The 57,671-nt window shown below is 36.2% G+C and carries 58 protein-coding genes and 1 rRNA gene (1 of these 59 running past the window's edge); 53 read left to right on the plus strand and 6 right to left on the minus strand.

Going from position 1 to position 57,671, the window contains the following annotated elements:
• A 5S ribosomal RNA gene (rrf, locus tag MJG50_RS14790) occupies window positions 1-87 on the plus strand; the annotation flags it as partial.
• Between the two features lie 1,355 nt (window positions 88-1,442).
• Window positions 1,443-2,186 (plus strand): alpha/beta hydrolase, encoded by a 744-nt coding sequence (locus tag MJG50_RS14795; RefSeq protein ID WP_240256523.1) that lies wholly within the window; start codon window positions 1,443-1,445, stop codon window positions 2,184-2,186.
• A 135-nt stretch (window positions 2,187-2,321) separates the two neighbouring features.
• Here MJG50_RS14795 and MJG50_RS14800 read toward each other — a convergent pair whose 3' ends face one another.
• Both MJG50_RS14800 and MJG50_RS14805 read right to left on the minus strand, forming a co-directional pair.
• Window positions 2,322-3,194, minus strand: coding sequence for a hypothetical protein (locus tag MJG50_RS14800; RefSeq protein ID WP_240256524.1), 873 nt, complete (start codon window positions 3,192-3,194; stop codon window positions 2,322-2,324).
• 73 nt (window positions 3,195-3,267) lie between these two features.
• Window positions 3,268-3,591, minus strand: a complete 324-nt coding sequence (locus MJG50_RS14805) for a rhodanese-like domain-containing protein (protein ID WP_240256586.1) — start codon at window positions 3,589-3,591, stop codon at window positions 3,268-3,270.
• 210 nt (window positions 3,592-3,801) lie between these two features.
• On the opposite strand from MJG50_RS14805, the gene MJG50_RS14810 reads away from it, so the two are divergent.
• The 3 genes from MJG50_RS14810 to MJG50_RS14820 all read left to right on the plus strand — a co-directional run bounded on the left by MJG50_RS14810 (window position 3,802) and on the right by MJG50_RS14820 (window position 8,582).
• The gene (locus MJG50_RS14810) at window positions 3,802-4,638 is read left to right on the plus strand and encodes a lipoate--protein ligase family protein (protein WP_240256525.1); all 837 of its coding nucleotides are present in this window, start codon (window positions 3,802-3,804) and stop codon (window positions 4,636-4,638) included.
• 356 nt (window positions 4,639-4,994) lie between these two features.
• Entirely contained in the window at window positions 4,995-7,556 is a 2,562-nt protein-coding gene (locus MJG50_RS14815) for a vitamin B12-dependent ribonucleotide reductase (protein WP_240256526.1), read from the plus strand.
• Between the two features lie 141 nt (window positions 7,557-7,697).
• Entirely contained in the window at window positions 7,698-8,582 is an 885-nt protein-coding gene (locus MJG50_RS14820; RefSeq protein WP_240256527.1) for a patatin-like phospholipase family protein, read from the plus strand.
• A 91-nt stretch (window positions 8,583-8,673) separates the two neighbouring features.
• Here MJG50_RS14820 and MJG50_RS14825 read toward each other — a convergent pair whose 3' ends face one another.
• Together MJG50_RS14825 and MJG50_RS14830 are read right to left on the minus strand one after the other, a co-directional pair.
• Window positions 8,674-9,075: an SA1362 family protein gene (locus MJG50_RS14825; protein WP_240256528.1), complete on the minus strand. Its 402-nt coding sequence runs from the start codon at window positions 9,073-9,075 to the stop codon at window positions 8,674-8,676.
• Between the two features lie 67 nt (window positions 9,076-9,142).
• Window positions 9,143-10,090: a DUF1385 domain-containing protein gene (locus MJG50_RS14830; RefSeq protein WP_240256529.1), complete on the minus strand. Its 948-nt coding sequence runs from the start codon at window positions 10,088-10,090 to the stop codon at window positions 9,143-9,145.
• A gap of 264 nt (window positions 10,091-10,354) precedes the next feature.
• On the opposite strand from MJG50_RS14830, the gene MJG50_RS14835 reads away from it, so the two are divergent.
• The 28 genes from MJG50_RS14835 to MJG50_RS14970 all read left to right on the plus strand — a co-directional run bounded on the left by MJG50_RS14835 (window position 10,355) and on the right by MJG50_RS14970 (window position 33,636).
• Entirely contained in the window at window positions 10,355-10,846 is a 492-nt protein-coding gene (locus tag MJG50_RS14835) for a YqhR family membrane protein (protein WP_240256530.1), read from the plus strand.
• Window positions 10,847-10,914: 68 nt separating this feature from the next.
• Window positions 10,915-11,361 carry a type II 3-dehydroquinate dehydratase gene (aroQ, locus tag MJG50_RS14840; protein WP_240256531.1) on the plus strand — a complete coding sequence of 149 codons (447 nt, stop codon included), beginning with the start codon at window positions 10,915-10,917 and terminating at the stop codon, window positions 11,359-11,361.
• Window positions 11,358-12,419 carry a M24 family metallopeptidase gene (locus MJG50_RS14845; RefSeq protein ID WP_240256532.1) on the plus strand — a complete coding sequence of 354 codons (1,062 nt, stop codon included), beginning with the start codon at window positions 11,358-11,360 and terminating at the stop codon, window positions 12,417-12,419. The genes aroQ and MJG50_RS14845 overlap by 4 nt, the downstream gene beginning before the upstream one ends.
• A 38-nt stretch (window positions 12,420-12,457) precedes the next feature.
• Window positions 12,458-13,015: an elongation factor P gene (efp, locus tag MJG50_RS14850; RefSeq protein WP_240256533.1), complete on the plus strand. Its 558-nt coding sequence runs from the start codon at window positions 12,458-12,460 to the stop codon at window positions 13,013-13,015.
• Window positions 13,016-13,140: 125 nt separating this feature from the next.
• A complete protein-coding gene (locus MJG50_RS14855; RefSeq protein ID WP_240256534.1) occupies window positions 13,141-13,422 on the plus strand; it encodes a YqhV family protein in 282 nt (93 codons plus the stop codon).
• A gap of 71 nt (window positions 13,423-13,493) precedes the next feature.
• Window positions 13,494-14,417, plus strand: a complete 924-nt coding sequence (gene spoIIIAA, locus MJG50_RS14860; RefSeq protein WP_240256535.1) for a stage III sporulation protein AA — start codon at window positions 13,494-13,496, stop codon at window positions 14,415-14,417.
• Window positions 14,418-14,933: a stage III sporulation protein SpoIIIAB gene (spoIIIAB, locus tag MJG50_RS14865; RefSeq protein WP_240256536.1), complete on the plus strand. Its 516-nt coding sequence runs from the start codon at window positions 14,418-14,420 to the stop codon at window positions 14,931-14,933.
• An 18-nt stretch (window positions 14,934-14,951) separates the two neighbouring features.
• Complete coding sequence (gene spoIIIAC, locus MJG50_RS14870) at window positions 14,952-15,158, plus strand: stage III sporulation protein AC (protein ID WP_010284588.1); 207 nt, start codon at window positions 14,952-14,954, stop codon at window positions 15,156-15,158.
• A 15-nt stretch (window positions 15,159-15,173) separates the two neighbouring features.
• A complete protein-coding gene (gene spoIIIAD / locus MJG50_RS14875) occupies window positions 15,174-15,563 on the plus strand; it encodes a stage III sporulation protein AD (RefSeq protein ID WP_240256587.1) in 390 nt (129 codons plus the stop codon).
• Window positions 15,564-15,601: 38 nt separating this feature from the next.
• Window positions 15,602-16,795 (plus strand): stage III sporulation protein AE, encoded by a 1,194-nt coding sequence (gene spoIIIAE / locus MJG50_RS14880; RefSeq protein WP_240256537.1) that lies wholly within the window; start codon window positions 15,602-15,604, stop codon window positions 16,793-16,795.
• Between the two features lie 33 nt (window positions 16,796-16,828).
• Entirely contained in the window at window positions 16,829-17,437 is a 609-nt protein-coding gene (gene spoIIIAF, locus MJG50_RS14885; protein ID WP_240256538.1) for a stage III sporulation protein AF, read from the plus strand.
• Window positions 17,438-18,103, plus strand: coding sequence for a stage III sporulation protein AG (gene spoIIIAG / locus MJG50_RS14890; protein ID WP_240256539.1), 666 nt, complete (start codon window positions 17,438-17,440; stop codon window positions 18,101-18,103). It begins immediately after the preceding gene.
• 1 nt (window position 18,104) lies between these two features.
• Complete coding sequence (locus tag MJG50_RS14895; RefSeq protein ID WP_240256540.1) at window positions 18,105-18,707, plus strand: SpoIIIAH-like family protein; 603 nt, start codon at window positions 18,105-18,107, stop codon at window positions 18,705-18,707.
• A 157-nt stretch (window positions 18,708-18,864) separates the two neighbouring features.
• Window positions 18,865-19,365 (plus strand): acetyl-CoA carboxylase biotin carboxyl carrier protein, encoded by a 501-nt coding sequence (accB, locus tag MJG50_RS14900; protein WP_240256541.1) that lies wholly within the window; start codon window positions 18,865-18,867, stop codon window positions 19,363-19,365.
• A gap of 16 nt (window positions 19,366-19,381) precedes the next feature.
• Entirely contained in the window at window positions 19,382-20,734 is a 1,353-nt protein-coding gene (gene accC / locus MJG50_RS14905) for an acetyl-CoA carboxylase biotin carboxylase subunit (RefSeq protein ID WP_240256542.1), read from the plus strand.
• Window positions 20,735-20,755: 21 nt separating this feature from the next.
• Entirely contained in the window at window positions 20,756-21,166 is a 411-nt protein-coding gene (locus MJG50_RS14910; protein WP_240256543.1) for an Asp23/Gls24 family envelope stress response protein, read from the plus strand.
• Window positions 21,167-21,288: 122 nt separating this feature from the next.
• Window positions 21,289-21,675 carry a transcription antitermination factor NusB gene (nusB, locus tag MJG50_RS14915; RefSeq protein ID WP_240256544.1) on the plus strand — a complete coding sequence of 129 codons (387 nt, stop codon included), beginning with the start codon at window positions 21,289-21,291 and terminating at the stop codon, window positions 21,673-21,675.
• A 29-nt stretch (window positions 21,676-21,704) separates the two neighbouring features.
• Window positions 21,705-22,568 (plus strand): bifunctional methylenetetrahydrofolate dehydrogenase/methenyltetrahydrofolate cyclohydrolase FolD, encoded by an 864-nt coding sequence (gene folD, locus MJG50_RS14920; RefSeq protein WP_240256545.1) that lies wholly within the window; start codon window positions 21,705-21,707, stop codon window positions 22,566-22,568.
• Between the two features lie 12 nt (window positions 22,569-22,580).
• Window positions 22,581-23,936 (plus strand): exodeoxyribonuclease VII large subunit, encoded by a 1,356-nt coding sequence (gene xseA / locus MJG50_RS14925; RefSeq protein ID WP_240256546.1) that lies wholly within the window; start codon window positions 22,581-22,583, stop codon window positions 23,934-23,936.
• Window positions 23,929-24,162 (plus strand): exodeoxyribonuclease VII small subunit, encoded by a 234-nt coding sequence (locus tag MJG50_RS14930; protein WP_240256547.1) that lies wholly within the window; start codon window positions 23,929-23,931, stop codon window positions 24,160-24,162. The genes xseA and MJG50_RS14930 overlap by 8 nt, the downstream gene beginning before the upstream one ends.
• 3 nt (window positions 24,163-24,165) lie before the next feature.
• Window positions 24,166-25,059 (plus strand): polyprenyl synthetase family protein, encoded by an 894-nt coding sequence (locus MJG50_RS14935; protein WP_240256548.1) that lies wholly within the window; start codon window positions 24,166-24,168, stop codon window positions 25,057-25,059.
• A gap of 260 nt (window positions 25,060-25,319) precedes the next feature.
• On the plus strand, window positions 25,320-27,212 hold the full coding sequence (gene dxs / locus MJG50_RS14940) for a 1-deoxy-D-xylulose-5-phosphate synthase (protein WP_240256549.1): 1,893 nt from the start codon (window positions 25,320-25,322) through the stop codon (window positions 27,210-27,212).
• A 3-nt stretch (window positions 27,213-27,215) separates the two neighbouring features.
• Entirely contained in the window at window positions 27,216-28,046 is an 831-nt protein-coding gene (locus tag MJG50_RS14945; RefSeq protein ID WP_240256550.1) for a TlyA family RNA methyltransferase, read from the plus strand.
• Window positions 28,047-28,259: 213 nt separating this feature from the next.
• Window positions 28,260-28,709 (plus strand): transcriptional regulator AhrC/ArgR, encoded by a 450-nt coding sequence (ahrC, locus tag MJG50_RS14950; protein WP_240256551.1) that lies wholly within the window; start codon window positions 28,260-28,262, stop codon window positions 28,707-28,709.
• 33 nt (window positions 28,710-28,742) lie between these two features.
• A complete protein-coding gene (gene recN / locus MJG50_RS14955) occupies window positions 28,743-30,440 on the plus strand; it encodes a DNA repair protein RecN (protein ID WP_240256552.1) in 1,698 nt (565 codons plus the stop codon).
• Between the two features lie 151 nt (window positions 30,441-30,591).
• Entirely contained in the window at window positions 30,592-31,881 is a 1,290-nt protein-coding gene (spoIVB, locus tag MJG50_RS14960) for a SpoIVB peptidase (protein ID WP_240256553.1), read from the plus strand.
• A 220-nt stretch (window positions 31,882-32,101) separates the two neighbouring features.
• The gene (spo0A, locus tag MJG50_RS14965; RefSeq protein WP_240256554.1) at window positions 32,102-32,890 is read left to right on the plus strand and encodes a sporulation transcription factor Spo0A; all 789 of its coding nucleotides are present in this window, start codon (window positions 32,102-32,104) and stop codon (window positions 32,888-32,890) included.
• Window positions 32,891-32,913: 23 nt separating this feature from the next.
• Window positions 32,914-33,636 (plus strand): glycerophosphodiester phosphodiesterase, encoded by a 723-nt coding sequence (locus MJG50_RS14970; protein ID WP_240256555.1) that lies wholly within the window; start codon window positions 32,914-32,916, stop codon window positions 33,634-33,636.
• A gap of 37 nt (window positions 33,637-33,673) precedes the next feature.
• On the opposite strand, the gene MJG50_RS14975 is transcribed toward MJG50_RS14970, so the two are convergent.
• Window positions 33,674-33,910 carry a DUF2627 family protein gene (locus MJG50_RS14975; RefSeq protein WP_240256556.1) on the minus strand — a complete coding sequence of 79 codons (237 nt, stop codon included), beginning with the start codon at window positions 33,908-33,910 and terminating at the stop codon, window positions 33,674-33,676.
• A gap of 174 nt (window positions 33,911-34,084) precedes the next feature.
• On the opposite strand from MJG50_RS14975, the gene MJG50_RS14980 reads away from it, so the two are divergent.
• The 16 genes from MJG50_RS14980 (at window position 34,085) to MJG50_RS15055 (ending at window position 53,702) form a co-directional block, all read left to right on the plus strand.
• Window positions 34,085-36,157, plus strand: coding sequence for a sigma 54-interacting transcriptional regulator (locus MJG50_RS14980; protein WP_240256557.1), 2,073 nt, complete (start codon window positions 34,085-34,087; stop codon window positions 36,155-36,157).
• A gap of 141 nt (window positions 36,158-36,298) precedes the next feature.
• Window positions 36,299-37,198, plus strand: a complete 900-nt coding sequence (gene yqiS / locus MJG50_RS14985) for a phosphate butyryltransferase (protein ID WP_240256558.1) — start codon at window positions 36,299-36,301, stop codon at window positions 37,196-37,198.
• Between the two features lie 31 nt (window positions 37,199-37,229).
• Window positions 37,230-38,330: a Leu/Phe/Val dehydrogenase gene (bcd, locus tag MJG50_RS14990; RefSeq protein ID WP_240256559.1), complete on the plus strand. Its 1,101-nt coding sequence runs from the start codon at window positions 37,230-37,232 to the stop codon at window positions 38,328-38,330.
• Window positions 38,331-38,412: 82 nt separating this feature from the next.
• Complete coding sequence (gene buk / locus MJG50_RS14995; protein ID WP_240256560.1) at window positions 38,413-39,522, plus strand: butyrate kinase; 1,110 nt, start codon at window positions 38,413-38,415, stop codon at window positions 39,520-39,522.
• A 25-nt stretch (window positions 39,523-39,547) separates the two neighbouring features.
• Window positions 39,548-40,969: a dihydrolipoyl dehydrogenase gene (lpdA, locus tag MJG50_RS15000; RefSeq protein ID WP_240256561.1), complete on the plus strand. Its 1,422-nt coding sequence runs from the start codon at window positions 39,548-39,550 to the stop codon at window positions 40,967-40,969.
• Window positions 40,970-40,994: 25 nt separating this feature from the next.
• Window positions 40,995-42,002 (plus strand): thiamine pyrophosphate-dependent dehydrogenase E1 component subunit alpha, encoded by a 1,008-nt coding sequence (locus tag MJG50_RS15005; protein WP_240256562.1) that lies wholly within the window; start codon window positions 40,995-40,997, stop codon window positions 42,000-42,002.
• Window position 42,003: 1 nt separating this feature from the next.
• Window positions 42,004-42,987: an alpha-ketoacid dehydrogenase subunit beta gene (locus tag MJG50_RS15010; RefSeq protein WP_240256563.1), complete on the plus strand. Its 984-nt coding sequence runs from the start codon at window positions 42,004-42,006 to the stop codon at window positions 42,985-42,987.
• Window positions 42,988-43,068: 81 nt separating this feature from the next.
• On the plus strand, window positions 43,069-44,352 hold the full coding sequence (locus MJG50_RS15015; protein ID WP_240256564.1) for a dihydrolipoamide acetyltransferase family protein: 1,284 nt from the start codon (window positions 43,069-43,071) through the stop codon (window positions 44,350-44,352).
• Window positions 44,353-44,497: 145 nt separating this feature from the next.
• Window positions 44,498-46,438 carry a methylmalonyl-CoA mutase family protein gene (locus tag MJG50_RS15020; protein WP_240256565.1) on the plus strand — a complete coding sequence of 647 codons (1,941 nt, stop codon included), beginning with the start codon at window positions 44,498-44,500 and terminating at the stop codon, window positions 46,436-46,438.
• Entirely contained in the window at window positions 46,431-48,635 is a 2,205-nt protein-coding gene (gene scpA / locus MJG50_RS15025) for a methylmalonyl-CoA mutase (protein ID WP_240256566.1), read from the plus strand. Before MJG50_RS15020 ends, scpA begins: the two co-directional genes overlap by 8 nt.
• Complete coding sequence (gene meaB / locus MJG50_RS15030; protein WP_240256567.1) at window positions 48,625-49,737, plus strand: methylmalonyl Co-A mutase-associated GTPase MeaB; 1,113 nt, start codon at window positions 48,625-48,627, stop codon at window positions 49,735-49,737. The genes scpA and meaB overlap by 11 nt, the downstream gene beginning before the upstream one ends.
• A 97-nt stretch (window positions 49,738-49,834) precedes the next feature.
• A complete protein-coding gene (locus tag MJG50_RS15035) occupies window positions 49,835-50,272 on the plus strand; it encodes a BrxA/BrxB family bacilliredoxin (RefSeq protein WP_240256568.1) in 438 nt (145 codons plus the stop codon).
• Between the two features lie 168 nt (window positions 50,273-50,440).
• Window positions 50,441-51,223, plus strand: a complete 783-nt coding sequence (locus MJG50_RS15040; protein ID WP_240256569.1) for a transporter substrate-binding domain-containing protein — start codon at window positions 50,441-50,443, stop codon at window positions 51,221-51,223.
• A 34-nt stretch (window positions 51,224-51,257) separates the two neighbouring features.
• Complete coding sequence (locus MJG50_RS15045; RefSeq protein ID WP_240256588.1) at window positions 51,258-51,917, plus strand: amino acid ABC transporter permease; 660 nt, start codon at window positions 51,258-51,260, stop codon at window positions 51,915-51,917.
• Entirely contained in the window at window positions 51,910-52,644 is a 735-nt protein-coding gene (locus tag MJG50_RS15050) for an amino acid ABC transporter ATP-binding protein (protein WP_240256570.1), read from the plus strand. The genes MJG50_RS15045 and MJG50_RS15050 overlap by 8 nt, the downstream gene beginning before the upstream one ends.
• Before the next feature lie 95 nt (window positions 52,645-52,739).
• A complete protein-coding gene (locus MJG50_RS15055) occupies window positions 52,740-53,702 on the plus strand; it encodes an aromatic acid exporter family protein (protein WP_240256571.1) in 963 nt (320 codons plus the stop codon).
• Between the two features lie 21 nt (window positions 53,703-53,723).
• Here the strand turns inward: MJG50_RS15055 and prli42 are convergent, their stop codons facing one another.
• Complete coding sequence (gene prli42 / locus MJG50_RS15060; protein ID WP_240256572.1) at window positions 53,724-53,819, minus strand: stressosome-associated protein Prli42; 96 nt, start codon at window positions 53,817-53,819, stop codon at window positions 53,724-53,726.
• Between the two features lie 200 nt (window positions 53,820-54,019).
• Here prli42 and mce point away from each other — a divergent pair, with 200 nt between their 5' ends.
• The 4 genes from mce to MJG50_RS15080 all read left to right on the plus strand — a co-directional run.
• Window positions 54,020-54,439: a methylmalonyl-CoA epimerase gene (gene mce / locus MJG50_RS15065; RefSeq protein WP_240256573.1), complete on the plus strand. Its 420-nt coding sequence runs from the start codon at window positions 54,020-54,022 to the stop codon at window positions 54,437-54,439.
• Window positions 54,439-55,989: an acyl-CoA carboxylase subunit beta gene (locus MJG50_RS15070; RefSeq protein ID WP_240256574.1), complete on the plus strand. Its 1,551-nt coding sequence runs from the start codon at window positions 54,439-54,441 to the stop codon at window positions 55,987-55,989. The genes mce and MJG50_RS15070 overlap by 1 nt, the downstream gene beginning before the upstream one ends.
• Window positions 55,990-56,078: 89 nt before the next feature.
• Window positions 56,079-57,197 carry a M20/M25/M40 family metallo-hydrolase gene (locus MJG50_RS15075; RefSeq protein ID WP_240256575.1) on the plus strand — a complete coding sequence of 373 codons (1,119 nt, stop codon included), beginning with the start codon at window positions 56,079-56,081 and terminating at the stop codon, window positions 57,195-57,197.
• Window positions 57,198-57,404: 207 nt separating this feature from the next.
• Window positions 57,405-57,671 carry the 5' portion of a chemotaxis protein CheW gene (locus MJG50_RS15080; RefSeq protein ID WP_240256576.1) on the plus strand. Its footprint extends 201 nt past the window's final position, so the window shows 267 of its 468 coding nt (coding positions 1-267); its start codon is at window positions 57,405-57,407; the stop codon falls past the right edge of the window.

Genomic DNA, 57,671 nt, shown 5'->3' on the forward strand with positions numbered 1-57,671 from the left:
CGTTCCCATACCGAACACGGAAGTTAAGCTCTTCAGCGCCGATGGTAGTTGGGGGATTCCCCCTGTGAGAGTAGGACGTCGCTAAGCGAGTAAAAGACCAGTTGTGTGCTGGTCTTTTTTTTGCGTTCATTTAAATTGGTTTTTGTGGAATATGTAGATAGCCTCAAAAGAGAAAAGTTAACTTCGTGCTTAAAAACCACATTATAGTTTGAAAACAAGGTGTTTTCGCTTCAAATTGAAGTGATCCGCAGGTAGAAGTGTATGTATTCCACTAAAATATTGGATTCAAATCTATTTTCAGAGTATGTGGTTAGACTAAATTACCCGATATGCAGGATATTCTCGGAAAATGCACGATAAAATTGAGATATGCTCGTTAATTAGAAGAAATGCGTGATAATCCAAATATATGTGCTTTAGCAAAATTATATGCACGATAACCAAAACATATGCACGTTAACGAAAATCCACCCACACAGTGGATAATTACCCTAAATAGATTTAGAATTGATCCAATAGGTACCGCACCAATCCCAACCAGCAAAAGTTAACTTTTTGTGCTTTAAAAATCATATTTTATATTGAAAACAAGGTGTTTTCGTTTCAAATTGAAGTAATCCGCAGGTAGAAGTGTATGTATTCTGCTAAAAAATCTGTTTCAGAACCATTTTCATGGTATATGGTTAGACTAAATTAGCAGATATGCACGATATTCTAGGAAAATGCACGATAAAATTGAGATATGCTCGTTAAATAGAAGAAAAGCGTGATAATCCAAATATATGTGCGCTAGCGAAATTTTATGCACGATAGCCAAAATATATGCACGTTAACAAAAGCCCAGACCATCAAGTATTACCACCCGCATAAATAAAGTGTCAATACATAGGTACCGCCTCAAACACAACCAGCAAAAGTTAACTTTCCGTGCTTTAAAAAACATATAAAGGATTAAAACAAGGTCTTTTCACTTCAAACTGGATTAAATCACATGTAGAAGTGTATGTATTCCACTAAAATATTGGTTTCAGAACTATTTTCATAGTATGTAACTAGCTTCAATTACCCGAAATGCACGATATTCTGGGTAAATGCACGATAAAAAGTTGATATGCTCGTTAATATGAACATATGCCCGATACTCAAACTATATGTGCGTTAGCAAGCTTTTATGCACGATAGCAAAAATAAATGCACATTAGCGAACCACACCAACCAACCAACCAACACCACTAGACCAAGAAACCGCTAAAAGATATCCACGTTAGAATATCTCAACCTAGCACTACTAATCTTTAACCTTTGGAATAAGGTAGTTGTACTGAATAAAAGTTATTATTCCAAATGTTTTAGTTTTAATTTGAGGGATTATACAATATCTATTAAAATGATAATAAATTGTAAGCGCTCTAAAAAAAGTGTGGTAGGAGGTATAAGTGATAATGATAGAAAAATATCCTGTCTTAAAAGAGGCTGAAGCATTTTATTTTGAAGGCAACGATATTGGAATTCTTGTTTCACATGGATTTACCGGATCGACACAAAGCATGAGGTTCTTGGGAGAACAGCTAGCCAAAGAAGGGTTCACAGTATGTGGCCCACGATTGAAGGGACATGGAACGCATTTTGAAGATATGGAGCTTAGTATGTATCAAGAGTGGATTGAATCATTAGAAGAGGGATTCAAAAGACTTAGAGAAACTTGTTCGAAGATTTTTATCACTGGGTTATCAATGGGAGGAACATTAACGCTATACCTTGCTAGCAAATATCCAGAAATTAAAGGCATTATTCCAATAAATGCAGCGATAGAGATTGAGGAAATGGCTAAACTAGCAGGAGCTTTGGAACCACGTTTCTTAGATGCCATTGGCTCAGACATTAAGAAAGAGGGTGTAATTGAATTAGCATATGAGAAAACACCATTGAAATCAATAGGTGAGATTGTTCAACTGATGCGTATAACGAAGGAACGACTACCGTTAATTTCTTGTCCAGCGCTTATTTTCGTCTCTACAGAAGACCATGTTGTTCCTCCTGAAAATTCAATGTATATCATGGAAACAATTACGTCTTCAGATAAGGAAATAGTGAAACTTACAAATAGTTATCATGTTGCGACAATAGATAATGATAAAGAACTTATTGCCGAGAAAAGTGTTAAATTTATAAAAGAACATTTATAAATTTAAATGAATATGCCTTTCTATTTACATTCCAATCGGAGTAAATTTGAAAGGCATCTAACCAACACTTCAACCATATTAACATAGCTTAGCTCATTTGCTGTAGTTTTTTAAGGTTTAAGTATATTGAATTTGTTATGTGATCAGCAATGCCCCTAATAAAGGTAAGACAAACACAACTATGATTAGAAGTGGATAATACAATCTTGACTTTTTCACCTTTTTGAATGGTAGTTTAATATCCTTATTTACTGATTGGTGTATTATAGCCATCACCGCATATATTGCTGCAGTACCAAAAAAACAGTATGTGATTAAAATGTAATAAAAATTAAGTCCATTTACACGAAATTCAAGTAATGTGAGTGAAAATGTGAAAAGTATACAAGAAAATGCAAGTAATAATAAATAGAGAAAATTCCTTTTAAAGATAACGGATGACTTTTTTAATGCCTCTATAACTGATATATCTTCAACAACTATGATATATGGTGCCAATGAAAAAAATAGCAAAAGAATAAGTGTAATGAATACAGATGGCCAAAAGGTGAGATTTAGAAAAATAAGTAGTCCACCAACTGTTAATTCAATTGCTGAGAAGAGTACCATCCTTTTAAAATAGTATTTACCGATTTTTAAAATTGAGTATGTATTATCAGGTCCTATTAAAAAACATTTGATGGATCCAAGATACATACTAAGTGCATAACTTTTGAGTAAAAGGACCAACAATATTGCTGTAATTGATAGTAAAGTGTTATCGGATAACGCATTATTATTTGAATATTTAAATGGTAAATGAATATCGTCTAAAAAAGGCATCCAAAACGGAAAAGTTCCATTTACCCCAATGAAATGGTTAATTTGTATAGGTGGAAAGGGTGACAATGAATATCCAAAATATATCCCTAGAACAACTAGTAATGTTAACAGGACATTCATGAGTAGAGGAATAATGATAAGTCTTGGGTGTAATATCGTATTGTATAGTCCATGTAATAAATTCAAAGTATCACCTCAATGCTCTTTCCATATTTTATTATATATAACAAGAGAAAAACCTACTCCATATGGAATAGGTTTATTTTTTTGTTTTAATTTTACCAGTCCACTGTTTAAATCCACCTTTTAACTGGAACAATTGTTTATATCCTTTTTTGCGGAGCATTTGTGCTGCACGACCGCTGCGAAGAGCATTTTGACAATAAAGGTATACGGGTTGATCAGGTCTTATTTCTTTCATACGCATTTTAAATTGTGATAAAGGAATGTTACGTGCACCTAAGATATGACCTCCGTCAAACTCATTCGGTTCGCGGATATCAATTAATTGAGCTTTTCGATAACCTGCACGAAACTCTTCTTCTGTTAGTGTAGTAAGTATTTTTCGTTGATAGAAAAACATGATGACACCATATGCAATAATTGCAACAAGTATAATTAAAGGTAAAATCCAATTCAAAATAAATCTACTCCTTTTTCTCTCTTTCTCTTTCTATTATATAAGTGATTTCATGAAGAATCAAAGGAATTCTCTGGAGTATTTGATTTTGAATTTAACACAGGTTTTGGTAGACTAGGAAGGCATATTAATTAAAGATAAAGAGGGTTACTGATGGAAAAAGAAATTTGGAGATTTATTGATTCTGGAGATTGTTCACCAGAATTTAATATGGCATTAGATGAAGCACTTTTAGATTGGCATAGTGAAGGTAAGATACCGCCTACGATTCGCTTTTATGGTTGGAATCCCGCAACTCTATCAATTGGATATTTTCAAAAAGTTGAGAAGGAAATTGATTTAGATGCTGTGAAAAGATATGGACTGGGTTTTGTACGACGTCCCACTGGTGGTAGGGGAGTACTGCACGATAAGGAGTTGACCTATAGTGTGATTGTTTCTGAGGAACACCCTGGTATGCCTCAAACTGTTACTGAGGCATATCGAGTGATTTCAGAGGGGATATTACAAGGTTTTCGTTTGTTAGGGCTAGATGCCTATTTCGCTGTCCCAAGATCAGAGGAGGAACGGGAAGGATTGAAAAATCCACGATCTGCTGTTTGTTTCGATGCTCCTTCATGGTATGAATTAGTGGTAGAAGGACGAAAGGTTGCTGGAAGTGCACAAACTCGTCAGAAGGGGGTAATTCTTCAACACGGATCAATTCTACTAGATATTGATGAGGATAAACTATTTGATTTATTCAAATATCCAAGTGAACGTGTGAAAGAGAGAATGCAGCGAAATTTTAAGAATAAAGCAGTAGCGATTAATGCACTACGTGATGAGACAGTAACGATAGATGAAGCAAGGTCTGCTTTTAGAGAAGGCTTTGAGAGAGGATTAAATATAACACTAGAACCTTACTCGCTAACCGTTGATGAAATAAAATATGTGAATGAAATTGCAGAAAAAAGATATAAATCAGATGAATGGAATTTTAAAAGGTAGGCAACTTTTTTAGTTGCCTTTTCCTATGCTAAAAGTCCTAGTGTTGTTTGTATACTTGACTTGAAATTGAGTCGAAATTTTGCAACCGACAAAATTCTTCAAAAAGCGCAAAAAACTAAATATAATCTAGTAAAATCTTCGTTTTGCTCTATTTTTTAAACTTTTATTCGTTTGACAAAAAGAAATTTAGTTGACCTAAAATCAACATATAGTATTGTCGAAATTTATTTTCATACTATATATTGATTTTTATTTATTGTTTTTAGGAAAAATATATGATAACTTATTTTTAACACTTAAATTTATTACTTAAATTTAATGATCAATTTTTAATAGAATTAAAGGGAGATGTGGGAATGACTGTTGTGCTAGAAAAACTGAATATTGATGTGGAAAGGCTGAATCAAGATATACGCCTTTTTCCCCAGGTTCATCCAATCACGGGGGACATGAAGTTATCACACAAGGGAGTGTCGAGACTAGTTATGCTTGATCGGTATACATTTAAGGATACCGAAAAGATTACATTAGCAAAAGGAGATTTTGTTGTTCTAACGATTAAGGAAGATCCCAAATTTCCAGCACGTGGCTTAGGCTTTATTGTCGATATTGATTGGGAGCAGAAAACAGCGCAGGTACTCGTTGATGAAGAGTATCGGGGTGTGTTGGACAAGCCTGAAGAAGTTGAAACAGGTATTGTTAACCGTTCACTCGATGTGATTGAGAAACCATTAGAAGTATTCTATGAGCAAATTGCCAAAAGAAATGCTACTGGCTTAGCATCTGTTGAAAAGACAGAAGAGAAACGTCAGGAATGGTTTGAAAAGTTTTATAAAGAGCTAGTAAACTTAAACTTTATCCCAGCTGGGCGAGTACTGTATGGAGCAGGTGCTGATACTGACGTAACCTATTTCAACTGCTACGTAATGCCATATGTCCAAGATTCCCGCGAAGGTATTTCAGAACATCGTAAACAGGTTATGGAAATCATGAGTCGTGGTGGAGGAGTTGGAACGAACGGTTCAACATTACGTCCACGAAATACATTAGCACGTGGTGTAAATGGTAAATCATCTGGATCAGTTTCTTGGTTAGATGACATTGCAAAGCTTACCCATCTTGTTGAACAAGGTGGCTCAAGACGTGGTGCTCAAATGATTATGTTGGCAGATTGGCACCCTGACATCATTGAATTTATTATTTCAAAAATGCAAAATCCAAGAATTTTACGTTTCTTAATTGAAAACACAAATGATGATACAATTAAAAAATATGCGGAAGAAAAGCTCAAATTTACCCCACATACTGAACAAGAAACATTAATGTATCAAGGAATTTTGAACTATAAAAATATTCCTGGTATGGGTGGATTTAATGAAAAGATTCTTAAAGATGCAGAACAAAAATTAGTTACCGGTGGAAATTATTCTGTTCATAATCCTGAATTTTTAACAGGAGCGAATATTTCTATCTGTTTGACGAAGGAATTTATGAACGCAGTTGAAGAAGATTCTTTCTATGAACTGAAATTCCCAGATGTTGAAAGCTATGACCAAGAAGAAATGAAGGCTTACAATGAAGAATGGCACAAGGTTGGAGATGTGCGTGAGTGGGAGAAACAAGGCCACAAAGTACGTGTATATCGCAAAATTAAAGCGAAAGAGCTTTGGAACCTAATCAATGTTTGTGCAACATATTCAGCTGAACCTGGTATTTTCTTCATTGATAATGCAAATGACATGACAAATGCTCAAAGCTATGGGCAACAAGTTGTTGCTACAAATCCGTGTGGAGAACAGCCACTTGCACCATATTCTGTTTGTAACCTTGCTGCAGTTAACTTAGCTGAAATGGCTGATAAGGAAACAAAGACTGTTAACTTTGAAAAATTAAAGAAAACAGTTGAAGTCGGAGTAAGAATGCAGGATAACGTAATTGATGCAACTCCATATTTCCTTGAAGCTAACAAAAAACAAGCATTAGGTGAGAGACGTGTTGGTCTTGGTGTAATGGGACTACATGATTTACTTATCTATTGCGAAACAGAATATGGTTCAGAAAAAGGTAATCAGTTAGTCGATGAAGTGTTTGAAACAATTGCGACTACTGCATATCGAGCGTCGATTGAACTTGCAAAAGAGAAAGGAAGCTTCCCATTCCTAGAAGGTGAGTCAACAAAGGATGGAAATCGTATAAGAGAGGCTTTCAGTAACACTGGATTTATGCAAAAAATGCCTGAAGACATAAGAAATGATATTAAGGAATATGGTATTCGTAATTCACACTTACTAACCGTTGCTCCGACTGGGTCCACAGGGACAATGGTTGGTGTTTCAACAGGTTTAGAGCCTTACTTCTCCTTCTCTTACTTCCGAAGTGGACGCTTAGGCAAGTTTATTGAAGTAAAGGCTGATATCGTTCAAGAATATTTAGACAAGCATCCTGAAGCAGATCCAAATAATTTACCAAATTGGTTTGTTTCAGCAATGGAATTAGCTCCAGAAGCACATGCTGATGTACAATGTATCATTCAACGTTGGATTGATAGCTCAATTAGTAAGACGGTAAATGCTCCAAAGGGGTATACTGTTGAGCAGGTTGAAGCTGTATATGAGCGTCTATACAAAGGTGGCGCAAAAGGTGGAACAGTGTACGTTGACGGCAGCCGTGATGCGCAAGTATTAACATTGAAGGCTGAGGAAAATACGTTTGATGAGACAGATGACGTTGTAGAATCAAAACAAACTAAAAGTCATGTTGTACTAGTTGATACAATTAATGACCTTCGTTCTACGAATGTAACGATTGGATCTGAAGTAGGAAATACTTGCCCAGTTTGTCGACAAGGAACAGTCGAAGATCTAGGTGGTTGTAATACTTGTACAAGCTGTGGTGCTCAGCTGAAATGTGGTTTGTAAAATAGTATTAAGAAAGGTGGAACTAATTATCGGTTCCATCTTTTTTTATTTCCATTGGTTCCAAATCTGTACTAAATCAACCTCTCCACGATTAAAGATGTATAAAGACAGTTTAATCGGAACTCGAGGAGGGATGATTCGATGTATATTGACGGGGTATTTTCGGGAGGTGGCATCAAGGGATTTGCGTTAATTGGAGCATATCAGGCAATTGAAGAAAGAGGCTATATTTTTCAAAGATTAGCAGGAACGAGTGCAGGTTCTTTAATTGCAGCATTAATCGCAGCTGGGTACACAAGTTCCGAAATTATCAAATTTATGGATGAACTTGAAGTAAGTGATTTATTGGATCCACGAAGAACAATTTTACCTACACCTCTAGCAAAATGGCTTATGGTCTATTGGAGGTTAGGACTTTACAAAGGTGATGCATTGGAAAAATGGATTACCACTAAGCTAGCTCAAAAAGGTGTCTATACTTTTAAAGACCTCCCCCCTAATTCGTTGCGAATTATTGCCTCTGATTTGACGAATGGGAAGATACTTGTATTGCCAAATGATCTAGAACGTTATGGAATTATCCCAGAGTCTTTCTCTGTTGCAAAGGCTGTTCGTATGAGTTGTAGTTTGCCTTATTTTTTTGAACCGGTCCGCCTGAAAGATCATAATGGGAATAATGTGATTGTTGATGGTGGAGTTTTAAGTAATTTTCCAATCTGGTTATTTGATGAAGAGCAAACATTAAAAAAACGACCTGTGCTTGGTATAAAACTCAGTGCTGACAGTCAAAATCAGAAGAAAAATAAAATTAATAATGCGATTGATTTATTTGGTGCGTTGTTTGAGACGATGAAAAATGCACACGATGCACGCTATATTTCACGACGTCATGAAAGAAATATAATATTTATTCCAATGGAGGCGGGGCTTACAACAGATTTTGGGTTAACGGATGAAAAAAAACTTGCACTTACTAAAATCGGAAAGGAGCGAGCGGAGCATTTTTTTCGTACATGGTGCTACTAAGTATTAGAGGCTATCTCACAATATTTCCGTTATCTGAAATTATACTCATATCTTTGAATAATTATAAGAGCATAAAAAAAGAATCAAGCAGTTAAAAAAATGCTCGATTCTTCTTCTTTCCCTTTTTTCCTTCAATTACGGTAAGATGTGTGTTAGTTCGCTTTTTATTAATAGAAGAAACGGTTGACTTTTTCGTAGTGGTGGGGACACTTTTCTTACCTCGCACTCCTGAAAGTTGAGTTTTCCTTTGGTTTTGCTCATTGAAACGTCTTTTTGATTGTTTGGCTGCACGTAAATAAGCTGAATATTCTTTTCCTCCCGAACGACGTCGATTAAAAAATCGATATACTAATAAGACGACTCCTATGAATAAGAAAATCATACCTGCCTGAACCAAAAGGGAACTTGGATTCGTAACTAGTGTATACAGGAATCCAAACACCCCTAAACATAGTAAGATCATAACAACTATATTTGACTTTCGACGATTCATGAGATACACCTCCCTGACAACACTCTTCCTTATATTGTATTACTATATAGAAACCTTGTTGCTCGTATTACACTATTTCTTCCGCTCTTTCCTCAATTAATGTTTCATTTTCAATTCTTAGCAATTCATTGAAAGATGAAATAGCCACTTCCACCTGCTTATCATCTGGTTCTTTCGTAGTTAAAAGCTGTAACCATAATCCAGGATACCCAAGAAATCTTAGCACAGGAATATCACGTACCTTATTGGTAAGCTGAAGTACTTCAAACGAAACTCCAAGAACGACTGGTATTAATGCTAAACGATTTAATACACGGACATAAATAGGTTCAGTTGGGACAAGAGTATAAACAAATATACCGATGATAACAGTGAAAATCATAAAACTACTACCACATCGATAATGTAGGCGCGACTGATCTTGGACATTTTTAACAGTAAGTTCAAGATTATTTTCAAAAGCATTTATGACCTTGTGCTCAGCACCATGGTATTGAAACAATCTCTTAATCAATGGTGTTAGAGACAGGAAATAAATATATCCAAGTAAAAGTACTAATTTAAAAAAGCCTTCAATTAAAATTTGAGCAAAATCAGAAGAAAAGATTGGTCTTGTGAATTCTGCTAAAAATACTGGAATTAGTGTGAAAATGACTTTTCCAAATAAAAAAGAAAGTACACCAATTACAGCAATACCAAGAATCATCGCTAATTTTGAATCTTTTTTTTCTTCAACAACATGATTCTCCTCATTTGGATCTAATTCGTATTTCTCTGATGAGAAGTTTAAGTGCTTAGATCCATTTGCACTAGACTCTATAATTGCGACGATTCCCCTTAGAAATGGAATCTTTTTTAACAATGTCAATGTAGGATTTGATTTTCTCGGTAAATGGTAATACTCGATTGAATCATCCTTTCTACGAACAGCAGTAACAGAGTGATGTTTTCCACCAAACATTACTCCTTCAACAACTGCTTGACCACCATATACTGGCTTCTTGTTTTGCGTCATTCAATACACCAACCTAACTAGTCTAAAACTAAGATTTATAGTACTTATCGAAGAGAAGAATTTTACATACTATAATATATATTCTACAAGAAACTTATATAAACCTCTAGGCTGATGTGTATTTATTCGATAAAATATTCGTTATTTCCTCAATAAATCTTTTCTAGTTTATCCATCTTTTACACATACTACACATTTTTCCATATTCCCTTTTTAAAATAGTTTAAAAATTGCTGGACATAATAACATAAGGAGGTGTATTTAATGGGAAGACAAAGTAGAGAGAGTCCATCTTCTTTTCTTGGAAAAGTTGTAACCATTGGTTTGGTTGGAGGTATTTTTTGGAGTCTTTTATCCTACGTAAGTTATATTTTGAATTTTACAGAAATAAGTCCTAATTTAGTTCTGCAGCCGTGGCTGATTGGTGAATGGAAAAATCGAGTATTAGGTCAATTTATAGGTATATTAGTAATAGGTATCATATCAATAGGGGTTGCGCTGATGTATTATGCTTTATTAAAAAGGTTCCAATCGATTTGGATAGGAATGATTTATGGGATTGTACTATGGGCAATAGTATTTTATGTGTTAAACCCAATATTTCCTGATTTAAAAACTGTTGGACAGCTAGATATGAACACGCTTATTACAACGATATGCTTTTATATCTTATATGGTGTATTTATTGGCTATTCAATCTCTTTTGAAGCAAATGAAATCAGTAGACTAAAGACTGAAACTGCGTCAAATGAGTAGGTAATTTAAGGGGAGATATGATAGAATGTTCTTGTTTGAACATTCTATTTTTGAAGGAGCTTTTTATTATGAAAAGATTACTCCTTATTAACGGGCCTAATTTAAATCGACTTGGGCTTCGGGAACCACATATTTATGGGAGTGTAACATTAACAGAATTAGAGAATGATGTTATTCAATTTGCGAAAGAACAAAGTGCTGAGCTAAATTGCACACAGTCAAACTATGAAGGAGCTATAATCGATGCGATTCATGGAGCTGATGGAGTGTATGAAGGGATTATAATTAATCCTGGGGCCTTTACACATTATAGCTATGCGATTCGTGACGCCATCGCGGGGGTTAATCTACCTGTCATCGAAATTCATATCTCAAATATTCACACTAGGGAGGAATTTCGGCATACATCGGTATTAGCACCCGTAACAATTGGCCAAATTGTTGGCTTCGGTTTGTTTGGTTACAAATTAGCAATATTAGCACTATTAGACAAGTTGGGGGGAAACAAGGAATGAGTAAATTGGCGAAATTACGGGAGAGCTTTTCGGGGTTAGGAATTGATGGGTTATTAGTTACAAACGGATATAACAGACGTTACATAACAAATTTCACGGGTACTGCTGGTGTTGCACTTATTTCTGAAAAAAATGCTGTATTTCTAACAGACTTTAGATATGTAGAACAAGCGGGTGAACAAGTAAAAGATTTTGAAATTGTACAACATATCGGATCAATTATTGAAGAAGTGGCGAGACAGGCTGAGAAAATGGGCATAAAAAAATTGGGATTTGAACAAGAGGATTTATCTTTTTCTACTTTTTCTGCTTATGACAAAGAGGTAGAAGCTGAACTTATCCCTGTATCTGGAGCAATTGAAAAGTTACGCTTGATAAAGTCAGAATCAGAGATTAAGATATTAAAGGAAGCAGCGGAGATTGCAGACGCGGCGTTTTCACATATTTTGAAGGTCATTCGTTCTGGTATTACGGAACTTGAAGTGTCGAATGAGCTAGAATTTTTTATGAGAAAGCAAGGTGCAGCATCATCGTCTTTTGATATTATTGTCGCATCTGGTTACCGTTCTGCCTTACCACATGGCGTGGCAAGTGAAAAAATCATCGAGAAAGGCGATTTTGTTACACTTGATTACGGTGCGTATTATAAGGGGTATTGTTCAGACATTACGCGTACTGTGGCAGTTGGAAATCCAAGTGATGAATTAAAGAAAATTTATAATATCGTCTTAGAAGCACAGTTACGGGGAATGACTGGAATTAAACCAGGAATGACAGGCCGGGAAGCAGATGCATTAACTCGAGATTACATTACTGAACATGGTTATGGTGAATATTTCGGTCACTCAACAGGACATGGTCTTGGTATGGAAGTTCATGAACAACCATCTTTATCATCAAAATCAGATACGATTCTTGAACCGGGAATGATCGTGACTGTTGAACCAGGAATATACATAGCAGGTGTCGGTGGTGTAAGAATAGAAGATGATACAGTTATCACTAATGATGGGAACAAATCATTAACATATTCTTCAAAAGAGTTAATTATATTATAGGTACAAGTTTTTTGATTTGATTAGGAGGAGTATTTACAATGATTTCAGTAAACGATTTTCGAACAGGTTTAACAATTGAGGTAGATGGTGGAATCTGGAGAGTTATGGATTTCCAACACGTAAAACCAGGTAAAGGTGCAGCGTTCGTACGTTCGAAATTACGTAATCTACGCACTGGTGCTGTTCAAGAAAAAACATTTCGTGCTGGTGAAAAAGTTGCAAAAGCACAAATTGAAAATCGCAGAATGCAATATTTATATGCGAGTGGGGACCAACATGTATTCATGGATAATGAATCATATGAACAAATTGAAATCCCGGCATCTGCAATTGAATATGAATTGAAATTTTTAAAAGAAAATATGGAAGTTCATATTATGATGTTCCAAGCTGAAACATTAGGAGTAGAATTGCCGAATACTGTTGAGTTAAAAGTAACAGAGACAGAACCAGGAATTAAAGGTGATACTGCATCAGGTGGAACAAAACCTGCAACACTTGAGACAGGATTAACTGTACAAGTGCCATTCTTTATCAATGAAGGGGATGTACTGATCATTAATACTGATGAGGGTTCATACATTTCACGTGCGTAATTAAATATGAAAAGCAAAAACTCACTCTATTATAGGGTGAGTTTTTTTGTTTGAAATTTTTCTTCTGAATTAATGTGAACAAGCATAGGTTTGTACAAATAAGAAAAATTTTGGTGGAGGATACGATGAAACGATGGATTTCTTTAATTGAAACAAGTGTACTGTCGATGGCAGGGCTTCGAATTTTATCTGCTTCAATAGAATTAACTGCTGCAATTCTTATGCTTATTTTTAATGATGTTAAAAAGGCATTAGCTATAAACGCATTATTAGCAATTGTTGGACCGGTCGTTTTAGTTACAACAATGACAATCGGTTTGTTAAGTATGGCTGATCAATTATCATTTTCAAAATTATTTTTTGTTGGGCTAGGAGTTGCGTTTATATTATTTGGAATCTATAAATAGTTGGAAAATGCATAATGTGGCCAAGCTTGCATACATTTTAACAATGAATGAAATTGATGGGAGCTTACTAGATGAACGAAATAATAGTGGTACTATCAAAGGAGATTGCTCAAATTATAAGACAGTACCCTCCTGAAAAAATAGAAAATATGGAGGAAATTAGAATCAGGGTATCGCGACCCCTTGAGGTTGTAATTAATGGTATTCCGAGCTTTCATCACTATATCATTACAAGCGAGGATGCTAATCAGTTACTGAATAAGCTAAGCCAATATTCAATATATACTCTTGAAGAGGAGCTGAAGCGGGGTTATATAACCATTCAAGGGGGGCATCGTGTAGGACTTGCTGGAAAGGTAATTACTGAAAACGGTAGGGTAAAAGCAATTAGAGATGTTACCTCTTTCAATATACGGATTGCAAAGCAAAAAATTGGTGTAGCCAATCAGCTTTCTAAGTATCTTTTTGATCAGTATTGGCGCAACACTATTATTATTGGCCCGCCACAAACTGGAAAAACAACTTTATTACGCGACATTGCAAGAATGATAAGTAGCGGAATTGAGATTAGGAATATACCTCCGCTGAAGGTAGGGATTGTTGATGAACGTTCCGAAATTGCTGGCTGTGTGAAAGGAATCCCACAAGCAACATTGGGGCATAGAGTTGATGTACTTGATTCATGTCCGAAAGCAGAAGGGATGATGATGATGATTCGATCAATGAGTCCAGATGTGTTAATTGTGGATGAAATTGGTCGAGCTGAAGATAGTGAAGCCATTTTAGAGGCTGTTAACGCGGGAGTGAGTTTAGTCGTAACTGTTCATGGGCATGAGCTAGCAGATTTGCAAAAACGTCCAACCTTAAAAAGGATACTTGATATGGGTGTAATCGAAAGATTTGTAGAATTAAGCCGGACAAATGGTCCTGGTACTGTGAAAGCAATTTTAAATAGAAATGGAAAGCAAATTATACCAAAAGTGAGTGTGACATAGATGATAAAAATACTGGGAGCCATCTTTATATTACTAGCGACAACATGGGCTGGCTTTGAAGCTGCACGGCATCTCAGTGAAAGACCCCGTCAACTACGTATGTTAAGGACCGCTTTGCAATCACTTGAGGCTGAGATTATGTATGGTCATGTACCTTTAATCGATGTAGCGCTTCATCTATCTACCCAAATTCCCAAACCAATCTCTTGGTTCTTTGAAAGCTTTGCAAAGAAACTACAAGAAGGAGAAGTAAGTGTAAAAATTGCTTGGGAAGAAAGCTTAACGAAAGTATCTAGACTGACTGCATTTAAACAAGGTGAACTCGAAATCCTTAAGCAATTTGGGGAAACATTAGGACAGCATGATCGCAGCTCACAGCAAAAACATATCATACTCGCTTTAACCCATTTGGACCGTGAGGAAAGTGAAGCTAGAGACCGACAATTGAGATATGAAAAAATGGTAAAAAGTCTAGGGTTTTTATCAGGGTTACTGCTTGTTATTTTATTGATGTAGGAAATAGGGGGAACGTGTATGGGAGTCGATGTAAATATCATTTTTCAAATTGCTGGTGTAGGTATTGTAGTTGCATTTCTCCATACAATCCTAGATCAAATGGGAAAGAAAGAATATGCCCAGTGGGTAACCTTGTTGGGTTTTATATATATATTATTCATGGTCGCAACGATTGTAGAAGATTTATTCAAAAAGATTAAAGCTGTTTTCCTCTTTCAAGGTTAAAGGAGGCGATGAGTTATTGAAATTATTCAGATTGTTGGCTTAGGTCTCATCGGTACCTTTCTGGCACTCATCATAAAAGAACAAAAGCCTACTTTTGCATTTATGCTTGTCGTTTTTGTTGGTTGTGTGATTTTTCTTTTTCTAGTTGGGGAAATTGCAGATATTATTCGGATGCTTGAAAAAGTCGCAATTAATGCAAATGTCAATTCGGTATATGTGGAGACAATCCTCAAAATAATTGGCATCGCATATATCGCTGAGTTTGGTGCCCAAATTACAAAGGATGCTGGCCAGGGTGCGATTGCATCAAAAATTGAACTCGGTGGAAAAATTTTGATACTGGCAATGGCAATTCCAATATTAACAGTTCTGATTGAAACGATTATTGGCTTAATTCCTAGATAGTACAAAATAAAACCCATGTAAAAGTAAGGAGGGATAGGATGACTTGTCGTAAACTATTGTATTTAATGGTTTTTATACTTTTCTTTTTTTCAATACCACAAATTGTACAAGCATCTCCTCCACAAGAAGTAATTAATGATCAAATCCAGGAGCAGGTTAACGAGCAAATAGAAATCCTTGGGATAGAAGATATCAAACAGTATTGGGATGAAATTGTTACGGAGTATGGTGGTTTTCTACCAGAAAGTCAGAAGGGAAGTTTGCTAGATTTCATAAGTGGAGAAAAAGAACTTTCATTAAAGGAATGGATGTTAGGGCTAGTCAAGTATATTTTTCATGAACTGATCGCAAATGGAAAACTAATGAGTACGCTCATTATGTTGACGATTTTTAGTATGTTTTTACAAACATTACAAAACTCCTTTGAAAAAAGTGCTGTGAGTAAAGTCGCCTATTCTATTGTTTATATGGTATTAATTATTATTGCTTTGAATAGCTTTCGGGTCGCAATTATGTATACCGAAGAAGCTATTCAAACAATGATTAATTTTATTTTAGCTCTCATTCCGTTACTTTTGGCCCTAGTGGCGTCATCTGGCGGAGTAGCATCTGCAGCATTTTTCCACCCTTTGATATTATTTTTAATGAATACAAGTGGTTTGCTTGTTTCATATATTGTACTTCCCTTATTGTTTATGTCCGCATTACTAGGAATCGTGAGTACTTTAAGCGATCAATACAAGGTTACGCAACTTGCTCAATTACTTCGAAATATAGGGATTGGAATTTTAGGTATTTTTCTAACAATATTTCTTGGTGTCATATCTGTACAAGGCACGACAACTGCAATTGCGGATGGAATAACGATACGAACAGCAAAATTCATAACCGGAAATTTTATTCCAGTGGTTGGGCGGATGTTTACAGATGCCACAGATACGGTTATTAGTGCATCGGTTCTGCTAAAAAATACTGTCGGAATATTAGGTGTCGTTATACTTCTACTAATCGCAGCATTTCCAGCTATAAAAGTACTTTCAATTGCTCTTATATACAAACTCGCCGCAGCACTCTTACAACCACTTGGAGGAGGACCCGTCATTGCATGTTTGGATATTATTAGTAAAAGTGTCATTTTTATCTTTGCTGCTCTTGCAATCGTTTCACTGATGTTCTTCTTAAGTCTAACCGTCATCATTGCAGCGGGCAATCTAACATTAATGACAAGATAGTATCAAGATAAATAGTGGTTGGAGGTGATTGACTTGGATTTTATCGGAGAGTGGATTACAAATATAATTCTTTTTATCTTGCTCGCAGTTATTGTTGATATGCTTCTGCCAAATTCAAGTATGCAAAAATACGTGAAAATGGTAACAGGCTTATTATTAATTGTCATTATATTAACACCGTTATTTTCTTTTTTGAATTCGGATATTGAACAAACTCTTACAAAATTAAAGCTTTCACCTAATCCAACAGATAAAAATATAGAAAATTTAATAGAAATGAAGAAAGAAGAAATACAAGCCCATACTCTTGCATATAGTTTAGAAACAGTGGCTGTCCTAATGAAAAAACAAGTGGAAGAGGAGTTGGTGCAAAAAGATTTGAATCTAGTAGTCAAAGATGTTACCCCTTCAATGACTGATGACAGTGGTGAAATTATGTCAATTAAGGTGGTGTTATCAGAGGAGACAGTTGAACCTGATGGCATCCCAGTGGTTAATCAAGTCGACATTGATACCTCTGAACAGATTGAACCAATAGAAAATGGAAGGGATATGACAAGTCTAACAAACTCATTAGCAACGATTTGGGAAATTGACTCTGAAAAGATTGTAGTCATTGTGGAAGGGGGGAAAGAATCATAAATGGGAAAAAATAAAAGCATTTTTGACACAATGAAAGGGTTATTCTCCCAATCGAAAGATAATCCAACAGGTAAAAAGAAAAATAAAAACCAATATTTACTTTTAGTCCTAGCAATTGGTGTGGCCTTCATGTTACTCAGTAATTTATTTTCAAATAATGAGGAGACACCCAAAGTATTGCCGGCATCTGCTGGCGAAAGTAATAATGAAGAACCTGCTTTTGGGCAGAAAAAAGATATTCAAGCTCAAGCCATTTCTGCATATGAGGATAGCTACGAAAATGCATTGAAGGAAGTGCTGGAAGCAATTGTTGGGGTAGATGATGTAATTGCATATGTAAGTGTTGATGCAACAGAAACAAAAATACTTGAGAAAAATATTGTATCCCATAGCCAATCAACAGATGAGGTGGACAGAGATGGTGGGAAGAGAAAAGTAGAGGATGTTACGAAGGATGAACAAGTTGTCACGATCCGAAGTGGTGATTCTGAAACACCCATTATCTTAAAAATTGAAAAACCAGAGATACGAAGTGTTGCAATTGTCGCAAAAGGTGCTGACAACATTAAAATAAAACAAATGATTATCGAGGCTGTTAATAAAGGATTTGATGTTCCAATTCACAAAATATCAGTTTCGCCAAGAAAAATTAAGGGGGATTCGTAAAATGTTATTAAAAAAGCAAACAGTTTGGTTATTAACAATGTTAAGTCTTGTGGTTGTTCTTTCAGTGTATTATATAACTACTCCAGATGAGAAAAACAATCCAAATGTGGCTTCTGAACAGGCAAAGGAAAATGCAAAACAGAAAGAAAATGTTGAAACATCTACTGATGATAAAGAAACATCTGATGGTCAAAATGTAACCGTTCAAGAATCAGAAGATGGGTCAGTAATTTCTCAGATTTCAAGTGATGATGATTTATTCACAGCACTACGAATGGAAATAGATGAGCAACGTAGTCAATTAAAAGAAAGTCTGGAAACAATGGTTGGTAATAACGAACTTTCTTCTGATGCGAAGATGAAAGCATATGATGATTTACAAAAGCTTAAGGAGATCGAGGGGAAAGAGAATGTAATAGAAATGCTGATAAAAGGGAAAAACTATGAGGATGCATTAGTACGAGTTGATGGTGATAAGGTTAAAATAACAGTTAAATCAAAGGACAAGTCAGCAGCAGCAGCTAATGAAATTATCCGACTAGTAAATAGTGAGTTAGAAGATCTACAAGATGTAATGGTATCATTTGATATAACTTCTAAATAAGTGTAAAAAAGCGCAGCGGAAGCTGTGCTTTTTGAATTCTTTACAACATGAACAGACTAGCGTAAAATGTTAGTATGTGGTACTAATACTAGCAATAAAAATTTTACAATAAACGATTAAAGTTGATACTTATAGTCGTACAAGGAGTGTAAATGACATGCTAAAAATTCAAGAACTACGTGAATTAATTAAATTAGTTGACCAATCAAATATTGATGAATTTAGTTATGAACATGATGGATCTAAAATTAAAATGAAGAAACACAAAGAGGCTTCAACTGAAACTGTGATTCGTCAAAAAGCTGACGAATTTCAAATGGCTCCTGTTGTTAAGGAGGTTATACAACCTGTACTATCAAATGTACCTTCAGAACCTCAAGCAAAGAAAATCGAAGTTGTGGAAGAAGCTCCAGTTTCGGAAAAATTACATAAGATTGTTTCACCAATGGTCGGTACTTTCTATGCTTCGCCATCACCAGATGCAGAAAACTATGTTAAGACAGGTGATAAGGTGAAGACTGATACAGTAGTTTGTATTGTCGAAGCAATGAAGCTATTTAATGAAATTGAAGCTGAAGTCAATGGTGAGATTGTTGAAGTATTAGTTGAAAATGGCCAATTAGTAGAATATGGTCAACCTCTATTTTTAGTCAAGTAAGTAAGGAGCGACTCTAATGATAAAAAAGGTATTAATTGCAAACCGTGGAGAAATTGCGGTACGTATTATTCGAGCATGTAAAGAACTTAACATCGAAACAGTTGCGGTATTTTCAGAAGCAGATCGTGAATCATTACATGTCCAATTAGCTGATGAGGCCTATTGTATTGGTCCGAAATTATCAAAGGATAGCTATTTAAATTTTACAAATATCATAAGTGTAGCAAAATTAACAGGAAGTGACGCGATTCATCCGGGTTACGGTTTCCTAGCAGAAAATGCTGACTTCGCAGAGTTATGTAGGGAAGTAAAGATTACATTCATTGGACCAAGTCCAGAAGCGATTACAAAGATGGGAACAAAGGATATTGCCCGTGAAACAATGAGAGAAGCGGGGGTTCCGATTGTTCCTGGCTCAAGAGGGATTATAAAGGATGCGGAAGAAGCGATTGAACTAGCAAATGAGATGGGATATCCTGTTATCATAAAAGCCACTGCTGGCGGAGGCGGAAAAGGTATTCGTGTTGCTAAGGATGAAGAAGATCTTGTGAAGGGTATTAATATTACTCAACAAGAGGCAGCAACCGCTTTCGGTAATCCGGGAGTATATATTGAAAAATATATCCAGGATTTTCGTCATGTAGAAATTCAAGTATTAGCTGATAACCACGGAAATGTGATACATTTAGGTGAGCGAGATTGTTCCATCCAACGTCGTTTACAAAAGCTTCTAGAGGAAACACCTTCACCAGCATTAAATGAGAAAACTCGTGAGCGAATGGGTGATGCAGCAGTGAAAGCAGCCCAAGCTGTAAATTACTCAGGTGCTGGAACCGTTGAATTTATTTATGATTATAATGCTGATGAGTTTTATTTCATGGAAATGAATACAAGAATTCAAGTTGAGCATCCGGTGACAGAGATGGTTACTGGAGTAGATTTAATCAAAGAACAAATAAGGGTTGCATCCAATGAGAAACTTTCATTAAGTCAGAAGGATGTTACATTTAATGGTTGGGCGATTGAATGTCGAATTAATGCGGAGAATCCTGAAAAGAACTTTATGCCTTCTCCTGGAAAAATAGAAATGTATTTACCGCCAGGTGGATTAGGTGTTAGAGTAGATTCTGCGGTATATCCTGGATATTCAATACCACCATTTTACGATTCTATGATTGCAAAGCTAATTACATACGGTGCAACAAGAGAAGAGGCAATTGCACGTATGAAGAGAGCTTTAAGTGAATTTGTAATAGAAGGCATTCATACGACGATTCCATTTCATATTAAGCTTTTAAATCATGAAAAATTTGTAGATGGGCATTTTAATACAAAATTTCTAGAATTATATGAGGTAATGAAGTCGTAAACTATAATAGGGGGTGCTGTAATGGCAGCTGAAAATAATATTTTAGAAATGGATCAAGGTAGCAATAGTCTTGGAAAAGTAGAAATTGCACCAGAGGTAATTGAAGTTATCGCAGGAATTGCCTCTTCAGAAGTTGAAGGTGTTGCACAAATGCGTGGTAATTTCGCTTCTGGAGTTGTAGAAAGATTAGGAAAGAAAAATCATGGTAAAGGTGTCAAGGTTGAGCTAACAGAAGATGGTGTTATTATTGATGTATATTGTATGATGCACTTTGGGGTATCAATTCCTAATGTTGCCCGAAAAATCCAAGATAATATTCGTCAAGCACTATTGAATATGACTGCTCTTGAGGTTGATGAAGTTAATATTCATGTTGTTGGCGTACTTTTCGAAAATCAAAAACAAGACCCACAAATTGAAGAAGAGATGTAATTCACAAAAAAGGTCTGATAGCTATTTGCTCTCAGGCCTTTTTCATTCCTTTTATTTTATGCTATTATCATCTTATGATTAATTTCGATTTTCGATCCAATGTATTTAAAGGAGATAAATAAATGAAGAGAAGAACAGCTAGAGAAAAGGCCCTGCAATCATTATTTCAAATTGATGTTAGTGAAAGTGAACCAAAAGAAGCAATTGAGAACGTATTAGAAGATGCAAAGACGGACCCTTTCCTAGAGCAGCTTGTATTTGGTGTTGTTGAAAAAAAAGAAGAGATAGATTTATTACTTCGTGCAAATCTAGAGAAATGGAATTTGGAAAGATTAGCAAATGTTGATCGTTCAATACTGCGAATTGCCGTATATGAAATGAAATATATCGATGAAATTCCAGTAAAGGTAAGTATTGACGAAGCAATTGAACTTGCTAAAAATTTCGGGGATGATAGTTCAAGTCGTTTTGTTAATGCAATATTGTCAAAAGTAAAAGACTCACTATAAAAATTACTTTATAAGGAGAGTGGAGAATAATGGCAGCTGAAATTATTAGTGGAAAAGAATTAGCAAAAGAGAAAAGAATTGAAATTGCTAATGAGGTTGAGGAATTAAAGAAAAAAGGAATTGTACCAGGTTTAGCAGTATTATTAGTTGGTAATAATCCAGCTTCACGTTCATATGTAACCGGAAAGACAAAAGCATGCAATGAAACGGGAATACATTCCATATTGTTAGAGTATCCAGAAACAATAACCGAAGAGGATTTACTTAATGAGATTGATCGTTTAAATCATGATCCTGAGGTTCACGGGATACTCGTACAACTACCATTACCATCTACAATTGATGAGCTGTCCATTATTGAAAAAATTTCTCCGGAGAAGGATGTCGACGGTTTTCACCCAGTTAATATTGGGAGAATGATGACTGGACAAGAATCCTTTTTGCCGTGCACACCATTTGGTATAGTTGAAATGGTAAAGTCAAAACAAATACCAATCCAAGGCAAACATGTTGTAGTGGTAGGAAGAAGTAATATCGTAGGTAAACCAGTCGGCCAGTTATTTTTACAAGAAAGTGCAACAGTTACATATTGTCATTCCAAAACTGTTAATCTACAAGAAATCACTAGACAAGCAGATATTCTAATAGCTGCTGTCGGTAAGGCGAATTTTTTAACTGGTGACTATATTAAAGAGGGCACAATTGTAATAGATGTAGGGGTTAATCGCCTTGCAACTGGAAAGTTATGTGGTGATGTCCTATTTGAAGAAGGAAAAGAGAAGGCAAGCTATATTACACCAGTCCCTGGTGGTGTTGGTCCGATGACAATTACGATGCTTTTATATAATACATTGAAGTCGGCTAAAAATTTTGCGAAATCTATAAGACAATAAAGGTGCGTATTAATGACTGAAAATAGATATCTAACTGTTACTGCACTGACTAAATACATAAAGCGCAAATTTGATGCAGATCCACATTTACAAGATATTTGGGTAAAAGGTGAAATTTCAAATTTCAAGGCACATAGTCGTGGCCATATGTATTTTACCATAAAGGATCAAAACGCTAGAATTTCAGCAGTAATGTTTTCTAGTAATAATCGTAGTTTGAAATTTACACCTGAGAATGGAATGAAGGTTTTAGTTCGTGGTGAAATCACAGTCTTCGAATCGAGCGGGAATTACCAGATCTATGTGAAAGAAATGCAGCCCGATGGGATTGGAAATCTTTATTTAGCATATGAGGAATTAAAAAAACGGCTAGATGCGGAAGGATTATTTTTAGAAGAGTATAAGAAGCCAATTCCAAAAATCCCACATCATATCGGAATAATTACGTCACCAACCGGTGCGGCAATTCGCGATATTATTTCAACGATTAGAAGAAGATATCCAATCGCAAAGGTAATCGTTATTCCGGCACTTGTGCAAGGAACAAACGCTGCGCCTTCAATAGTCAAGGCAATTTCTACAGCTAATATGCTCGGTTATCTAGATGTATTAATTATTGGTCGAGGCGGCGGTTCTATAGAAGAGCTATGGGCCTTTAACGAAGAAATTGTAGCAAGAGAAATTTTTAAATCATCTATACCTATTATTTCTGCTGTTGGTCATGAAACAGATATAACAATTACTGATTTTGTAGCAGATTTGCGAGCGCCAACACCTACTGGAGCTGCTGAGTTAGCTGTCCCTCATTTGTCTGAGTTGATGGAACGACTCCTAGTTAAAAGGACTCGTTTATTACGTGTTATGAAGGAAAGGCTAAATACTGATTCAAAAAGATTATCAAATCTACAAAAATCATATGCTTTTCGATTTCCAAAAAATCTTTATGTTCAAAAAGAACAACAACTTGATCGGGTAGTGGAAAGACTAGAACGAGAAGGAAAGCTAGTCATTAGTCGAAAATTAGAATTTCATAATAAACTTTCAATGCGATTAAGTAACCATCATCCGAAAGAGAAGCTTGAACGAGCAAAAGCACAGCAAGTTTTATATAAAAAAATGATAATAAAAGAAATGAATCAATTAGTTAATCAAAAAAAGCTATTATTCTCTTCAACTCTATCTAAGCTGGAGGCATTAAGTCCATTGAAAATTATGGAGAGAGGCTATAGCCTTGTCTATAATGAACAAAAACAAATAGTTAAAAGTGTTCGAAACATTGAACAAAGGGATATCATTAATGTGAAGCTAAAAGATGGGCAACTCGCTTGTGAAGTCGTTGAAATTAAGGAGAGTGAAATCCATGAGTGAAGAAAAGGCATTATCATTTGAGGAAGCAATGGAACAACTTGAACAAATAGTTGACCAGTTAGAGGAAGGCGATGTACCACTTGAGAAAGCAATATCTTATTTCCAAGAAGGAATGAAGCTTTCTAAAATGTGTCATGATAAACTTCAGAATGTTGAAAAACAGATGGAGCAAATTTTACGAGAAGATGGCGAACTAGAACCGTTTATCATTCAGGAGGAAGAATAACCAGTGAATCCAACTGATATCGAAGTATTCCTAGAAGCACAGAAGAGAAGAATAGAACAGCAATTACCACTCTATATATCCACATTATCAGCTCCAAAAAAGATAAAAGATGCAATGAATTATTCCTTGGAGGCTGGAGGTAAAAGAATAAGACCTTTACTATTAGTAGGAACATTACATTCTTTTGGACAAGATGAACAGATTGGAATTCCGGCAGCATGTGCGATTGAAATGATTCATACATATTCCCTCATTCATGATGATTTGCCCAGTATGGATGATGATGATTTAAGACGTGGTAAACCAACGAATCACAAGATTTTTGGGGAAGCTTTTGCAATTCTCGCGGGGGATGGTCTACTTACATTTAGTTTTCAATTAATTTCAGAGTTAACGAATGACACCATTTCAGCAGAGAAAAAGGTAGCTCTTATTACTGAACTTGCAAAAGCAGCAGGTCCTGAAGGGATGGTAGGTGGACAAGTTGCTGATATGGAAGGTGAAGGTGCCCAGCTAACCCTTGAAGACCTTGAATATATTCACAGACATAAAACAGGGAAGCTATTGGCATATAGTGTTATTGCAGGGGCAATTATTGCAAATGCCACTGAAGAACAACTAAAAAAGCTTGAACAGTTTGCCCATCACTTAGGAATCGCATTTCAAATTAGAGATGATATATTAGATATTGAAGGCTCAGTAGAACTTATTGGTAAGCCTATTGGTAGCGATATTGCCAATCATAAAAATACATATCCTGCTCTTTTAACATTGGATGGAGCAAAAGAAAAACTAGAATATCATATCAATGAGGCGAAAAAATTTCTATTTAGTGTCGAAATGAAACACGATATTCTAGAATATATGTGTAATTTGATAGCATCAAGAGATCATTAAAATGAACCTATAGGATTTTCCAGAAATTCACTTACATACGTATCTTAATTGAGTAATAACCCTTTTTGTGTTATACTAGCCTAAAAAGATGAAGATAAGTACGAATTTATTCTGATGCAAATACCGGATAAAAAAGGTACTGCCGCTTATCACTTTTGTGCAAGCGGCTTTTTTTACAAATTGATATACGTTATTATTGCTATTTTAAAAAAGTAATTGTGAAAATCGAATGATTTCGAGTATGAAAGTGAGTGAATTCTTTGGATCTTTTTGATATTAAAGGCCCTAAGTTCCTTAAAAATATGTCTATTACTGAATTAGAACAATTAAGTTCTGATATTCGACATTTCCTAATTGAAAAGCTTTCTAGAACAGGAGGGCATATTGGGCCGAACCTTGGCGTTGTTGAACTTACCATTGCATTGCATAAAGAATTTGACAGCCCAAAAGATAAATTTTTATGGGATGTTGGTCATCAGTCATATGTTCATAAGATTTTAACAGGACGTGCTTGTGAATTTGATACATTAAGACAATTTAAAGGATTATGTGGTTTTCCTAAGCGAAATGAAAGTGAACATGACGTATGGGAAACAGGTCATAGCTCGACTAGTCTGTCTGCAGCAATGGGAATGGTCGTAGCAAGAGATATAAAAGGTACGAAAGAACATATTATTCCAATTATAGGTGATGGTGCTCTTACAGGTGGAATGGCATTAGAAGCATTAAATCATATCGGTCATGAAAAGAAGGATATGATTGTCATTCTGAATGATAATGAAATGTCGATTGCACCAAACGTTGGAGCACTTCACAATGTGCTTGCACATTTACGTACAGCTGGAAAATATAATTGGGTTAAGGATGAACTTGAGCAATTACTTAAGAAAGTTCCTGCTGTAGGCGGAAAGCTTGCTGCAACCGCAGAAAGAATCAAAGATAGCCTGAAATATTTATTAGTTTCTGGTGTATTTTTTGAAGAACTTGGTTTTACTTATTTAGGACCTATTGACGGGCATAGTTTTGAAAATCTATTTGAAAACCTAGAATACGCAAAAAAAACAAAGGGGCCTGTAATCTTACATGTCATTACAAAAAAAGGTAAAGGCTATAAACCTGCTGAAACTGATACGATTGGAACTTGGCATGGTACAGGTCCTTATAAGATAGAAACAGGTGATTTTGTAAAACCTGTAAATACCCCACCTGCATGGAGCGCGGTTATTAGTGAAACAGTTCGAAAAATTGCTCGTTATGATGATAGAATTGTTGCGATTACCCCAGCGATGCCAGTTGGATCAAAATTAGAGGGTTTTGCAAAAGAATTTCCGGAGCGGATGTACGATGTAGGTATTGCTGAACAACATGCTACAACGATGGCTGCTGGACTAGCAACTCAAAATATGAAACCGTTCTTAGCTATTTATTCAACTTTTTTACAACGTGCATATGATCAAGTACTTCACGATATATGCCGTCAAAATTTAAATGTATTTTTGGGTATCGATCGTTCAGGACTGGTCGGTGCAGATGGTGAAACTCACCAGGGTGTATTTGATATTGCCTTCCTACGACATATTCCGAATATGGTTCTCATGATGCCTAAAGATGAAAATGAAGGTCAACATATGGTTAATACTGCATTCAGCTATAATGAAGGTCCAATTGCCCTTCGCTATGCGAGGGGAAATGGCTTGGGAGTTAAAATGGATGAGGAATTAAAACTTATACCAATAGGTTCGTGGGAAGTATTAAAGGAAGGTAATGATGCAGTAATCTTAACCTTTGGAACGACAATCCCAATGGCACTCGAGGCTGCATCAATTCTTGCGCAGGATGATATTTCTGTTAAAGTTGTCAACGCAAGATTTATAAAACCTCTTGATACTGATATTCTTCATCAAATATTTGCGGCCAATATACCGATTTTAACAATTGAAGAGTCTGTTTTACAAGGTGGATTTGGTAGTGCAGTACTTGAATTTGCTCATGACCATCATTATCAGCACAGCATTATAGATCGAATGGGCATCCCTGATGAATTTATCGAGCATGGTAATGTTAATGAGCTTTTGAAAGAAATTGGCATGACAACAGAAGATGTTATAAAAAGAATTCAAAAATTAGCACCTAAAAAGCAGAAAAGAGCGTAGTAGATGGCAACAAAGAAAGAACGACTTGATGTACTATTGGTCGAAAGAGGCTTAGTTGAAACGAGGGAAAAAGCAAAACGGACAATAATGGCAGGTCTCGTCTATACGAAGGAAGAACGTTTAGACAAACCTGGTGAAAAGGTTGAGTATGACATTCCATTAACAGTGAAAGGAAATGTCATTCCGTATGTTAGTCGCGGTGGATTGAAGTTAGAAAAGGCCCTCAAGGAATTTAACTTATCTGTTGAAGGGAAAATAATGTTAGACATAGGATCATCAACTGGAGGTTTCACTGATTGTGCTCTCCAAAATGGTGTGAAAATGTCCTATGCACTTGATGTAGGTTACAACCAGCTTGCTTGGAAGTTGAGGCAAGATAGTCGAGTTGTTGTTATGGAACGTACAAATTTTCGATATGTGACACCAGTTGATCTTCAAAATGGAATGCCCGAGTTTGCAACAATTGATGTATCTTTTATTTCTTTGAAATTAATTCTTCCGGTACTAAAGACATTACTGGTCCCAAATAGTGACATTGTAGCTCTAGTAAAACCTCAGTTTGAAGCAGGAAGAGATCAAGTTGGTAAAAAAGGAATTGTACGTGATCCTAAAACACATGAAAGTGTTCTATCTAATATGATTGAAACTTCCATAAAGGAAGGGTATGATTGTATAAATCTCTCCTTTTCTCCTATAACTGGAGGAGAAGGAAATATTGAGTTTTTACTACATTTGCGTTGGAATGGTCCAGTAGAGATTGGTACAAATAAATTACAAACTTCAGTTAAGGAAGTTGTCGATACAGCCCATTCAGTCCTAAAAGAAAATAAATAAATCCCATAGGAATAACATTCATGTTATTCCTTGTTTTAACGGATAAGAAAGTTATAACTTTCTTATCCGAATAAGTGCAACTAACGCCTCTGTCTTCGCCTAAAGGCTCGCCAATCGGCGAGTTTTCTTTATGTAAAATATAAAATTAATGTACAATTTTGTCAGATTCAGATAACATATAGTGTAGAAATATAGCGAAAGAAGGTGCTTAAAGTGACCAAAGGGCAAAGGCATATTAAAATAAGAGAAATTATTACCAGTAATGATATTGAAACACAGGATGAAATTGTAGATATTTTAAAAAGTGAAGGATATAACATTACCCAAGCTACTGTTTCAAGGGATATTAAAGAACTTCATCTTGTTAAAGTCCCCATGATTGATGGTAGATATAAATATAGTTTACCAGCAGATCAACGCTTCAACCCCCTCCAAAAATTAAAACGTTCGCTTATGGATGCATTTGTGAAAATTGATGCTGCAGGACATATGCTTGTAATGAAAACTCTACCAGGGAATGCAAATGCAATTGGTGCTTTGATAGATCATCTGGATTGGGAGGAAATTTTAGGTACGATTTGTGGCGATGATACCATTTTAATTATATGTAAAACGCCTAAAGAGACAGAAATAATTTCGAAACGTTTTTTAGATATGCTCTAATTAAATGTAAGGAAAGTCAGGAGGTGTTACCTGTTGTTAGCTGAATTATCCATTAAGAATTTTGCTATTATCGATTCTCTAGAAGTTTCATTAGAAAAAGGACTTACTGTTTTAACTGGTGAAACAGGGGCTGGAAAATCGATTATTATTGATGCTGTCCATTTATTAGTGGGTGGGAGGGGATCGGCAGAATTTGTCCGCTATGGTGAAGACCGAGCTGAAATTGAAGGGTTATTTTTAATTGAGGATATCAAACACCCATGTTATATGAAAGCATTTGAGTTTGGAATTGAAATAAGTGAGGGAATGATTGTACTTCGTAGAGATATTTCTAGGAATGGTAAAAGTGTTTGCAGAATTAATGGTAAACTAGTCACAATTGCTATTTTGCGGGAGTTTGGAAGAACATTAATTGATATACATGGTCAACATGAGCATCAAGATTTAATGAATCAAGAGCGGCATATCCAATTATTGGATCATTTTGGGGGGAAAGAGGTTGAACGATCTCTTCAAGAATACCAGCGAGTGTATAAAAACTTTCTTGCTTTGAAACATAAATTAAATAAATTTAATGAAAATGAACAAGAATTAGCCCATCGACTTGACCTCCTCCAATTTCAGCTTAAAGAGATTGGAAATGCAGACCTTCAGCCAAATGAAGATATTGAGCTTACAGAAGAAAAACGTAAAATAGCAAATTTTGAAAAGATATTTGGTGGCTTACGCAACAGCTATAATGCATTGTATGGTGATCAGCATGGCTTAGACTGGGTAGGTCTAGCTATGAGTCATTCTGAGGATTTGGCTGATTTAGATGAAGAACTTAAAGAGATACATGAAGCAATTTCAAATAGCTTCTATTTGCTGGAAGAGACAACATATAAGGTTCGTGATCAACTTGACAAACTTGAGTATGATCCAAAAAGATTAGATTTTATTGAAAATCGTTTGAATGAAATAACGCAATTAAAGAGAAAATATGGTCAAACAGTTGAACAAATTTTAGAATATGCTGCATCAATTGAAGATGAAATTGACACGATTCAAAATCGAGATCAACACATTGGTCAATTGAAGATAGAGTTTCAGTCAGTTACCGAAGATCTTCAAATTGAAGCCTCCAATATATCGTTACTTCGCAAAAAGTTAGCAAAAGAACTCATAATTAAAATTGGACAAGAACTAAAAGAATTACACATGGAAAAAGCTTCATTTGATATAATTTTTGAAAGTGAAACTAAAAACAAATTTACTTCAAATGGAACAGATAATATTGAGTTTTATATTTCTACAAATCCAGGAGAACCGATGAAGCCTTTAACAAAAATAGCTTCAGGCGGTGAGCTTTCCAGAATCATGTTAGCATTAAAGAGTATCTTCTCTAAGCATCAAGGAATCACCTCAATTATATTTGATGAGGTTGATACAGGTGTTAGTGGTAGGGTTGCACAAGCAATTGCAGAAAAAATATATGGTGTTTCTGTTGGATCTCAGGTTTTATGTATTTCTCATCTACCTCAGGTTGCTGCAATGGCAGATACTCATTTATTTATCGCTAAAGAAACAATTGAAGGTCGCACAACTACATCTGTAACATCATTGAATGAAATTGAAAAAGTCAAAGAAATCGGGAGAATGATCTCGGGAGTTGAAGTGACTGACTTAACGAAGGAACACGCAAAGGAATTATTAAAGCTTGCTGAAAATAGTAAGAAGGTAAAAAAATAATACCTAAAAAATTTGTAATGCTATCCAAAAAGGGTAGCTTTTTTAATCTCTTTGTAGTTATAAATGTTCGCAAGAAAGGCCAAATTAAATAGTGTAACCATCATGGATGGCTGATGGTGGCATGGGATAGGAGCGAGGAGAGTGAAAATAAGTGAAAATAGATAAAATGAGATATATCATAGGTACAATTCTCCTTGTTTCATTAGTGGCTTTAGCTTTTAACAAGCCTTTAAAAGAATATATTGAGATTCCAAAACAGCTTACCTTATTTGAAGGTGAAGCCTTTACTGTACAAACTTCATTACCAGTGACAACAACTTTAGAAAAGAAAAATAAAACCTTGACATCAACAGTGGAAAACCAAACGCTTTCAGTAGCTGGAAAAGAGAGCGGTGATGGAAAGATGATGGTTAAATTAGCTGGGATCCCAATCAAAAAAGTCAATGTAAAAGTTCTATCAGACTTTAAAGTAATTCCTGGTGGACAGTCGATAGGAGTAAAATTGAACACTCTTGGGGTACTGGTTGTTGGACATCATCAAATTGATACAATAGAAGGTAAAAAATCACCTGGAGAAATTGCTGGAGTAGAGGTTGGCGATATAATCAAGGAGATAAATGGTAAAAAAATCAATAATATGAGTGATGTCGCACCTTTTGTTCAAGAAGCTGGTAAAACGGGAAAACCGTTACACTTGAAAATTGTCCGTGACAAAGAGGAGCTTGATTCAAAATTAGTTCCTTTAAAAGATAAAAATGATCACGCCTATCGGATTGGTTTGTATATTCGTGATTCAGCAGCAGGGATAGGGACAATGACATTTTATCATCCGGGTTCTAAAAAATATGGGGCACTCGGCCATGTGATTTCTGATATGGATACAAAGGAACCAATTGTCGTATCAGACGGTCAAATTGTCAGATCAACAGTTACTTCTATCGAAAAAGGAAGTAATGGAGATCCTGGAGAAAAATTAGCAAGATTTTCACCAGATAAAGAAGTAATCGGGAATATAACGAGAAATAGCCCATTTGGTATATTTGGATCACTTTCAAAACAAATAAATAATGAAATAATGGATAAGCCGTTACCAATTGCATTATCCCATCAAGTTAAAAAAGGGCCAGCAAAAATCCTAACGGTTGTGGATAATGATAAAGTTGAGGAATTCGATGTTGAAATTGTGAGCGCAATTCCGCAAAAAATACCAGCAACAAAAGGTATGGTTGTAAAAATAACAGACAAACGATTATTAGAGAAGACTGGTGGAATTGTTCAGGGCATGAGTGGAAGCCCAATTATTCAAAATGGGAAATTAATTGGTGCTGTGACACATGTTTTTGTGAATGACCCAACCTCCGGTTACGGTGTCCATATCGAATGGATGCTAAATGAAGCAGGAATTAACATATATGAAAAGGAAAGACAAAAAGCGAGCTAAACACTGCTCGCTTTTTCTTTGTTTCGACAATTTATGTAATTATTATTAGGAATTTAGCGCTTCTGGTCGAATATTTAAGTATAATGGAGAAAATTATAAAATTCAATAATATTTTTCAATTTATTTAAAAAATTAAAGGATTTTATATTGCATTGTCGAATTCTTTCTTTAGAATAAAAATATAGACAAATTTTTTTGATTAGCTTGAGGAGGAAACAGAGTGAAAAAAATTAAAGTATGTGTGGTTGATGACAACAGAGAATTAGTAAACTTGTTGGAAGAGTATTTATCTAGCCAAGATGATATCGAAGTGTTAGGTGTAGCTTACAATGGTCAAGAGTGTCTGAACCTTTTACAAGAAAAACAACCTGACGTCCTCGTTTTAGATATAATTATGCCACATTTAGATGGATTAGCAGTTTTAGAAAAAATACGTAATTCGAATAGAGAAAAACAACCCAATGTCATTATGTTGACCGCATTTGGCCAAGAAGATGTAACGAAAAAGGCAGTCGATTTAGGAGCGTCATATTTTATTTTAAAGCCTTTTGACATGGAAAATTTAGCAGATCGAATTCGCCAAGTAAGTGGTAAAGCACCACAGGCCATTATGAGGTCAAATTCAACATTTAAAACACAGTCCGAAAATGGTCCGAAAAATTTAGATGCAAGTATTACAAGTATTATTCATGAAATAGGTGTACCTGCACATATTAAAGGTTATTTATATTTACGAGAAGCAATCTCAATGGTATACAATGATATTGAATTATTAGGCTCTATTACAAAGGTTCTCTATCCGGATATTGCCAAAAAATTTAATACAACTGCAAGCCGTGTAGAGCGGGCAATTCGTCATGCAATTGAGGTTGCATGGAGTAGGGGGAATATTGATTCAATCTCATCTTTATTTGGTTATACAGTAAGCATGTCTAAAGCAAAACCTACAAATTCAGAATTCATTGCGATGGTTGCAGATAAACTTCGACTTGAACACAAGGCTTCTTGATAGGGTAAGGAAGTGAAGAAATCATGAGAACTGAAATATTCGGACATAGGGGATCAGCAGGAACACATCCTGAGAATACGATGATATCTTTTAAAGAAGCCGCACGAGTTGGAGCAGATGGCATTGAACTTGATGTACAAATGACAAAAGACGGCGAATTAGTGATTATTCACGATGAAACAGTAAATCGAACGACAAATGGAAAAGGATGGGTGAAGGATTTAACGTTAGTTGAAATAAAAAAATTGGATGCAAGCTATAAATTTAAAAGCAAGTACGGTTTTTGTGAAATTCCCACTCTTAAAGAGGTTTTTAAATGGGCTAAGTCAAATAATATTTTAATAAATGTTGAATTAAAAAATGGACTCGTTCAGTATAAAATGCTTGAGGAAAAAACAATAGCACTAATTAAGGAGTATAAATATGAAAAGAGAGTTATATTATCCTCATTTAATCACTATGGGATGGTAAAATGCCGACAGTTATCTCCTACTATAGAAATTGCCCTCTTATTTATGGAAGGAATCTATGAACCATGGGATTATGCTAACCGATTACAAGCAAACAGTATCCATCCATATCATCCGGTCGCGAAAAAGGAAATTGTCATTGAAGCACAGAAAAAAGGAATTAAGGTAAGACCGTTTACGGTAAATGACGAAAAACATATGAAAAGATTAGCCTCATATCCATGTTCAGCTATCATAACGGACTATCCAGAAAGAGCAATCCAACTTTTAAGATAAAGAAACTCGCCTAATTGGCGAGTTTCTTTATTATTAATTATTTTCTTTGAAATTTCTGTTGAACCTTATTTCTTTTTCGATCACGATATAAGACAAACCCGCCAATAAATCCAAGGCCTATGATAAAAAGAAGTAATCCAAGGATAAATTGAAGCCATAAATATGAAAGTGGTGAATGCAATATCCCGAAAAATACATCTCTCATAAATTTTATTCCTATTGCCGCCATAAACCCAGGAATCAAAATAATAATTAAGGCAATCAAACGTTGCATAATAAAAACCCTCTCAAAAAAGTAAGTATATATAAAATGTAAGCTTTTAAAAAAATTTGTCAAGCAAGGAAAGTATCTGTATGATAGTATTATGCAAATTATTGCAGGAAGCTGTTAATTCTTTTGCGGTTTTTTGCATATCCTAATTTTCTAAAATGGGTGGTGGTACTTTCGATGCAAACGGTCATGATCGTCGGAGCTGGAAAAGGTGGAGCAGCTATTTTGCGGATATTGCAAGAAACAGAGATGTTAAAAGTAGTGGCTGTCATCGATCGAAATAAATCTGCTCCTGGAATAGTATTAGCTCAAAAATTAAATATTTCAACAGGTGATGATTGGAGAGTATTTTTAACGCCGGATATTGATATCGTAATAGAGGCAACAGGAAATGAACAAGTATTTAAAGAAATAAGAGAAAAAAGACATAAAACAACGGTACTCATTCCTGGTGCTGTAGCTTATATCACCTCTAAACTAATGGAAGAAAAAGAGGAACTCATTAGTAAATTAAGGGATGAAACATATAAACATGATTTAATATTTAATTCTACCCATGACGGTATGATTGTTATTGATGTAAATAGCAATGTGATGCTTTTAAATAATAGTGCTGCAAGGATGATTGGTGTATCTAAAAATAGTGTGATTGGGAAACACATTTATGATTGCATTCCTGCTAGTAAGCTGCCAGAAGTGTTACATTCAAGAGCTGTAGAGATAAATCAAGAGTTTATTCTGGATAATGGAAGGAAAATCATTACTACCCGAATTCCGATGGTGAATGAATCTGGCTTATTGATGGGTGCTTTTGCAGTTTTTAAAGATATTACCGAAGTCGTGAATTTAGCTGAAGAAATTACGAATTTAAAAGAAATACAAACAATGCTGGAAGCAATTATTCAATCATCTGATGACGCTATTTCTGTTGTAGATGAAGATGGACGAGGGATATTAATAAACCGTGCATATACGAGAATTACAGGATTGGAACAGGATGAGATTATCGGAAAACCGGCTACCGCGGATATTTCTGAAGGTGAAAGTATGCATATGAAGGTTTTGACAACCCGTAGACCGGTAAGAGGTGTTCGGATGAAATTAGGTCCGAATAATAAGGATGTCGTTGTGAATGTTGCACCAGTTATTGTGGATGGGAAATTAAAAGGAAGTGTCGGTGTTGTTCACGATGTTTCCGAAATCAGTCAATTAACAACAGAATTGAATCGTGCTAGACATATCATTCGAACGTTAGAAGCAAAGTATTCATTTGAAGATATTATTGGATCTTCAGAAGAAATGGAATTTGCCATTGAACAAGCAAAGCTTGGTGCGAAGACACCTGCAACTGTTTTGTTGAGAGGCGAATCTGGAACAGGTAAGGAATTATTTGCACACGCAATACATAATGCTAGTAAACGAAAATACAATAAATTTGTTCGAGTAAACTGTGCTGCTCTATCAGAAAATTTATTAGAAAGTGAATTATTTGGTTATGAGGAAGGTGCTTTTTCCGGTGCAAAACGCGGAGGTAAAAAAGGATTATTTGAAGAGGCAAATAACGGAAGTATTTTCTTGGATGAAATTGGTGAATTGTCAGCTGGTACCCAAGCGAAACTATTGAGGGTATTACAAGAACATGAAATCACTCGAGTTGGAGGTATAAAACCTCTCACAATTGATGTAAGAGTAATAGCAGCAACTAATGTTAATCTTGAAAAGGGGATTATTAATGGAACTTTTCGAGAAGACCTCTATTACCGTTTGAACAGAATGCCAATTCATATTCCGCCACTCCGGTTGAGGAAGCAAGATATTCAATATCTATCAGAACATTTACTCTATAAAATTAATCAAGATTATGGTCGGAATGTAGAAGGGTTGACTGTTGATGCGATTAATTATTTGATGTCATACAATTGGCCTGGTAATGTAAGGGAACTAGAAAATATTCTAGGACGAGCCATTATATTCATGAAGTTTCAAGAGAAACTAATTGATGTAAAGCATATTCAACCGTTGAAGAATATCGATCAAAAGGAATCGAACCAAGTTACTATACAATTATCAGGGGATGCCAACGAACCACTATCAGATCTTGTTGAAAGATATGAAGCTAAGGTTATTTCGAAGGTACTTGCTAATCATTCTGGCAATAAAACACTAACCGCAAAATCATTAGGTATTTCTCTAAGGAGCTTATACTACAAATTAGAAAAATATGATCTTGCAAATAATGGCACGCAATAAAATGCACGATTTGCAAAATGTTGCAAAACGACCATTCTACAATAAAGCGTTTTCACCATTTTGTAGGTTGGCACAAATCTTGCATCATATAATCTTGTGTACAACAGTTTATCTTTTAGTAGAGGAGAGGGTTGAAACTTCATGGAATTAGACGAACTTATCACAAATGCAACCCGAAATAAGGATGTAAAGGTTGCTGTTGCGGCTGCTGAAGATGAAGAAGTAATTGACGCTGTTGTCCAAGCTCTTAATCATAAGCTAGCTCAATTTCTGTTGTATGGAGACCGTGAAAAAATTATACATTTACTATCAGAAAAGAATGTTAGTATCCGGCATGAAGCGATTCAGGTCATTCATACGATTTCAGTGGAGAAATCAGCTGAATTAGCTGTAAAGGCAGTCCATGCTAATGATGCGGATGTTTTGATGAAGGGAAATATTCCAACTTCCACTTTATTAAAAGCGGTACTTAATAAAGATTATGGATTAAGAACTGGAAGTGTGCTATCTCATGTGGCGGTGTTTGAAGTACCAAGGTATGAAAGATTCATCATATTAACAGATGCTGCGATGAATATAGCGCCAGATCTAGAACAAAAGGTTCATATCATAAAAAATGCTGTTGCAGTTGCTAACTCAATTGGAATAGATAATCCAAAAGTAGCACCTATTGCTGCTGTCGAGGTCATTAATCCTGGAATGCAAGCAACAATAGATGCAGCTTCATTAACACAAATGAACAGACGTGGGCAGATAAATAACTGTGTGGTTGATGGACCACTGGCTCTTGATAATGCAATTTCTTCATTTGCTGCTGAACATAAGGGCATAGTAAGTAATGTAGCTGGAGAGGCTGATATTTTAGTTGTTCCAACAATAGAAGTTGGAAATGCACTCTACAAATCACTAGTTTATTTTGCAAATGCAAAGGTTGGGGCAATAATTGCAGGAGCAAAATCACCAATCGTTTTAACATCTAGAGCAGATTCTGCTGAAAGTAAGTTATATTCTCTAGCTTTAGCGGTATGCTCTGTTAACTAACACTGTTCTTATAATAGGGAGGAATTACAAAATGGAATTATTTACTTATATGGAAAAATACGATTACGAGCAATTGGTTTTTTGTCAAGATAAGCAATCTGGATTAAAGGCAATTATCGCAATACATGATACAACATTGGGACCAGCATTAGGTGGAACACGCATGTGGACATATGCATCAGAAGAAGCGGCAATAGAAGATGCTCTTCGGCTAGCAAAAGGTATGACATATAAAAATGCTGCAGCTGGATTGAACCTAGGTGGAGGAAAAACAGTTATAATCGGAGATCCAAGAAAAGATAAAAGTGAAGAATTATTTAGAGCATTTGGCCGTTATATTCAAGGATTAAATGGTAGATATATTACTGCAGAAGATGTAGGTACTACTGTTGCAGATATGGATCTTATTCATGAAGAAACAGATTTCGTAACCGGTATCTCACCTGCATTTGGTTCATCTGGTAATCCATCTCCGGTAACTGCATATGGAGTGTATAGAGGGATGAAAGCAGCAGCAAAAGAAGCTTTTGGATCTGACTCTTTAGAAGGAAAAGTAGTCGCCATTCAAGGAGTTGGTAATGTAGCATACACTTTATGTAAATATTTACATGAAGAAGGTGCACAGTTAATTGTTACAGATATTAATAAAGAAGCGGTAAATCGAGCGGTAGAAGATTTCGGTGCTAAAGCTGTAGAACCAGATGAAATATACGGTGTAGATTGTGATATTTATGCACCTTGTGCTCTCGGTGCTACTGTCAATGATGTAACAATTCCACAATTAAAAGCAAAAGTTATTGCAGGATCTGCAAATAATCAATTAAAAGAAGCGCGTCATGGTGATGTTATCCACGAATTAGGTATTGTATACGCACCTGATTATGTAATTAACGCAGGTGGTGTAATTAATGTTGCGGATGAATTATATGGTTACAATCAAGAGCGCGCTATGAAGAAGGTTGAACTTATATATGACACGATCGAAAAGGTAATAAACATTGCCAAACGTGATCGAATTCCAACTTACCAAGCTGCAGATCGTCTAGCTGAAGAACGTATTGAAAAAATGAGAAATTCTCGTAGTCAATTTTTGCAAAATGGACAACATATTTTAAGTCGTAGAAACAAGTAATCAATTATGTGGGGGGATGTGTGGATTCCATACCCTCCATCTTTGTATGCCTATATAGTTTCATCAATTGGAGGTCTCGACGTTGCAGGAAAAAGAATATCGTATTCTTGTTATCAACCCTGGTTCAACATCAACAAAAATTGGTGTTTATGATAATGAACGCTCAGTTTTTGAGAAAACGATCCGGCACGATAGCTCTGTTATAAATTCATTTGAAAGCATTATTGCTCAATATGACTTTAGAAAAACGACTATATTAGAAACATTGGATAGTGAAGGTATTAATATCTCAAAATTAAATGCTGTTTGTGGTCGTGGTGGGTTATTACGACCAATCGAAGGTGGTACTTATAGGGTAAATGAGCATATGCTACAAGATTTGAAACTTGGCTATGCAGGACAACATGCTTCAAACCTTGGGGGAATTATCGCACATGAAATTGCCAAGGGGTTGAATATCCCGTCGTACATTGTAGATCCTGTTGTGGTAGATGAATTAGACGCAATAGCAAGAATTTCAGGATTTTCTTTAATTGAAAGAAAAAGTATTTTTCATGCATTAAATCAAAAAGCAGTTGCAAGAAGAGTTGCTAGAGAACTTGGCAAAAAGTATGAAGAATTAAATCTCATTGTAACCCATATGGGTGGAGGAATAACTGTAGGTGTTCATAAAGAAGGAAAAGTAATTGATGTCAATAATGGACTACACGGGGATGGACCATTTAGTCCTGAACGGGCTGGTACTGTCCCTGCTGGAGATCTTGTTGCACTATGCTTTTCGGGTAATTATTACAGAGAAGAAATTATGAAGAAACTTGTTGGTCAAGGCGGGATGGTAGGCTATCTAGGCACAAATGATGCTGTTCAAGTTGAAAAAATGATTGAAAAAGGCAATGATAACGCAAAGCTTATATATAGTGCGATGGCATATCAGGTTGCAAAAGAAATTGGTTCGGCTAGTGCTGTTCTTTCTGGTAAAGTCGATGCTATCATTCTTACTGGTGGTTTGGCATATGGTAAAGGCTTTGTAAATGAAATTTCTGAACGGATAAATTGGATTGCGGATGTTATTATTCAACCTGGAGAAAATGAACTCCAAGCCCTAGCTGATGGTGCATTACGTGTTTTAAGAGGAGAAGAGCAGGAAAAACAATATCCAGGACAAAAGCTACAAACTTCTGTTCTTAATTAATGGTTTGAAAGAAGGGTGAAAAAGTATGGCAAAAGAATATGATTTGGTTATTCTCGGTGGAGGTACTGGGGGATATGTTGCAGCAATCCGTGCTTCACAATTAGGATTATCAGTCGCCGTTGTTGAAAAAGGCAAGCTTGGTGGCACATGTCTTCACGCAGGATGTATACCTAGTAAGGCTTTATTACGAAGTGCTGAAGTTTATTCAACAACATTACGAAGTGAAGATTTTGGTGTCATTGCCAAAGATGTTGCTCTTGATTTTACAAAGGTACAAGAACGAAAAAGGAAGATTACTGATCAACTGTACAAAGGTGTTCAGCATTTAATGAAGCAAGGGAAAATTGATGTCTATGAGGGACTTGGACGTATCCTTGGACCTTCTATTTTCTCACCAATGCCAGGTACAATCTCTGTTGAAATGAACAATGGAGATGAAAATGAGATGCTTATCCCAAAGAACGTAATCATTGCAACGGGATCAAGACCACGTACACTTCAAGGTCTTGAGGCAGATGGTGCGTATGTAATGACATCAGATGAAGCTTTGGAAATGGAAAGCCTCCCTAATTCAATTATTATTGTTGGTGGCGGAGTAATTGGGATTGAATGGGCGTCAATGCTGAATGATTTTGGTCTAGAAGTAACAGTATTAGAATATGCAGATCGAATACTTCCTACAGAAGATAAAGAAGTATCGAAAGAAATGCAGCGTCTAATGAAGAAAAAAGGTGTAAAAATTGTAACCGGTGCAAAGGTTTTACCCGAGACAATTGATAAGGGAAATGGAGTATCGATACAAGCTGAGCACAAGGGAGAACAAAAATCATTTCACGCTGATAAATTACTTGTTTCAGTTGGACGTCAAGCAAATATTGAAGGAATCGGCCTTGAAAATACAGAAATTATGGTTGATAAAGGTTTCATTACTACAAATGAATTTTTTCAAACGAAAGAATCCCATATTTATGCGATTGGTGATGTAATCGGAGGTCTACAACTTGCGCATGTTGCATCTCACGAGGGGATTGTAGCGGTTGAGCATATGGCAAATGAAAATCCACTCCCAATTGATTACTCACTAGTATCAAAATGTGTATACAGTAATCCAGAGGTTGCGAGTGTTGGTTATACAGAAGACGAAGCGAAAGACAAAGGATATAAAGTTAAAACTGGTAAGTTTTCCTTTAGAGCGATTGGTAAAGCACTAGTATTTGGAGAATCAGATGGATTTGTAAAACTTGTAGTAGATGAAGAATCGGATGACTTATTAGGTGTTCATATGATTGGCCCACATGTAACGGATATGATATCTGAAGCTGGTTTGGCGAGGGTTTTAGATGCAACTCCTTGGGAAGTTGCCCATACAATTCATCCACACCCTACACTTTCAGAGGCAATCGGTGAAGCTGCACTCGCAGTTGATGGAAAAGCAATACACGGATAATCTTATTTAATAGGAGGTATGAAAAATGACTGAAAATCGTCATCAGGCATTAGGCCTAAGTGATGAAGCTGTTTTAGAAATGTATGAAACAATGCTGCTAGCTCGTAAAATTGACGAGAGAATGTGGCTGCTAAATCGTGCTGGAAAGATTCCATTTGTAATTTCTTGTCAAGGCCAGGAAGCTGCACAGGTTGGGGCTGCATTTGCTTTAGATCGAGAGAAAGATTATGTCCTACCATATTACCGTGATATGGGTGTAGTGCTTACTTTTGGTATGACTGCAACTGAGCTTATGCTGTCTGGTTTTGCAAAATTGGAAGATCCAAATTCAGGTGGACGCCAAATGCCAGGGCATTTTGGTCAAAAGAAAAATCGAATTGTAACAGGTTCTTCCCCTGTTACTACTCAAGTTCCACATGCGGTTGGAGTTGCTTTAGGTGGAAGAATGGAAGGGAAGGATTTAGTTACTTTCGTTACCTTTGGTGAGGGTTCATCTAACCAAGGTGATTTTCATGAAGGGGCAAACTTTGCTGCTGTACATAAACTGCCTGTTATTTTTATGTGTGAGAATAATAAATATGCGATTTCTGTTCCATATGAAAAACAAGTTGCATGCGAAAAAATATCTGATCGTGCAATTGGGTATGGAATGCCTGGTTTTACGGTTGATGGTAATGACCCACTTGAAGTGTATAAAGCTGTTAAAGAAGCAGCAGATCGTGGTCGCCGTGGTGATGGCCCAACATTAATTGAAACAATTTCATATCGTCTCACTGCACATTCATCAGATGATGATGATCGTGCATATCGTGAGCAATCAGAGGTTGCTGAAGCGAAAAAGAAGGATCCGATTCTATCTTTTGCAGCATATTTAACATCTACCGGGGTTATGAGTGAAGAAAAGGAAAAAGAAATAACCGAACGTGTGACAAAGCAAGTGAATGAAGCAACAGACTATGCTGAAAATGCACCTTATGCAGAACCAGAGGATGCTTTGAAATTTGTTTATGCGCCAGTAGTTGGGGGGAAATAAAATGCCAGTAATTTCTTATATTGATGCTGTTACGATGGCAATACGAGAAGAGATGGAAAGAGATCCTAAAGTTTTTGTTTTAGGAGAAGATGTTGGAAGAAAAGGTGGAGTATTTAAGGCTACAAATGGTTTGTATGAACAGTTTGGTGAACATCGGGTAATCGACACTCCATTAGCAGAATCAGCTATAGCTGGTGTTGGAATCGGTGCAGCAATGTATGGAATGAGACCGATAGCTGAGATGCAATTTGCAGATTTTATAATGCCTGCGGTGAACCAAATTGTTTCAGAAGCAGCTAAAATTCGCTACCGTTCTAATAATGATTGGAGTTGTCCAATTACAATCCGTGCTCCATATGGTGGAGGCGTTCACGGGGCTTTATACCACTCTCAATCGGTTGAAGCTCTTTTTGCAAATCAACCTGGTTTAAAAATTGTTATGCCTTCTACACCGTACGATGTAAAAGGATTACTTAAAGCTGCAATTCGAGATGAGGACCCTGTACTTTTCTTTGAACATAAACGAGCATATCGTTTAATAAAAGGGGAAGTACCAGAAGATGATTATGTATTGCCAATTGGAAAAGCAGATGTAAAACGTGAAGGTGATGACATTACTGTCATTACATATGGATTATGTGTCCATTTTGCATTGCAGGCAGCAGAGCGTTTAGCTAAAGACGGTATTAACGCTCATATTTTAGACTTACGAACTGTATATCCTTTAGATAAAGAGGCAATCATTGAAGCAGCATCGAAAACTGGAAAAGTACTACTTGTGACAGAGGATAATAAAGAAGGAAGCATTATGAGTGAGGTTTCAGCAATTATTGCTGAAAATTGCCTATTTGAACTTGATGCACCGATTATGAGATTAGCAGGTCCAGACGTACCAGCAATGCCTTACTCACCAACAATGGAAAAATTCTTCATGGTCAATCCCGACAAAGTGGAAAAGGCAATGAGAGAACTAGCTGAGTATTAAAGAAGTGTTCAAAAAGAAGGATAAACTGGACTTTTTGAACATCATCTATAAGCTGAATTGGCAATAAGGAGGTTTTTAACATTGGCAACTGAAAAAATTACAATGCCTCAACTTGGAGAAAGTGTAACAGAAGGTACAATTAGTAAATGGCTTGTCGCGGTTGGGGATAAGGTTAATAAATATGATCCATTAACCGAAGTTATGACAGATAAAGTGAATGCAGAGGTTCCTTCATCTTTTTCAGGAACAATTAAAGAATTAGTTGCTGAAGAAGGAGAAACATTAGCGGTAGGAGAAGTCATTTGTATAATTGAGGTTGAAGGCGGAGTTGTAGAAACTGAAGCTGTTGAAAAAGTGGTTTCAAATACAGAATCAGCTGTTACACCGGTTCCAAGTGAAACGAAAGATACGACAAATAAACGCCGCTATTCTCCAGCGGTACTAAAACTATCCCAAGACCATAATATTGATCTTGAAAAAGTAAATGGTACGGGTGCAGGTGGAAGAATTACTCGAAAAGACTTATTAAAAATAATAGAAACTGGTGCGATACCAACTACTACTGAAAAAATCGCTGTACAACCAGAACAAACAGAAGCCACTTCTGTTGATAGTCAACCAAGTGTAAAATCATCTCATGCGCCAAGCATTCCTGTTACTGTTGGAGATATTGAAATTCCGGTTACAGGTATTCGTAAAGCAATCGCAGCTAACATGCTTAGAAGTAAGCATGAGGCACCTCATGCTTGGACAATGGTTGAGGTTGACGCGACCAACTTAGTTGATTATAGAAATTCACTTAAAGATGAATTTAAGAAGAAAGAGGGCTTTAATTTAACTTTCTTTGCATTCTTTGTCAAAGCAGTTGCGCAAGCACTAAAGGAATTCCCGCAAATTAACTCCATGTGGGCTGGCGACAAAATTATCCAAAAGAAGGACATTAACGTTTCGATAGCTGTTGCAACAGATGATGCTTTATTTGTTCCTGTAATAAAGAATGCTGATGAAAAAACGATTAAAGGAATTGCTCGTGAGATTTCTGAACTCGCAGTTAAGGTGAGAACTGGTAAACTGAAATCAGAAGATATGCAAGGTGGGACCTTTACTGTAAACAATACAGGATCGTTTGGATCTATTCAGTCAATGGGAATTATCAATTATCCCCAAGCTGCGATTTTACAGGTCGAATCAATTGTCAAACGTCCAGTTGTAATGAATAATGGAATGATCGCTGTTCGTGATATCGTTAACCTGTGTATGTCACTAGATCACCGTGTACTCGATGGACTTGTATGTGGGCGATTCTTAGCGCGTGTTAAAGAAATAATTGAAAAAACATCAAAAGATAATACATCTATTTATTAATAATAGTGGTGAACAGGCATTGCAATGGCAATGCCTTGTTCATTTTTACAATATCTTTATTTGGATTGTCACTTATTCATGTATATACTAAAATAATAAGTAGATAACTAGATTTTTGAAAGCGATTACTTGAGGGGGCAATAAGATGGTAGATCAAGCAAATAAAATGCAAAATGCTTTTTTTCCTCCGGTAGATTATGAGACATGGAAGAAGGAAACGGAGAAGTCGTTAAAGGGTAAGTCATTTGAACAATTGCATACAAATACGTATGAAAATATCGCCCTTAAACCGATTTATACAAAAGAAGACATACAAAACCTTCCACATGTAAAAGAGCTTCCAGGATTTGATTCTCGTGTTCGTGGTACACATAAATTAGGGTACACTCTAAAACCATGGTTGAATAGCCAGGAAATAGATGCACGATCAGCTGAGGAATTAAATTGTAAAGTGAAGCACGCAATAGCAAACGGACAATCGATGATTCATTTCCATTTGGAAAAAAATAGCGGACTATCAATAAAGAATATAGAAGATGTTAGATCTGCATTTGATGGAGTTCCTCTTGATTCTGTACCACTATTGATACATACAAAAAGCAATGCAGTACCATTGTTGAATCTTCTTACAACGTATTGTCTTGAGGGCAATCTGTCACTTCAATCAATAGAAGGTACAGTTGGTATGGATCCATTAGGTGTACTTGCTGAAGAGGGAGAAGCACCTCAACCAATATCATGCTTATTTGATCGAATGGGAGACACATTGACTTGGGCGAAGGGAAATGGCTCAAGAATTAAGACAATTATCGTGAGTGGCAATCCATATCATAATGGTGGAGCAAATGCAGTACAAGAGCTTGCGTTTACACTTGCAACTGCCGTTGAATATATCAATGAACTATTAAATAGAGGTTTTAATATTAATGAAATTACACCTCGCATGATATTTTTCTTTTCAGTGAGCTCAAATGTATTCATGGAAATTTCAAAGCTTAGAGCAGCTAAAATCCTCTGGTCTACAATCATAAACGCATTAGGAGGGGATGTAGAAACGGCAAAAATGAATATTCATGCAAGAACCTCTGCATTTACAAAAACAGCGAATGACCCTTTTGTAAATATGCTCCGTTCTACAACGGAAGCATTTACTGCGATCATTGGAGGAATTGATAGTCTGCATGTGTCATCATTTGATGAACCTATTAAAAGATCGGATGTCTTTTCAAGTAGAATTGCTCGTAATACACAATTCATATTACAGGAAGAATCTCACTTGCACAGGGTTATTGATCCAGCAGGAGGATCATGGTATGTAGAATCATTAACGAATGAACTAGCTGAGAAGGTCTGGGAATTGTTCAAGGAGATTGAAGCAAAAGGGGGTATGCTTCAATCATTAAAATCTGGATTTGTTCAAGATCAAATATTCAACATTTTAAATGAAAGACAGAAAAACGTAAATGTACGGAATGATAAAATTGTAGGAGTGAATGTATATGCAAATATGAATGAAAAGCCCCTTGATGCCCCTCTAATTACGAAGGAAACTAGTGTTATTCAAGAAAATCAGGAAGTAAATACCGGTAATGTGACAAGAATTAAAAAAATCCCGCGGGTTAGAATTTCCGAAACCTTTGAAGGATTGCGGAGCGCTGCGGAATCTTATATAAAACAAACCGGTGAACGTCCTAAGGTGGGCTTAATCAATCTAGGAGCGATTCCTTCACATAAACCTCGAGCAGATTTCATTACAGGTTTCTTTGAAGCGGGTGGTTTTCAAGTTATTAAAAATGATGGCTATGAAACCATCACTAAGGCTGTTGAAGGGTCAGTTGCCCTTGATTTAACTACCTATGTATTCTGTGGTTCGGATGAAACGTATGTTGAGATGCTTGAAGAAATCTGTAAGGAATTGAAAAGAAATAATCCTTCGATTCGCTTATTTGTTGCCGGTAGGCAAAATAAAGAGTTAGAGCATCTTAATCAAGAAGTAGGTATTACTGATTATATTGATCGTAAAACGGATTGTTATTCATTGCTTTATCAATTACAGCTTGATATGGGGGTGCGACCAAATGGGTGAGAGATTTAACTTTTCAGACGTTACATTACAAAAGACAACTCAAACTGTTAAAAGTGTTGATGACTGGAAACAATCAGTTGAAGAGGAAATAAAACATTCAATTGATGATTTGCTTTTTCAAACGAATGAACAAATTGCTGTAAAGCCTTTATACACAGAAGTAGATCTTAAGAGATTCACCCATTTAGATTATATGCCCGGTCTGCCTCCTTTTTTGCGAGGGCCATATCCAACCATGTATGTAAATCGTCCATGGACGGTACGACAATATGCTGGCTTTTCAACTGCAGAAGAAAGTAATGCCTTTTATCGTCGAAATTTAGCGATGGGTCAAAAAGGTCTGTCAGTTGCGTTTGATTTAGCCACACATCGAGGCTATGATTCCGATCATCCTAGGGTAGTAGGCGATGTCGGTAAAGCAGGTGTAGCGATTGATTCGATTCAAGACATGAAAAAACTATTTGACGGAATCCCACTTGACCAAATGAGTGTTTCGATGACAATGAACGGAGCAGTCCTCCCAATTATGGCATTTTATATTGTTACTGCCGAGGAGCAAGGGGTTAGTAGGGATGAATTATCAGGAACGATTCAGAATGATATTTTAAAAGAGTATATGGTTCGGAATACGTATATATATCCACCAGAGACTTCAATGAGGATTATATCTGATATTTTTGATTACACTTCAAAGTATATGCCGAAATTTAATAGCATCAGTATCTCTGGATATCATATGCAGGAAGCGGGTGCACCTGCTGATCTTGAATTAGCATATACATTAGCAGATGGTTTGGAGTATGTACGTACTGGGATCAGTAAAGGAATTGATATTGACTCATTTGCCCCAAGGCTATCCTTCTTTTGGGCAATTGGAATGAATTATTTTATGGAAGTAGCTAAGATGAGAGCTGCTCGACTAATTTGGGCAAAAATGATGAAGGGTTTCAATCCGAAGAATCCTAAATCTCTAGCATTGAGAACACATTCTCAAACATCGGGTTGGAGCTTAACTGAGCAAGATCCTTATAATAATATTGCAAGAACTTGCATAGAAGCCTTAGCAGCGACAATGGGGCATACACAGTCACTTCATACGAATGCACTAGATGAAGCGATCGCATTACCAACTGATTTTTCAGCTCGTATTGCTAGAAACACACAATTGTATTTACAGGATGAAACAGGGATATGTAACGTAATTGACCCATGGGGTGGTTCATATTATGTAGAGACATTGACGAATGAATTAATGAATCGAGCTTGGAAGCACATCGAAGAAATCGAAGCCCTTGGTGGGATGACGAAAGCAATTGAAACAGGATTACCGAAAATGAGAATTGAGGAAGCATCAGCCCGCCGCCAAGCTAGAATTGATTCTGGCAAAGAAATCATTATTGGTGTTAATAAATACCGCTTAGAGAAAGAGGAACCAATAGATATTTTGGATATTGATAACACAGCTGTTCGCTTGAAACAGATTGAAAATCTTGAAAAATTACGAGCTACAAGGGATGAAAATATAGTTAAAGAAACACTTTCTGCAATCACAAGGGCAACTGATTCAGGTGAAGGAAACCTTTTGGAATTGGCTGTAAATGCCGCAAGAGCACGTGCAAGTCTTGGAGAAATATCTGATGCCATTGAAAAAGCTTCAAAACGTCATAAAGCGGTGATTCGTTCGATTAGTGGTGTATACAGTTCAGAATTCTCAAATGAGGAAGAAATTATGAATGTGAAGAAGATGACGGATGAATTTTTAGAAAATGAAGGTAGACGCCCTCGAATACTCATTGCAAAGATGGGACAGGATGGTCATGATCGTGGTGCTAAAGTTATCTCTACTGCATTTGCAGATCTAGGGTTTGATGTTGATATTGGGCCGTTATTTCAGACTCCAGAGGAAACTGCATTACAGGCAGTTGAAAATGATGTCCATGTCGTTGGCATGAGCTCTCTTGCGGCTGGTCATAAAACATTATTACCGCAACTTATCGCGGAGCTTCGTAAACTAGGACGTGAGGATATTCTCGTTATTGTTGGGGGGGTTATACCAGTTCAGGATTATGAATATTTACGGGAAAATGGCGCTGCAGCTATTTTTGGACCAGGTACAGTCATTCCTGTTGCAGCTCAGAAAGTAATTGAGGAAATTTATTATCGCCTTGGCTATGAGGAAGCTAGAAATGAAGAATGATAAAAATAGACCGGAGTGGGTGCCAATCAATGCATCTGATGGATTCACAACTGAAATCATCCGAGGGGTTGATTCCAAGGAAGCAACTACAGGCAGAAAGTTCTTTAAGAAAAAAGAGCGCACTACGGATGAATATGTTGACGGTATTTTACAAAGTGATCGGACGATTTTAGCTCAAGCAATTACTCTTGTAGAAAGCAATGCTTTAAAACATCAGAATCAGGCACAGGAGGTTTTAAATCGCATTCTGCCTTATACAGGAAAATCCATTAGAATTGGTATTACCGGTGTTCCTGGGGCAGGAAAAAGTACATTTATTGAGGCATTCGGAACTTTTTTATGTGAACAAGGACATCGTGTTGCAGTTCTTGCGGTTGACCCAAGTAGTAGTGTAACAGGCGGAAGTATTCTCGGTGATAAAACACGAATGGAGTTACTTGCGAGAAATCATCATGCATTTATTCGTCCAACCCCCTCAGGAGGAACACTTGGTGGGGTAAATCGTAAGACAAGGGAAACTATTCTGCTTTGTGAAGCAGCTAGCTTCGATGTCATTCTTGTTGAAACGATAGGTGTTGGGCAGAGTGAAATAGTCGTAAGAAGCATGGTTGATTTTTTTCTCTTACTTGTGTTAACAGGTGCAGGTGATGAACTACAAGGTATGAAAAAGGGTGTAATGGAGCTTGCTGATGCTCTGCTAATCAATAAAGCAGATGGAGATAATCTGCAAAACGCAAAGGTTGCTTGTGCGGAGTATAACCGTCTCTTGCATTATCTCCAACCAGCTACGAAGGGCTGGCAAACAAAAGCATTCATTGCTTCAGCATTATATAATGAAGGTATCAAAGAAATTTGGGATGTAATCAGTCGTTTTCATGTACAGGCAAGAACTACGGGAGTATTTGAATCCAGGAGAAGTTCCCAAACTAAGGATTGGATATACTCAATGATTAAGGACTATCTTGAATCGCACTTCTTTTCAAATCCTATCATAAAAGAACAACTCCCACTATTTGAACAAAATGTAGTGAATGGAAAACAAAATGTTACTTCTGTTGTAAGAGAACTTATAAATCTATATGAGAAACAGGATAAAAAATAATGATATTAAGATTCTAATGTGTCAGATTTGAAAATTATCTGCAAAAACTCTATTATTAAAGTAGAGTTAGATTCAGATGTATGAAGGAGAGATAAAAGTGGAAGTGGATTTTAATCTTTTTATGAACGATATCATTCAACAAGCAAGAAAAGAAATGACAGCAGCAGGTTATGAAGAATTAAAGACTCCAGATGAGGTTAATGGTGCTCTTGGTCGTAAAGGAACAACATTAGTGATGATTAATTCGGTATGTGGTTGTGCAGGTGGAATTGCTCGTCCAGCAGCAGCACACTCACTTCATTATGATAAACGACCAGACCATCTTGTTACAGTATTTGCTGGTCAGGATAAGGCGGCAACAGAAGAAGCAAGATCATATTTTAGTGAGTATCCACCATCATCTCCATCATTTGCGTTATTAAAAGATGGAAAAATCCTACGCATGGTTGAACGTCATGAAATTGAAGGACACGAGCCTATGGCTGTTGTTAATAAACTTCAAGAAGCATTTGAAGAATATTGTGAAGAAGTATAAGAGGCCTTAGGGCTTCTTTTTTTGTGCTCGTTTATTCTATATTACTATTTAAAAATATTGAATTAACAATTAATAACTATTTTTAAAAAGCATCTTGTATATTTATGCATATGTGTTAAAATACATTCTATCGAATAATTATTAATAGACACTTGAGGAGGAGCACATATGAAAAAGTTACTACTAGTTTCCATGATTACTATTTTTACTCTAAGCATATTAGCAGCATGTGGACAAAGCGATAAATCTTCTGGTGAAGATTCGAAGGATGAGAAAAAGGTATTAAAGATGGCTACATCTGCCGATTTTCCTCCGTTTGAAACAATTGATGCCGCATCCGGTGATTATATTGGATTTGATATTGAGTTAACGAAATATATTGCTGATGAATTAGGATATAAACTTGAAATTTCCAATTTAGATTTTGAAGGCTTGGTAAGTGCTTTACAATCAAAGCGTGCAGACCTAGTTGCATCTGGCATGAATGCAACAAAAGAACGTAAAGAGAATGTTGATTTTTCAATCGAATATCACCAGGCTGGATCGATATTTGTTACATTAAAAGACTCTAAGCTTAAATCTATTGAAGATTTAGACGGAAAAAAGATCGGTGTTCAATTAGGTTCAATTCAAGATGAAGGTGCAAAAAAACTTAAAAAATCAGAACTAAAAGAGATAGAGATTGCGGCTTTAAATAAAGTTCCTGACTTAATTCAAGAGTTAAAAACGGGTCGTATTGATGCAGTTTATCTGGATGAATCAGTTGCAGTTGGATATATCGAAGAAGCTGACCTAGCGGGCTTTAATGATCCAACAGCAAGTGCTCCAGGCTATGCCATTGCATTTCCAAAGGGCAGTAATCTTGTTGAGAAATTCGATAAAGTTTTAAAAGAAATGCAAGAGAATGGTGAACTAGAAAAATTAGAAAAAAAATGGCTAGAAGCGAAATAAAATTTTTAATAGAAATGAGGTGTGAGGCATGAATTTGGAAATAGACTTTTCCCAAATCGTGCCTTCCATTCCTTTTATACTTCAAGGAATCGGGATCACGTTAGCCTTTGCGCTAGTATCGGCAATTATTGGGTTAGTACTAGGTTCTATCCTAGCAATCTTTAAAATTAGTAAAGTATCAGCTCTAAAATGGTTTGCTAATATTTATACATCGATATTCAGAGGAACACCACTAATTCTCCAATTAGTAATTATCTATTTTGCAGTTCCACAATTATTTCAATATGATATTCCTAAATTTCTAGCAGGTGTTATTGCCTTTGGATTAAATTCAGGTGCATATATATCTGAAATTATCCGTGCTGGTATTCAAGCGGTAGATAAGGGACAACAAGAAGCGGCAGAAGCGTTAGCCATTCCATATCGCCCGATGATGAAGGATATTATTTTACCACAAGCGATTAAAAATATACTTCCTGCACTTATGAATGAATTTATTACATTAACGAAAGAATCTGCAATTGTATCGGTCATTGGATTAATGGATATCATGCGCCGTGCACAAATTGTTGGAGCAAATACGTTTCGATATTTTGAACCATTGTTAATTGCGGGATTTGTTTATTGGGTTCTTGTTACATGTCTGACCGTACTGGGTGGATTCCTCGAGAGGAGGTTGCGTCGTAGTGAATAATGCATTAATTACCGTTGAAAATCTTCATAAATCATTTGGAAAACTAGATGTCTTAAAAGGGATATCAACTACGATTGATAAAGGGGAGGTTATCGCCATCATTGGACCCTCTGGATCAGGTAAGTCTACTTTCCTTAGATGTATGAATTTACTAGAGAAGCCGACAGCTGGTCGTATTTTTATCGGTAACGATGAAATTACCGCCCCAACTACAAATATTACAAAAGTTAGACAAAATATTGGAATGGTTTTTCAGCATTTTCACCTTTTTCCACATAAAACAGTTCTTGAGAATCTTACCTATGCACCAATTAAGGTTAAAGGAATGTCTAAGGATGAAGCTGAAAAAGTAGGACTTGATTTATTAAATCAAGTAGGTCTCTCAGATAAGGCGGATGTGTATCCAGGAAAATTATCAGGTGGACAAAAACAAAGAGTTGCCATTGCAAGAGCTTTAGCAATGTCTCCAGAAATTATGTTATTTGATGAACCAACCTCTGCATTAGATCCAGAAATGGTAAAAGAGGTTTTATCTGTTATGAAGTCATTAGCACATTCGGGAATGACAATGGCGATTGTAACTCATGAAATGGGCTTTGCTCGTGAGGTAGCAGACCGTGTATTATTTTTAGATGGTGGAATATTAGTAGAAGACTCTAATCCTACTGAGTTTTTCAATGCCCCAAAAAGCAAGCGGGCTCAAGATTTCTTAGAAAAAATATTATAGTTGAAAGGAATGATCAATTCGATCATTCTTTTTTGCTGTTAAAATGATGATTCAGTGTCAAACTAATAGGAGTTATGTTTTTTAGGAGATGAAACATGTTTAAAATTGGGTATCGTACGATAAAAACAGCGATCGGAACTATGATTGCGGTCTTTCTTGCAAAATGGATGGGCTTAGATAGCTATACATCGGCTGGGATTTTAACGATTCTTTGCATCAAGGTTACTAAGAAAAAATCCTTTCAAAGCTCTTGGGAACGCTTCATTGCTTGTGCGGTTGGAATTTTATTTTCTTTTATATTTTTTGAGGGATTAGGTTATCATCCGATTTCGATTGGTATTTTATTACTTTTCTTTATTCCTACACTTGTTGCCATAAAAGCAAAGGATGGCGTGATTACTAGCGCAGTTATTATTTTACACATATTTTCAGCAGGCAAGGTAACAATGCACTTAGTCCTTAATCAATTGGGTTTAATTATTATTGGAGTTGGTGTGGCCTTATTGATCAATTTATATATGCCAAGTGTTGATAAAAAGTTAAAACAATATCAACAAGATCTAGAAGACAATTTCGGGAAAATTTTTAGTGAAATGGTCAATTATTTACATATTGGAGAAAGTAATTGGGATGGCAAGGAAATAACAATGGTTGAAGAGTTAATAAAGAAAGCTAAAACCCTCGCTTCACGTGATAGTGAAAATCGCCTACTGCGTGAGGAAAATCAATATTATTTGTATTTTGAAATGAGGGAAAAGCAGTTTGAAATTATTCAAAGAATGCTGCCCATTATTACTTCCATTACTCATTCTGTTGAACAAGGAAAGATCGTTGCCCATTTTATTGAAGAAATTAGTGAATCCATCCATCCTGGTAATACGGCTCGTAAGTACTTACGAAAGTTGGAGGAAATGAGAGAGACATTTAGGGATATGCCATTACCGAAAACGAGAGAGGAATTTGAAGCAAGGGCAGCTCTATTACAATTTGTAAAAGAAATGGAAGAATATTTGTATATAAAAAGTATGTTTAAAGGCATATACAATGAAAGAAGGTGACCGAATACAGTCACCTTTTTTCTATGAGAACCACATACTCGCCCCTGCTAATATGGTTGTCAATGCCATAGCAGCTATCATTAAATATATAATAATTTTTTGCGTTTTACGGGTCATCGTATTCCCCCCCTACAAAGCCTTTTCTGCTTATTATTTTACCCTGAAATTGACAAGCGTACAAGTTGAATTCTCTTCTTGTAGTTAACTGAAAATACACAATTTTAACTAGGTTCATGCTACAATATATACATTAACGTTTTTTTAGAGATTCTGTCGATTTACATTTGAGCGAGCGCTCGTTTCGAAGGGGGAACAACATGATAAAAAAAATGGATCATATTGGTATAGCCGTTACGTCTATAGAGGATTCTCTACCTTTTTATACCGAAACAATACAGTTAAAGCTTGAAGGGATCGAAGTGGTTGAATCGGAACAGGTAAAGGTAGCTTTTTTGAAAATTGGAGATTCAAAAATCGAATTATTGGAACCGCTGACATCTGAAAGTCCAATTGCAAAGTTTATCGAAAAACGTGGTGAGGGGATTCACCATATAGCTCTTGCAGTTGATTCTATTGAAGAGCGAATAGATGAGATAAAGAAAAAGGGGATTCAAATGCTGCAAGAAAATCCGAAAATTGGTGCTGGTGGTGCTAAGATTGCATTTATGCATCCAAGATCAACAGGAAAAGTATTGTTTGAGTTTTGTGAAAAAGATAGCAAGGAGGATACAAAATAATGGTAGACATCTATGAAAAAATTAATGATTTATATGATCGCCGCCGTGAGATTGAATTAGGTGGTGGTGATGGAAAAATTGAAAAACAACATGAAAAGGGGAAACTAACTGCGAGAGAAAGAATCGAACTTCTTGTTGACAAGGATAGCTTCATTGAATTAAATCCGTTCATCCAGCATCGATGTACAGATTTTGGATTACAGGATAAGCAAGGACCAGGGGATGGAGTTGTTACTGGTTACGGGAAGATTGATGGGCGACCAGTTTATTTGTTTTCACAAGACTTTACCGTTTTTGGTGGTGCCCTAGGTGAAATGCATGCGAAGAAAATTGCGAATGTAATGGATCTAGCTGCTAAAAATGGTGCACCATTTATTGGATTAAATGATTCAGGTGGCGCTAGAATTCAAGAAGGTGTTGTTTCCCTTGATGGCTATGGTCATATTTTTTACCGTAATTCTATTTATTCAGGGGTAATCCCACAAATTTCTGTAATTATGGGACCATGTGCAGGTGGTGCTGTATATTCCCCAGCTATTACTGATTTTGTATTCATGGTAGAAAAAACATCACAAATGTTTATTACTGGTCCGAAAGTAATCGAGACGGTAACAGGTGAGAAGATTAGTTCAGAGGATTTAGGTGGTGCAAAGGTACATAATTCAATTAGTGGAAACGCTCATTTTTCAGGTGAGACAGAGGAAGAGGTCCTTTTACAGGTTCGAAAACTTATCAGTTATCTTCCGCAAAATAATGAAGAGAAGGCACCTATTCATGGGACAGAGGAAGAGGATGATTATCGTCCAGACCTTACTGATGCAATTCCATTCGATGCTGTTCGTCCATATGATGTTCGTATAGTGATTGAAGAGATTGTTGATGCAGAATCCTTCATGGAAGTTCAGAAGAATTTTGCGAAAAATATTGTTGTTGGCTTTGCACGTATTAAAGGAGAAGTAGTTGGCCTTGTTTGTAATCAACCTAAGTATATGGCAGGTGGCCTTGATATAGATTCATCCGATAAAGCGGCAAGATTTATACGTTTCTGTGATTCTTTTAATATTCCCATTATTACATTTGAGGATGTTACAGGATTTTTTCCGGGAATTAAACAGGAGCATGGGGGAATAATTCGACATGGTGCTAAGATTTTATACGCTTATTCAGAGGCAACTGTACCTAAATTGACAGTCATTTTACGAAAGGCGTACGGTGGTGCATATGTTGCGTTAAATAGTAAATCAATCGGAGCTGATCTTGTATTTGCATGGCCTAATGCAGAAATTGCCGTAATGGGTCCACAGGGTGCAGCAAATATTATCTTTGCAAGGGAAATTAATGAAAGCTCTGACCCAGAGGAGACAAGGGCACAGAAGATTGAAGAATACCGTGAGAAATTTGCGAATCCGTATGTTGCTGCAAGTCAAGGGATGGTGGACGACGTTATCGACCCACGTGAAACAAGGATTAAGCTGATCCAATCCCTAGAAATGCTCCGTAATAAAAAGGAATCAAGGCCATTTAAAAAGCACGGGAATATTCCTTTGTAAACAGATAAAAAACTATTTTAAAATTGGATTGATAAGTAATTTTATGGTAGTCTTATTATTATAATCTTAACTTCTTGGGGGTACATAATATGATAAATCAAGACAGACTTGTTGAAGAATTTCTAGAGCTTGTAAAAATTGACTCTGAAACAAAATATGAAACAGAGATTGCGAAAGTGTTGAAGGAGAAATTTACTTCTTTAGGACTAAAGGTGATTGAAGATGATACAACTTCTGTAACTGGACATGGTGCTGGAAACTTAGTTTGTACATTAGAAGGAACAAAGAATGATGTAGATACCATTTACTTTACTTCACATATGGACACAGTCGTTCCTGGTAAAGGAATAAAGCCGTCTATTAAGGATGGTTATATTGTCTCTGACGGTACGACTATATTGGGAGCTGATGATAAAGCAGGCCTTGCTGCAATGTTTGAGGCGATTAGGGTATTGAAAGAAAAAAAGATTGATCATGGAAAAATTGAATTTATTATAACAGTTGGTGAAGAATCAGGACTTTTAGGTGCAAAAGCTCTTGATCGTTCACTAATTACTGCAAAGTACGGATATGCACTTGATAGTGACGGCAAAGTTGGAGATATTATCGTTGCGGCACCTACACAAGCGAAGGTAAAAGCAACCATCTATGGTAAAACGGCACATGCAGGAGTTGCACCAGAAAAAGGTGTATCAGCTATTACAATTGCTGCTAAATCAATTGCTAAAATGCCATTAGGTCGAATTGATGAAGAAACCACTGCAAATATTGGACGATTTGAAGGTGGTCAACAAACCAACATTGTTTGTGATCGTGTCGATATTTTAGCGGAAGCTCGTTCATTAGTTCCTGAAAAGATGGAAGCTCAGGTTAAGAAAATGAAGGATGCTTTTGAATCTGTAGCAAATGACATGGGTGGTAGTGCAGAGGTAGAAATTACGGTTATGTACCCAGGCTTTAAATTTGGAGATGGAGACCATGTTGTTGAAGTCGCGAAAAAAGCTGCTGTAAGAATTGGTAGAGAAAGTAAATTATTAAAAAGTGGTGGCGGTAGTGATGCAAATGTAATTGCTGGCCACGGAATTCCTACTGTAAATTTGGCGGTTGGATACGAAGATATTCATACGACAAATGAAAAAATGCCAATTGAAGAGCTAGTAAAAACCTCTGAAATAGTAATAGCTATAATCGAAGAGGTTGCACGTTAACTTTATTCAGTAGAAGTCTCCAACTTCTATAAATGGTGAGATGAATGGAAATAGGTTTCCAATTCAGTGGGAGTTCAAACCCCGACTGAATAAAGTTAAAGCCTCCGGCGGATGCCTCAGATTTTTAAAGGAAGCTTTTCGAGCAAGCTCGAAAAAATCTGGGCGCAAATACGCCAAGGCGCATTTGATTGATAGAGGTGGATGGTTATGGAGAATAAAAAAGTAGTTGTGTTTTCAGCTGTTAATGAAGAATTTGGTTTGCCTGTTGAACATGTAATCTCAATTGAAAAATTTCAAAAGCTAACTGAAATACCCCAAATGCCAAAGTATATGGGTGGAGTACTTACAATGAGGGATGAATTAGTTCCAATCATTGATTCAAATTTGATACTTTTTAATAAAAAATTTGTTCATACAGAAAAAACTAGAATAATCGTTGCAAAAACGGATGAGATTTCAATCGGTCTCATTGTT

The organism is Fredinandcohnia quinoae, assembly GCF_022427965.1.
In the GTDB taxonomy this organism is placed as follows: Bacteria; Bacillota; Bacilli; order Bacillales; family Bacillaceae_L; genus Ferdinandcohnia; species Ferdinandcohnia quinoae.

What these genes read in the sequence shown, in the direction of transcription:
- MJG50_RS14805 (WP_240256586.1), bottom strand. Translation starts at nt 3,591, where the DNA reads ATGTTTTTCTATCAACGAAAAATACTTACTACACTAACAGAAGAAGAG.
- MJG50_RS15010 (WP_240256563.1), top strand. Translation starts at nt 42,004, where the DNA reads ATGCCAGTAATTTCTTATATTGATGCTGTTACGATGGCAATACGAGAA.
- spoIIIAE (WP_240256537.1), top strand. Translation starts at nt 15,602, where the DNA reads ATGACTTGTCGTAAACTATTGTATTTAATGGTTTTTATACTTTTCTTT.
- spoIIIAB (WP_240256536.1), top strand. Translation starts at nt 14,418, where the DNA reads ATGATAAAAATACTGGGAGCCATCTTTATATTACTAGCGACAACATGG.
- MJG50_RS14830 (WP_240256529.1), bottom strand. Translation starts at nt 10,090, where the DNA reads ATGACGCAAAACAAGAAGCCAGTATATGGTGGTCAAGCAGTTGTTGAA.
- MJG50_RS15005 (WP_240256562.1), top strand. Translation starts at nt 40,995, where the DNA reads ATGACTGAAAATCGTCATCAGGCATTAGGCCTAAGTGATGAAGCTGTT.
- spoIIIAG (WP_240256539.1), top strand. Translation starts at nt 17,438, where the DNA reads ATGGGAAAAAATAAAAGCATTTTTGACACAATGAAAGGGTTATTCTCC.
- MJG50_RS14835 (WP_240256530.1), top strand. Translation starts at nt 10,355, where the DNA reads ATGGGAAGACAAAGTAGAGAGAGTCCATCTTCTTTTCTTGGAAAAGTT.
- MJG50_RS14930 (WP_240256547.1), top strand. Translation starts at nt 23,929, where the DNA reads ATGAGTGAAGAAAAGGCATTATCATTTGAGGAAGCAATGGAACAACTT.
- MJG50_RS14855 (WP_240256534.1), top strand. Translation starts at nt 13,141, where the DNA reads ATGAAACGATGGATTTCTTTAATTGAAACAAGTGTACTGTCGATGGCA.
- meaB (WP_240256567.1), top strand. Translation starts at nt 48,625, where the DNA reads ATGAAGAATGATAAAAATAGACCGGAGTGGGTGCCAATCAATGCATCT.
- MJG50_RS14795 (WP_240256523.1), top strand. Translation starts at nt 1,443, where the DNA reads ATGATAGAAAAATATCCTGTCTTAAAAGAGGCTGAAGCATTTTATTTT.
- MJG50_RS15055 (WP_240256571.1), top strand. Translation starts at nt 52,740, where the DNA reads ATGTTTAAAATTGGGTATCGTACGATAAAAACAGCGATCGGAACTATG.
- folD (WP_240256545.1), top strand. Translation starts at nt 21,705, where the DNA reads ATGGCAGCTGAAATTATTAGTGGAAAAGAATTAGCAAAAGAGAAAAGA.
- accC (WP_240256542.1), top strand. Translation starts at nt 19,382, where the DNA reads ATGATAAAAAAGGTATTAATTGCAAACCGTGGAGAAATTGCGGTACGT.
- MJG50_RS14815 (WP_240256526.1), top strand. Translation starts at nt 4,995, where the DNA reads ATGACTGTTGTGCTAGAAAAACTGAATATTGATGTGGAAAGGCTGAAT.
- xseA (WP_240256546.1), top strand. Translation starts at nt 22,581, where the DNA reads ATGACTGAAAATAGATATCTAACTGTTACTGCACTGACTAAATACATA.
- spoIIIAC (WP_010284588.1), top strand. Translation starts at nt 14,952, where the DNA reads ATGGGAGTCGATGTAAATATCATTTTTCAAATTGCTGGTGTAGGTATT.
- MJG50_RS15040 (WP_240256569.1), top strand. Translation starts at nt 50,441, where the DNA reads ATGAAAAAGTTACTACTAGTTTCCATGATTACTATTTTTACTCTAAGC.
- bcd (WP_240256559.1), top strand. Translation starts at nt 37,230, where the DNA reads ATGGAATTATTTACTTATATGGAAAAATACGATTACGAGCAATTGGTT.
- nusB (WP_240256544.1), top strand. Translation starts at nt 21,289, where the DNA reads ATGAAGAGAAGAACAGCTAGAGAAAAGGCCCTGCAATCATTATTTCAA.
- MJG50_RS14980 (WP_240256557.1), top strand. Translation starts at nt 34,085, where the DNA reads ATGCAAACGGTCATGATCGTCGGAGCTGGAAAAGGTGGAGCAGCTATT.
- accB (WP_240256541.1), top strand. Translation starts at nt 18,865, where the DNA reads ATGCTAAAAATTCAAGAACTACGTGAATTAATTAAATTAGTTGACCAA.
- MJG50_RS14910 (WP_240256543.1), top strand. Translation starts at nt 20,756, where the DNA reads ATGGCAGCTGAAAATAATATTTTAGAAATGGATCAAGGTAGCAATAGT.
- MJG50_RS15070 (WP_240256574.1), top strand. Translation starts at nt 54,439, where the DNA reads ATGGTAGACATCTATGAAAAAATTAATGATTTATATGATCGCCGCCGT.
- MJG50_RS15075 (WP_240256575.1), top strand. Translation starts at nt 56,079, where the DNA reads ATGATAAATCAAGACAGACTTGTTGAAGAATTTCTAGAGCTTGTAAAA.
- MJG50_RS14895 (WP_240256540.1), top strand. Translation starts at nt 18,105, where the DNA reads ATGTTATTAAAAAAGCAAACAGTTTGGTTATTAACAATGTTAAGTCTT.
- MJG50_RS14825 (WP_240256528.1), bottom strand. Translation starts at nt 9,075, where the DNA reads ATGAATCGTCGAAAGTCAAATATAGTTGTTATGATCTTACTATGTTTA.
- MJG50_RS14945 (WP_240256550.1), top strand. Translation starts at nt 27,216, where the DNA reads ATGGCAACAAAGAAAGAACGACTTGATGTACTATTGGTCGAAAGAGGC.
- MJG50_RS14970 (WP_240256555.1), top strand. Translation starts at nt 32,914, where the DNA reads ATGAGAACTGAAATATTCGGACATAGGGGATCAGCAGGAACACATCCT.
- spoIIIAA (WP_240256535.1), top strand. Translation starts at nt 13,494, where the DNA reads ATGAACGAAATAATAGTGGTACTATCAAAGGAGATTGCTCAAATTATA.
- prli42 (WP_240256572.1), bottom strand. Translation starts at nt 53,819, where the DNA reads ATGACCCGTAAAACGCAAAAAATTATTATATATTTAATGATAGCTGCT.
- efp (WP_240256533.1), top strand. Translation starts at nt 12,458, where the DNA reads ATGATTTCAGTAAACGATTTTCGAACAGGTTTAACAATTGAGGTAGAT.
- MJG50_RS15020 (WP_240256565.1), top strand. Translation starts at nt 44,498, where the DNA reads ATGGTAGATCAAGCAAATAAAATGCAAAATGCTTTTTTTCCTCCGGTA.
- scpA (WP_240256566.1), top strand. Translation starts at nt 46,431, where the DNA reads ATGGGTGAGAGATTTAACTTTTCAGACGTTACATTACAAAAGACAACT.
- mce (WP_240256573.1), top strand. Translation starts at nt 54,020, where the DNA reads ATGATAAAAAAAATGGATCATATTGGTATAGCCGTTACGTCTATAGAG.
- MJG50_RS14975 (WP_240256556.1), bottom strand. Translation starts at nt 33,910, where the DNA reads ATGCAACGTTTGATTGCCTTAATTATTATTTTGATTCCTGGGTTTATG.
- MJG50_RS14845 (WP_240256532.1), top strand. Translation starts at nt 11,358, where the DNA reads ATGAGTAAATTGGCGAAATTACGGGAGAGCTTTTCGGGGTTAGGAATT.
- yqiS (WP_240256558.1), top strand. Translation starts at nt 36,299, where the DNA reads ATGGAATTAGACGAACTTATCACAAATGCAACCCGAAATAAGGATGTA.
- lpdA (WP_240256561.1), top strand. Translation starts at nt 39,548, where the DNA reads ATGGCAAAAGAATATGATTTGGTTATTCTCGGTGGAGGTACTGGGGGA.
- MJG50_RS14810 (WP_240256525.1), top strand. Translation starts at nt 3,802, where the DNA reads ATGGAAAAAGAAATTTGGAGATTTATTGATTCTGGAGATTGTTCACCA.
- MJG50_RS14820 (WP_240256527.1), top strand. Translation starts at nt 7,698, where the DNA reads ATGTATATTGACGGGGTATTTTCGGGAGGTGGCATCAAGGGATTTGCG.
- aroQ (WP_240256531.1), top strand. Translation starts at nt 10,915, where the DNA reads ATGAAAAGATTACTCCTTATTAACGGGCCTAATTTAAATCGACTTGGG.